General features: G+C 36.1%; 51 protein-coding genes and 1 other annotated feature (2 of these 52 only partly in view). Of the genes, 50 read left to right on the top strand and 1 reads right to left on the bottom strand.

Annotation, left to right across the window (positions count from 1 at the left end; translation table 11 throughout):
- From bshC to pyrE, 40 genes are all read left to right on the top strand, one after another.
- On the top strand, positions 1–1,326 hold the 3' portion of the coding sequence (gene bshC, locus OEV98_RS01360; RefSeq protein WP_263071344.1) for a bacillithiol biosynthesis cysteine-adding enzyme BshC. The gene continues 294 nt to the left of window position 1, outside the view; the window shows 1,326 of its 1,620 coding nt (coding positions 295–1,620); its start codon lies beyond the left edge, outside the window; it ends in the stop codon at positions 1,324–1,326.
- A gap of 294 nt (positions 1,327–1,620) precedes the next feature.
- On the top strand, positions 1,621–2,052 hold the full coding sequence (gene mraZ, locus OEV98_RS01355) for a division/cell wall cluster transcriptional repressor MraZ (protein ID WP_263071343.1): 432 nt from the start codon (positions 1,621–1,623) through the stop codon (positions 2,050–2,052).
- Positions 2,053–2,117: 65 nt separating this feature from the next.
- Entirely contained in the window at positions 2,118–3,059 is a 942-nt protein-coding gene (rsmH, locus tag OEV98_RS01350) for a 16S rRNA (cytosine(1402)-N(4))-methyltransferase RsmH (RefSeq protein WP_263071342.1), read from the top strand.
- A 13-nt stretch (positions 3,060–3,072) separates the two neighbouring features.
- Positions 3,073–3,435 (top strand): cell division protein FtsL, encoded by a 363-nt coding sequence (gene ftsL, locus OEV98_RS01345; RefSeq protein WP_263071341.1) that lies wholly within the window; start codon positions 3,073–3,075, stop codon positions 3,433–3,435.
- A complete protein-coding gene (locus OEV98_RS01340; protein ID WP_263071340.1) occupies positions 3,432–5,648 on the top strand; it encodes a penicillin-binding protein in 2,217 nt (738 codons plus the stop codon). The genes ftsL and OEV98_RS01340 overlap by 4 nt, the downstream gene beginning before the upstream one ends.
- A gap of 373 nt (positions 5,649–6,021) precedes the next feature.
- Complete coding sequence (locus OEV98_RS01335) at positions 6,022–7,935, top strand: stage V sporulation protein D (protein WP_263071339.1); 1,914 nt, start codon at positions 6,022–6,024, stop codon at positions 7,933–7,935.
- Positions 7,936–8,404: 469 nt separating this feature from the next.
- On the top strand, positions 8,405–9,868 hold the full coding sequence (locus OEV98_RS01330) for a UDP-N-acetylmuramoyl-L-alanyl-D-glutamate--2,6-diaminopimelate ligase (RefSeq protein WP_263071338.1): 1,464 nt from the start codon (positions 8,405–8,407) through the stop codon (positions 9,866–9,868).
- 214 nt (positions 9,869–10,082) lie between these two features.
- On the top strand, positions 10,083–10,511 hold the full coding sequence (locus tag OEV98_RS01325; protein ID WP_263071337.1) for a hypothetical protein: 429 nt from the start codon (positions 10,083–10,085) through the stop codon (positions 10,509–10,511).
- Positions 10,512–10,514: 3 nt separating this feature from the next.
- Positions 10,515–11,489, top strand: coding sequence for a phospho-N-acetylmuramoyl-pentapeptide-transferase (gene mraY / locus OEV98_RS01320; RefSeq protein ID WP_263071336.1), 975 nt, complete (start codon positions 10,515–10,517; stop codon positions 11,487–11,489).
- Positions 11,490–12,842 (top strand): UDP-N-acetylmuramoyl-L-alanine--D-glutamate ligase, encoded by a 1,353-nt coding sequence (murD, locus tag OEV98_RS01315; protein WP_263071335.1) that lies wholly within the window; start codon positions 11,490–11,492, stop codon positions 12,840–12,842. It abuts the gene before it with no gap.
- A gap of 79 nt (positions 12,843–12,921) precedes the next feature.
- A complete protein-coding gene (gene spoVE, locus OEV98_RS01310) occupies positions 12,922–14,022 on the top strand; it encodes a stage V sporulation protein E (RefSeq protein ID WP_263071334.1) in 1,101 nt (366 codons plus the stop codon).
- A gap of 500 nt (positions 14,023–14,522) precedes the next feature.
- Complete coding sequence (gene murG / locus OEV98_RS01305) at positions 14,523–15,647, top strand: undecaprenyldiphospho-muramoylpentapeptide beta-N-acetylglucosaminyltransferase (protein WP_263071333.1); 1,125 nt, start codon at positions 14,523–14,525, stop codon at positions 15,645–15,647.
- A 365-nt stretch (positions 15,648–16,012) separates the two neighbouring features.
- Complete coding sequence (locus tag OEV98_RS01300; protein ID WP_263071332.1) at positions 16,013–16,825, top strand: cell division protein FtsQ/DivIB; 813 nt, start codon at positions 16,013–16,015, stop codon at positions 16,823–16,825.
- Complete coding sequence (locus OEV98_RS01295; protein WP_263071331.1) at positions 16,794–17,510, top strand: DUF881 domain-containing protein; 717 nt, start codon at positions 16,794–16,796, stop codon at positions 17,508–17,510. The genes OEV98_RS01300 and OEV98_RS01295 overlap by 32 nt, the downstream gene beginning before the upstream one ends.
- Positions 17,511–17,551: 41 nt before the next feature.
- Complete coding sequence (locus tag OEV98_RS01290) at positions 17,552–18,274, top strand: DUF881 domain-containing protein (RefSeq protein WP_263071330.1); 723 nt, start codon at positions 17,552–17,554, stop codon at positions 18,272–18,274.
- 2 nt (positions 18,275–18,276) lie between these two features.
- On the top strand, positions 18,277–18,642 hold the full coding sequence (locus tag OEV98_RS01285) for a small basic family protein (RefSeq protein WP_263071329.1): 366 nt from the start codon (positions 18,277–18,279) through the stop codon (positions 18,640–18,642).
- Positions 18,643–18,839: 197 nt separating this feature from the next.
- Positions 18,840–20,126, top strand: coding sequence for a cell division protein FtsA (ftsA, locus tag OEV98_RS01280; RefSeq protein WP_263071328.1), 1,287 nt, complete (start codon positions 18,840–18,842; stop codon positions 20,124–20,126).
- Between the two features lie 29 nt (positions 20,127–20,155).
- A complete protein-coding gene (gene ftsZ / locus OEV98_RS01275) occupies positions 20,156–21,307 on the top strand; it encodes a cell division protein FtsZ (protein WP_263071327.1) in 1,152 nt (383 codons plus the stop codon).
- Positions 21,308–21,705: 398 nt separating this feature from the next.
- Entirely contained in the window at positions 21,706–22,632 is a 927-nt protein-coding gene (gene spoIIGA / locus OEV98_RS01270; RefSeq protein ID WP_263071326.1) for a sigma-E processing peptidase SpoIIGA, read from the top strand.
- Between the two features lie 121 nt (positions 22,633–22,753).
- Positions 22,754–23,473, top strand: a complete 720-nt coding sequence (gene sigE, locus OEV98_RS01265; protein WP_263071325.1) for an RNA polymerase sporulation sigma factor SigE — start codon at positions 22,754–22,756, stop codon at positions 23,471–23,473.
- Between the two features lie 80 nt (positions 23,474–23,553).
- The gene (gene sigG, locus OEV98_RS01260; RefSeq protein WP_263071323.1) at positions 23,554–24,402 is read left to right on the top strand and encodes an RNA polymerase sporulation sigma factor SigG; all 849 of its coding nucleotides are present in this window, start codon (positions 23,554–23,556) and stop codon (positions 24,400–24,402) included.
- 368 nt (positions 24,403–24,770) lie between these two features.
- The gene (pgeF, locus tag OEV98_RS01255) at positions 24,771–25,592 is read left to right on the top strand and encodes a peptidoglycan editing factor PgeF (RefSeq protein ID WP_263071322.1); all 822 of its coding nucleotides are present in this window, start codon (positions 24,771–24,773) and stop codon (positions 25,590–25,592) included.
- A 3-nt stretch (positions 25,593–25,595) separates the two neighbouring features.
- Complete coding sequence (locus tag OEV98_RS01250) at positions 25,596–26,273, top strand: YggS family pyridoxal phosphate-dependent enzyme (protein ID WP_263071321.1); 678 nt, start codon at positions 25,596–25,598, stop codon at positions 26,271–26,273.
- A gap of 13 nt (positions 26,274–26,286) precedes the next feature.
- The gene (locus OEV98_RS01245) at positions 26,287–26,730 is read left to right on the top strand and encodes a cell division protein SepF (RefSeq protein ID WP_263071320.1); all 444 of its coding nucleotides are present in this window, start codon (positions 26,287–26,289) and stop codon (positions 26,728–26,730) included.
- Between the two features lie 8 nt (positions 26,731–26,738).
- The gene (locus OEV98_RS01240; protein ID WP_263071319.1) at positions 26,739–27,008 is read left to right on the top strand and encodes a YggT family protein; all 270 of its coding nucleotides are present in this window, start codon (positions 26,739–26,741) and stop codon (positions 27,006–27,008) included.
- Between the two features lie 41 nt (positions 27,009–27,049).
- Entirely contained in the window at positions 27,050–27,823 is a 774-nt protein-coding gene (locus OEV98_RS01235; RefSeq protein WP_263071318.1) for a YlmH family RNA-binding protein, read from the top strand.
- A 115-nt stretch (positions 27,824–27,938) separates the two neighbouring features.
- Positions 27,939–28,460 carry a DivIVA domain-containing protein gene (locus tag OEV98_RS01230; protein WP_263071317.1) on the top strand — a complete coding sequence of 174 codons (522 nt, stop codon included), beginning with the start codon at positions 27,939–27,941 and terminating at the stop codon, positions 28,458–28,460.
- A 162-nt stretch (positions 28,461–28,622) separates the two neighbouring features.
- Positions 28,623–28,852, top strand: a binding site (T-box leader).
- Between the two features lie 174 nt (positions 28,853–29,026).
- A complete protein-coding gene (gene ileS / locus OEV98_RS01225; RefSeq protein ID WP_263071316.1) occupies positions 29,027–31,798 on the top strand; it encodes an isoleucine--tRNA ligase in 2,772 nt (923 codons plus the stop codon).
- A 369-nt stretch (positions 31,799–32,167) separates the two neighbouring features.
- Positions 32,168–32,458 carry a hypothetical protein gene (locus OEV98_RS01220; protein WP_263071315.1) on the top strand — a complete coding sequence of 97 codons (291 nt, stop codon included), beginning with the start codon at positions 32,168–32,170 and terminating at the stop codon, positions 32,456–32,458.
- 483 nt (positions 32,459–32,941) lie between these two features.
- The gene (gene lspA / locus OEV98_RS01215) at positions 32,942–33,406 is read left to right on the top strand and encodes a signal peptidase II (protein WP_263071314.1); all 465 of its coding nucleotides are present in this window, start codon (positions 32,942–32,944) and stop codon (positions 33,404–33,406) included.
- A gap of 1 nt (position 33,407) precedes the next feature.
- Positions 33,408–34,319 (top strand): RluA family pseudouridine synthase, encoded by a 912-nt coding sequence (locus tag OEV98_RS01210; protein ID WP_263071313.1) that lies wholly within the window; start codon positions 33,408–33,410, stop codon positions 34,317–34,319.
- A 248-nt stretch (positions 34,320–34,567) separates the two neighbouring features.
- Positions 34,568–35,107: a bifunctional pyr operon transcriptional regulator/uracil phosphoribosyltransferase PyrR gene (gene pyrR, locus OEV98_RS01205; RefSeq protein ID WP_263071312.1), complete on the top strand. Its 540-nt coding sequence runs from the start codon at positions 34,568–34,570 to the stop codon at positions 35,105–35,107.
- A 227-nt stretch (positions 35,108–35,334) separates the two neighbouring features.
- Positions 35,335–36,252: an aspartate carbamoyltransferase catalytic subunit gene (locus tag OEV98_RS01200; RefSeq protein ID WP_263071311.1), complete on the top strand. Its 918-nt coding sequence runs from the start codon at positions 35,335–35,337 to the stop codon at positions 36,250–36,252.
- Positions 36,236–37,525, top strand: a complete 1,290-nt coding sequence (locus OEV98_RS01195) for a dihydroorotase (RefSeq protein WP_263071310.1) — start codon at positions 36,236–36,238, stop codon at positions 37,523–37,525. Before OEV98_RS01200 ends, OEV98_RS01195 begins: the two co-directional genes overlap by 17 nt.
- On the top strand, positions 37,522–38,619 hold the full coding sequence (locus tag OEV98_RS01190; protein WP_317633779.1) for a carbamoyl phosphate synthase small subunit: 1,098 nt from the start codon (positions 37,522–37,524) through the stop codon (positions 38,617–38,619). Before OEV98_RS01195 ends, OEV98_RS01190 begins: the two co-directional genes overlap by 4 nt.
- Entirely contained in the window at positions 38,606–41,818 is a 3,213-nt protein-coding gene (gene carB / locus OEV98_RS01185) for a carbamoyl-phosphate synthase large subunit (RefSeq protein ID WP_263071308.1), read from the top strand. The genes OEV98_RS01190 and carB overlap by 14 nt, the downstream gene beginning before the upstream one ends.
- Positions 41,815–42,582, top strand: a complete 768-nt coding sequence (locus tag OEV98_RS01180) for a dihydroorotate dehydrogenase electron transfer subunit (RefSeq protein WP_263071307.1) — start codon at positions 41,815–41,817, stop codon at positions 42,580–42,582. The genes carB and OEV98_RS01180 overlap by 4 nt, the downstream gene beginning before the upstream one ends.
- Positions 42,579–43,517, top strand: coding sequence for a dihydroorotate dehydrogenase (locus OEV98_RS01175; RefSeq protein ID WP_263071306.1), 939 nt, complete (start codon positions 42,579–42,581; stop codon positions 43,515–43,517). The genes OEV98_RS01180 and OEV98_RS01175 overlap by 4 nt, the downstream gene beginning before the upstream one ends.
- On the top strand, positions 43,489–44,199 hold the full coding sequence (pyrF, locus tag OEV98_RS01170; protein WP_263071305.1) for an orotidine-5'-phosphate decarboxylase: 711 nt from the start codon (positions 43,489–43,491) through the stop codon (positions 44,197–44,199). Before OEV98_RS01175 ends, pyrF begins: the two co-directional genes overlap by 29 nt.
- 1 nt (position 44,200) lies before the next feature.
- Positions 44,201–44,833, top strand: a complete 633-nt coding sequence (pyrE, locus tag OEV98_RS01165; RefSeq protein WP_263071304.1) for an orotate phosphoribosyltransferase — start codon at positions 44,201–44,203, stop codon at positions 44,831–44,833.
- A gap of 288 nt (positions 44,834–45,121) precedes the next feature.
- Here pyrE and OEV98_RS01160 read toward each other — a convergent pair whose 3' ends face one another.
- Positions 45,122–46,843 carry an Rqc2 family fibronectin-binding protein gene (locus tag OEV98_RS01160; RefSeq protein WP_263071303.1) on the bottom strand — a complete coding sequence of 574 codons (1,722 nt, stop codon included), beginning with the start codon at positions 46,841–46,843 and terminating at the stop codon, positions 45,122–45,124.
- Positions 46,844–47,068: 225 nt separating this feature from the next.
- On the opposite strand from OEV98_RS01160, the gene OEV98_RS01155 reads away from it, so the two are divergent.
- The 10 genes from OEV98_RS01155 to rsmB all read left to right on the top strand — a co-directional run.
- Positions 47,069–49,744: a calcium-translocating P-type ATPase, SERCA-type gene (locus tag OEV98_RS01155; RefSeq protein WP_263071301.1), complete on the top strand. Its 2,676-nt coding sequence runs from the start codon at positions 47,069–47,071 to the stop codon at positions 49,742–49,744.
- Between the two features lie 150 nt (positions 49,745–49,894).
- A complete protein-coding gene (locus OEV98_RS01150; protein WP_263071300.1) occupies positions 49,895–50,770 on the top strand; it encodes a YicC/YloC family endoribonuclease in 876 nt (291 codons plus the stop codon).
- A 52-nt stretch (positions 50,771–50,822) separates the two neighbouring features.
- Positions 50,823–51,083: an extracellular matrix/biofilm regulator RemA gene (remA, locus tag OEV98_RS01145; RefSeq protein ID WP_263071934.1), complete on the top strand. Its 261-nt coding sequence runs from the start codon at positions 50,823–50,825 to the stop codon at positions 51,081–51,083.
- Between the two features lie 12 nt (positions 51,084–51,095).
- Positions 51,096–51,713 (top strand): guanylate kinase, encoded by a 618-nt coding sequence (gmk, locus tag OEV98_RS01140; protein ID WP_263071299.1) that lies wholly within the window; start codon positions 51,096–51,098, stop codon positions 51,711–51,713.
- A 3-nt stretch (positions 51,714–51,716) separates the two neighbouring features.
- Positions 51,717–51,971 (top strand): DNA-directed RNA polymerase subunit omega, encoded by a 255-nt coding sequence (gene rpoZ / locus OEV98_RS01135; RefSeq protein ID WP_263071298.1) that lies wholly within the window; start codon positions 51,717–51,719, stop codon positions 51,969–51,971.
- Positions 51,972–52,148: 177 nt separating this feature from the next.
- Positions 52,149–53,357, top strand: a complete 1,209-nt coding sequence (coaBC, locus tag OEV98_RS01130; RefSeq protein WP_263071297.1) for a bifunctional phosphopantothenoylcysteine decarboxylase/phosphopantothenate--cysteine ligase CoaBC — start codon at positions 52,149–52,151, stop codon at positions 53,355–53,357.
- 1 nt (position 53,358) lies between these two features.
- A complete protein-coding gene (gene priA / locus OEV98_RS01125) occupies positions 53,359–55,770 on the top strand; it encodes a primosomal protein N' (RefSeq protein WP_263071296.1) in 2,412 nt (803 codons plus the stop codon).
- A gap of 52 nt (positions 55,771–55,822) precedes the next feature.
- Entirely contained in the window at positions 55,823–56,308 is a 486-nt protein-coding gene (gene def, locus OEV98_RS01120) for a peptide deformylase (protein ID WP_263071295.1), read from the top strand.
- Positions 56,305–57,261 (top strand): methionyl-tRNA formyltransferase, encoded by a 957-nt coding sequence (gene fmt / locus OEV98_RS01115; RefSeq protein WP_263071294.1) that lies wholly within the window; start codon positions 56,305–56,307, stop codon positions 57,259–57,261. Before def ends, fmt begins: the two co-directional genes overlap by 4 nt.
- Positions 57,248–57,671 carry the 5' portion of a 16S rRNA (cytosine(967)-C(5))-methyltransferase RsmB gene (gene rsmB / locus OEV98_RS01110; protein WP_263071293.1) on the top strand. 923 nt of this gene lie beyond the right edge of the window, so 424 of the gene's 1,347 nt are visible here — the first part of the coding sequence; the start codon lies at positions 57,248–57,250; its stop codon lies off the right edge, out of view. The genes fmt and rsmB overlap by 14 nt, the downstream gene beginning before the upstream one ends.

The following is a 57,671-nucleotide window of genomic DNA, read 5'->3' as shown; positions in this document are numbered from 1 at the left end:
CTTTATTCCATACATAAGATGCTATCGATCATAGTGCTAGCAAAAGAAAAAGAGAAAACTTTAGGTGTACCTGTTGTTCCTATTTTCTGGATAGCTGGTGAAGATCATGACATTTTTGAAGTGAACCATGTATATACAGTAGAAGATAATCGCTTCAAGAAAAAAGCCTTTCACCAAAGGAGCATTACAGATAAACAAATGGTATCTAAGGTGAAACTAGATAAAGAAAAGCTGCATGATTGGTATTTAGATGTTGTAGCTACTTTCGGCGAAACAAAATTTTCTAAGCAAATTATTCAATTATTAGATGAAGCTTTATCTGTATCAGATACATACACGCAATTTTTTACATATATAACAAACCAATTATTTAAGCATTATGGATTATTAATGGTCGATTCTGCAGATCCATTATTAAGAAAAATTGAAAGTGAATATTTCGTTGCATTAATTGAAAATAGTGAGCGAATAACCGATGCTTTGCTAAAGCAGCAACATTTTATTCAATCCAATGGACATTCATTAGCAATTGTTTCGGAAGAACAAAGCATTCAGTTGTTTTATGAAAAAGATGGAGAACGAACATTACTACATTATAATAAAGCAGAGCAACGAGTTTTTGGAAAGGGAGTCTCCTTTACAAAAGCAGAATTAATCCAAATCGCCAAAGAAAATCCTGAGCTTTTAAGTAATAATGTTGTTACTCGTCCGATTATGCAAGAAATGTTGTTTCCGACCATTGCCTTTATTGCTGGTCCAGGAGAAATTGCATATTGGGCTGAATTAAAAGGCTGCTTTGAGCTTCTTGATTTAAAAATGCCACCAATCGTTCCACGTTTAAATATTTCCTTACTGGAAAGGAATGTGGAGGCAGACTTACAGGAATTAGGAATTTCCATTGACCATGCAATCGTGAATGGGGTTCAATATGAAAAAGCTAAGAAAATAGATGAATTAAAGGATCAGCAATTGGAAACTTTTATTAATCAAATCCGATCAGATATAACAGAAAAATACCAGCTAGCAGCAACTAAAGTTGTCAATTTCGATAAAAGTTTGGAACCAATTGTTCAAAAAAATAGCCAATATGTGCTTAGTCAGCTTGATTATTTGCAAAATAAAGTAGAAGGTACAGTTAAACAGAAACATGAGATATTATTACGGAAATTTGATCGCATTGAACAATCCTTGCATCCATTAAACGGATTACAAGAACGATGTTGGAATATCTTCTATTTTTTCAATCGTTATGGTTTTGATATATTGGATGAGCTTGTAAAGCTACCGTTTGAAGTAAATGGTAAGCATTATGTTGTAAAATTATAATCTGTCTCTATTTGAGGCAGATTTTTTTTATTGTTAAAGGACTGTTTTATTTTTTTCGCTTTTAAATATGGAACGATCTTCTTGAGAGGAATTTATTTTGTTTGCAAGCTGTTTTCAAATGGAAAAATCTATCTTTTGTAAAAAAGTCGATTTATAGCAATCATTGTATAAAAGTATTAAGGAAGCTCTAACAATTTTTAGAAGGAAATCGTATGTTTTAAATAGAATTAAAAAAATAGTGGAGAAAAGTGGGGGAATGTGGTACATTTGTGGTATGAAGTGGAGGGATAGGGCATGTTCATGGGTGAATACCGACATAATGTTGATATGAAAGGCCGAATTATTATTCCGGCTAAATTCCGCGAACAATTAGGCGATGTCTTTGTATTAACACGCGGTCTAGATCAATGTTTATTCGGATACCCAATGGACGAATGGAAAATCATTGAAGAAAAAATAAAAGCCCTCCCGCTAACGAAAAAAGATGCCCGTGCATTTTCCCGATTTTTCTTTTCTGGAGCAACAGAATGTGAAATAGATAAACAAGGTCGAATTAATATTCCTGCCACTCTCATTAATTACGGAAAGATCGAAAAGGAATGTGTTGTAGTAGGCGTTTCTAATCGTCTGGAAATTTGGAGTCAGCCAATTTGGGAAGATTACTTTACAGAATCAGAGGATTCCTTCGCAGAAATTGCAGAAAATATGATTGGTTTTGATATATAAGGAAAAAATAGTGAGAGTTTCACGTTACAGAAATGTTAGGTGTGTAAAGAAAGGTAGGGAGCATCATGTTTGAGCATAAAACAGTCCTATTACACGAAGCAGTGGAAGGATTAAATATAAAGCCCGATGGAATTTATGTTGACTGTACACTTGGTGGTGCTGGTCACAGTGAAGAAATTTTAAAAAAGCTTTCCGTTAATGGGAAATTATATGCATTTGATCAAGATTTAATTGCAATCGAGAATGCAAAACAAAAGCTAGCAACATATGGCGATAAAGTGGAATTAATACATAATAATTTTACTCATATAAAAGATGAGCTAGAGGCGCGAAATGTATTTCAAGTTGATGGGATTTTATACGATTTAGGTGTGTCCTCCCCTCAGCTAGATGTTGCGGAAAGAGGATTCAGCTATCATCATGATGCACCATTAGATATGCGAATGGATCAAAGCGCTAATGTTTCAGCTAAGACAGTCATAAATGAATGGCCATATGAAAAATTAGTGAAAATCTTCTTTCAATATGGGGAAGAAAAGTTTTCTAAACAAATCGCACGTCAAATTGAAAGTGCTCGTATGAAAGCTCCGATTGAGACTACCGGAGAGCTTGTGGAATTAATTAAAGAAGCAATTCCTGCTCCGGCTAGAAGAAAAGGTGGTCATCCGGCGAAACGAATATTCCAAGCGGTTCGAATTGCAGTAAATGATGAATTAAATGCATTTGAAAAATCTTTGGAGCAAAGTATTCATCATTTAAAAATTGGTGGGAGAATATCGGTAATTACTTTCCACTCTTTGGAAGATCGAATGACAAAATCGATTTATAAGAAGTATAGTGATTTACCACCACTTCCTTCTGGTCTACCAATTATCCCAGAAGAGTACAAGCCCGCATTAAAGATTATTACTCGTAAGCCAATTGTTCCTACAGAGGAAGAATTAGAAAATAATAATCGAGCAAGATCAGCTAAATTGAGAATAGCGGAAAAAATAAAGGATATTTAGGGAGGGACTGAAAATGAGTAATTTAGCCAGACAACTGCAAAGGGAAGAAGTGCAACATCAACAGCAAGAAAAGAGACGGACAACAGTAATTAAGAAAAGCAAGGTTACAAAAGGGGAAAAGTTCTTTTATATCTTATTTGTCGCTATGGTGGTTCTATTTTCAGTTAAAATAATTGGAAGTCAGGCAGCAATATATAAAGTAAATAAACAAATTCAAATTATCCAGTCAGACATCACGGATCAACAACGAGTAACAGAGGATCTACAGGCACAGGTGGATGAGTTAAGTGAATATGGCCGATTATTAGATGCAGCGAAGAAACAAGGATTAACAATGAACGAAAATAATGTAAAGGTTGTTCAAAATAACAAATGAATAAAAAACGTCCTAGTATGAACAAAAGGGCAGCGCTATTATTTGTAATATTTAGCGTGCTCTTTTTTTCGATAACGTATCGTTTCTTCGTCATTCAAATAACTGGCCATGCAGAAGGCAAAGCATTAGCGGCCTACGCAGCAGAAAAGTACGAAAAAGAAAGGACTTTGGAAGCTGCCCGAGGCTCCATTCTTGATCGTACGGGTGAACCATTAGCAACGGATACAGTAGCCTATCGGTTGGTTGCAATACTGGATCCATCTGTAACACCAGAAGGGGCAGAGGTGCCAAATCATGTTGCAGATCCGATAAATACAGCAAAAGCATTAAGTAATGTTATTGCAATGGATGAAAATGACATCTATAAAAAATTAACGCAAAAAGATGTGTTTCAAGTAGAATTTGGTGAAGCGGGTCGAAATCTTTCCTATGAAACGAAAGCAAAGATTGATCAATTGAAATTACCAGGAATTACCTTTATTCGTGAATCTATGCGTTCTTATCCTAACGGTATATTTGCTTCCCATTTATTAGGCTTCGCCAGCTTTACAAATGGGGATGATAACTCAGATAAGCTTGTTGGACAATTAGGACTAGAAAAAACATTAAATTCCTATTTAGAAGGACATGATGGAAAAATTCAATATAAAAGTGATGTTTGGGGTTATATTTTACCGAATGCTAATTCTGAAATTGTAAAAGCTCCTAAAAATGGTACAGATGTTTATTTAACAATCGATAAAAAAATTCAAACATTTTTAGAAGATGCAATGAATCAAGTGCAGGAGGATTATGAACCGAAAAAGATGATGGCAATTGTAGCTAATGCAAAAACTGGTGCAATTCTTGCGATGGCTCAAAGACCAACCTTTAATCCGAATACACGTGAAGGAATAAGTGATAACTGGAATAATATAATTGTTGAAGAGCCATTTGAGCCAGGTTCAACAATGAAAGTATTTACATTAGCGTCTGCGATTGAAGAGGGAGTATTTAATCCAAACGAAAAATATCAATCTGGCCAATACAAAGTACCTGGTGGACCAATTAAGGACCATAATAATGTTGGTTGGGGAAGAATCACCTTTTTAGAAGGTGTCCAACGTTCCTCCAATGTTGCTTTTGCTTATTTGTTAGAAAAGCTAGGGGATGAAACATTTCGTGAATACTTGGATAAATTTAAGTTTGGTCAGCCAACTGGAATTGAATTAGAAAATGAGGCGAGTGGACATATTCAATATGAATGGCCAATTGACAAAGTTTCGACTGCATTTGGACAAGCAACCTCTGTTACGGCATTACAGTTAGTACAAGGAATGACTGCCATTACCAATGACGGTAAAATGATGAAACCGTATGTCATTGATAAAATGAAGGATTCTAATGGTGAAGTAGTGAAGAATTACGGTCCAAAACAAGTTGGTACACCGATATCAGCTGATACTGCAAGTGAGGTTTTAGATGTACTACAAACGGTAGTTACTTCCGAGAACGGAACAGGGAAGCTGTTTAATATCGAAGGCTATGATGTTGCTGGGAAAACTGGAACTGCTCAAATTTACGATAGTGTAAATGGTGGATATTTAGATGGATACGATAATTATGTATTCTCTTTCATTGGAACAGCGCCGAAAGACGATCCAGAACTTATTGTTTATGTGATGGTCCAACAGCCGGATTTAGATGATGATAAATATGAGGGAGGATCTGTTCCTGTTTCAAAAATTTTTAATCCGGTGATGAAAAATAGTTTACAATATTTAAATATTGAACCAGATGTAGAAACGGAAGCAGTAGAATCCAATAAGCTACCAGATTTGGCAGGAGTCTCCACGGAGAAAGCGAAAGCAACCTTAAAAGAGCTTAATTTACAGCCGATAATCATTGGCAATGGAAAAACAATTAAAACAACGGTCCCTGGTAAAGATACTAAACTATTAAACAATGAAAAAATACTAGTTATAACGGACGGAAAAATAACGATGCCAGATATGAAAAATTGGTCATTAGCTGATTTTATGAAATTTGTATCTGCCACGTCGATTCCGTTCGAAACAGAAGGAACAGGCTATATTACCGAGCAAAGTATAAAACCAGGAACAGAAATAACGAAGGATAGTGTCATAAACGTAAAATTACAAAGCCCATTAGAACAGCTTGAGGCAAGTCAACAAACAGAAGGTCAGGACGCAGAGGATTCAAATACAGAGTAAATGGAGTGTAGTAGATTTTTACGTCTATACAATATGGAAGGTCTGACAAAGCATGAATATGCTCAGTCGGACCTTTTTTTCCATTTTTAATTATGCAGTTTCTAATGGATTGTTGTTATTTAACAAGGTAAGAACTTATTTTAAATATTGAGTGGAGTGTATTTCTCTACGGGTTATTACAAATAGCAACAATTTATATCGAAACAGCCTTTCATTAACATTTTAGGTGATATAAGCCACATATTTAGTTTGTTAATCTATTCACTAACGTTAGCTTTTTAGAATAAGGTACATATCTCACTTAAGGCTTGTTCTATGCAATATCGTACAAGCATATAATGAATGGAGTTAAAAGTAAGGAGGTACGGCAAACATGCGACGGGTATCCCAAGTGACGGTGAGAAAGAGATTAGCATTTGCTTTACTTTTCGGGATTATCATTTTTTTCATTATTGATTTGCGACTTGGATTTGTGCAGCTTGTAATAGGCGACATGTTAACAGATAAAGCAAAAAGCTCATGGAATCGAGAAATCCCATTTGAATCCAAACGGGGTGAAATTCTTGATCGCAATGGGGTTGCATTAGCAACAAATGTCAGTGCACCAACAGTTTATGTAGTTCCAAGGCAAATTGAAAATCCAGCCGACACGGCTGAAAAATTAGCGAATGTGCTAGATGCTTCAACAGAAAAAATTTATCAACATTTAACTAAAAAAACGAGCATTGAACGAATTCCAGAAGGAAGAAAAATTACTAGTGAAAAAGCCAATGAAGTAAGGGATTTAAATTTAAAGGGTGTCTATATTGCAGAAGACTCCAAACGCTATTATCCATTTGGAGATTATTTGTCACATGTACTCGGATTTACTGGGATTGATAATCAAGGGTTAATGGGTCTTGAGTTATCCTACGATAAGGAATTATCAGGAGAAAAAGGTTCTGTCCAATTTTATTCGACTGCAAAAGGTCAAAGAATGGAAAATATGGCAGATGAATATAAACCACCTGTCGATGGTTTGGATTTGAAATTAACGATTGACTCGCAGATTCAAACGATTGTTGAGCGGGAGCTGGACAATGCAGAATCGCTTTATTCACCAGATGGAGCGATAGCTATCGCAATGAATCCGAAAAATGGGGAAATTTTAGCGATGTCTTCTCGACCAAATTTTGATCCTACTGATTATCAAAATGTTTCGCCAGAAGTATATAATCGTAACTTACCAATATGGAGTACGTATGAGCCTGGATCAACGTTCAAAATCATTACGTTAGCAGCTGCTCTAGAAGAAGGAAAAGTCGATTTAGAAAATGATCATTTTTATGACCCTGGGGAAGTAGAAGTAGCTGGAGCACATTTGCATTGCTGGAAGTCTGGTGGCCATGGTAGCCAAACTTTCTTAGAGGTAGTTCAAAATTCTTGTAATCCAGGATTTGTTGAATTAGGGGAAAGATTAGGGGCAGAAACATTATTTTCTTATATACATGACTTTGGCTTTGGGCAAAAGACTGGAATTGACCTTCAAGGAGAAGCGAGTGGAATATTATTTAATGTAGATAATGTTGGACCAGTCGAATTAGCGACAACCGCATTTGGTCAAGGGGTTTCTGTGACACCCATTCAGCAAGTTGCAGCAGTAAGCGCTGCGGTAAATGGTGGTATACTATATCAGCCATATATTGCAAAGGAATTGGTCGATCCTTTAACAGGGGAAGTCGTTATGCGCAATAGTCCAGTAGAAAAACGTAGAGTTATATCTGAAGAAACATCAAAAAAACTCCGGTATGCATTAGAGAGTGTCGTAGCTCAAGGAACAGGGAAAAACGCCTTTGTCGATGGCTATCGTGTTGGAGGAAAGACAGGGACTGCGCAAAAAGCGAAAGATGGTCGATATTTAGAAAATAATCATATCGTTTCATTTATTGGTTTTGCACCAGCAGATGATCCACAAATTGTTATATATGTAGCTGTCGATAATCCAAAAGGTACCGTCCAATTTGGAGGTACTGTTGCTGCTCCGATTGTAGGAAATATTATCGAGGATAGTTTACGTGTGATGAAGGTAGAACCGAGAAAAGATCAAATTGAAAAAGAAATGACTTGGTTAGATACGCCAATGGTGGAAGTTCCAAACGTTGTCGGATTAACTAAAAAGGAAATTTCCGAGCTTTATGTAAATTTATTAATTGAAGCTGAGGGAGAAGGAGATAAAGTAGTACAGCAAGACCCAGCACCAGGAACTAAACTTAAAGAGGGTTCTACCATCCGTATATATCTAGAATAAACAAGCCTCCAAATACGACGCATCCGTTTGCGTCGTTTTTTTGTAAGGCTGCTTTTTAAAGGATTATTGATTGGCAGGCTGCAAGCAATAAGAAATATGGAATGTCAGTCTGTGAGTTATTTCTAATTTGCAACACTTTATACAGAACACAGCTTTCGTAAAAAGAAAAGAAAGATATGAATTTTCGTAAGCTCGGTACATAAATAATTGGAAAATGAAATAATTTGGGCAAACTTTAAGAGAAAAGGAATATATATAAAAAGAAGCATAGCAAAAAATAATGGTTTCATGTAAAATGAATGGTGGTTAATTTTTCCCAATAAGAATTTAAACTGTCTAATGTGAGGTACAAGTAATATACATAGGTCTTGCAGTAGATTTAATTAGCTTAACGGGGAATATGCTGTGTTTCTACTTGAGACACATAATTAGCACGTACAGATGCCCTATGTTTAAAGGAGATGTTGTAATGAAACTCCATTCATTATTAGAATATTTACCATTTGCTAAGCAAATTGGTGATCATAATCCAGAAATATTATCGATTGAGCAAGATACACGGAAAGTGATGGAGGGGACTTTATTCATTTGTATTAAAGGTTCTATTTTTGATGGTCATACTTTTGCTCAAGCTGCTGTGGAAAAAGGTGCGGTAGCGATTGTTGCTAGTGAACCAGTAAAAGTAGATGTACCGGTTATTTCCGTTCCAGATACGAATCGCGCAATGGCTATTTTAGCAGACGCATTTTATGGACATCCATCACAAAAATTGTATTTGATTGGAATAACAGGAACTAATGGTAAAACTTCGGTTAGTCATATGGTTCAGCATATATTTAATGAAGGCAAGAAAAAGACGGGTCTAATTGGTACTTTATATACAAAAATCGGAGAAGATACTTTTGAAACGAAAAATACAACTCCGGATAGTTTAACTTTGCAAAAAACGTATCATCAAATGGTTCGCTCCATAACAGATGTGGTAAGTATGGAGGTATCATCACATGCCCTTGTTAATGGAAGGGTATGGGGAAGCGATTTTGACGTAGCAGTATTCACGAATTTAACCCAGGATCATTTGGATTATCATAAAACAATGGATGAATATAAGCAGGCAAAAGGCTTATTATTTAGCAGACTCGGAAATAAATATGACACAAAACATCCGAAATTTGCAGTATTGAACGCTGATGATGATGCATCAAGCTATTATGAAAGTATTACATCTGCCCATATTCTTAAATACGGTATTGAACAAGCTGCAGATGTGAAGGCATTTGATATTCAATTTTCCAATAAAGGAACTACTTATTCTGTGAAAACTCCTGTAGGAGAAAGTGTGGTCCATGTTAATTTAGTTGGGATTTTTAATGTATATAATACATTAGCAACTATTGCGGTAGGATTATGTTATGGTTTACCACTTGCAGATATTGTGACTGGACTATCTACTTTTCAAGGAGTTCCAGGAAGATTTGAATTAGTAAATGAACATCAGGAATTTCCTGTCATCGTGGACTATGCGCATACACCAGATAGCTTAGAAAATGTTTTAACTACTGTTCAATCGATGGCAAAGGGAAGAGTATTCGTTGTTGTTGGTTGTGGCGGTGACCGAGATAAGACAAAACGGCCGATTATGGCACAAATTGCTTGTCAGTATGCAACAGATCCAATTTTCACCTCCGATAATCCAAGAAGTGAAGATCCACAGGCTATATTAAAAGATATGGAAGCGGGCGTAACAGATAAGCAATATAAAGTAATTATTGACCGAAAAGACGCCATTAAATATGCAATAAATGAAGCTGGCAAAGATGATATCGTGTTAATCGCAGGAAAAGGCCATGAAACCTATCAAATTATTGGAGAACAAGTACTAGACTTTGACGATCGCTTGGTAGCAAGAGAGGCGATTCGCAATCGAGTATAAGCAGGAAAATTGATTAATTTCAATGTATTCAATAAATTTATTGTTTCGATAGATAAAAAAATATGATGCTTGTGCAGACTGAATATGGGTAGACTTCACGAAAAAGCGGAGAGTATTCAGTCTGCGGGCGATTTACAAAAAATATCATTTATTCGAGAACATAAAATCAATAATTTAATAAAAGCTCGTTTTTGGAAGTAGAGGAGTTGTACAAATGAATATTACATACAAAGATGTTCATCATCTTTTTTCAGATACAAAAGGATATAAAAATGATAATATAGCCTTTGAAACAATGTCGTTTGGGGTTTATGAAGAGCAGCCAAAAGGGCTTTTTATCCCACTAGAAGGTCAAGAGGATTTGCAACAAGCTATTTACCAAGGAGCTATTGCGGCAATTTGGGAAAAAAGTAAGTCATTGCCTAAATATATTCCAAATGATTTTCCGATATTTTTTGTTAGCAATATAAACTCAGCAGCACTTCAGTTAATCGAACAATTTGTCATGAACCAATCAAATATTACGACAAATTTTCTAGTATATGAAAAGTATGGGGATACTAAAAAGACAGTAATCTATTCCCCAAAAGATAATCGGCAACAATTAATCGTTCTAATGGACGCATGGAAAGGGAGGGAGTAAGAAATGTCAGAACAGGCAGTAGTTTATACAATTCTTATTGGATTTTTAATAACTGTTCTCCTTTCCCCCATTTTTATTCCATTTCTTAGGAAGCTAAAATTTGGACAAAGTATTAGGGAAGAGGGACCAAAATCACACCAAAAGAAAACTGGGACACCAACAATGGGTGGTATTATGATTTTAGTTTCCATTATTATTACTACCTTGTTGATGGCAATGCGATATGCAGAAATATCCGTTGAAATTTATCTTCTCCTACTTGTGACGGTAGGATTTGGCATACTAGGCTTTTTAGATGACTATATTAAGGTAGCAATGAAGCGTAATTTAGGGCTAACTTCTAAGCAAAAGCTACTTGGGCAAATCATTATTGCGATTATTTTTTACTTAATCTATCAAAAATCTGGCTTGCCAACAACGATAGAAATCCCAATTATTGATTATTCGATATCATTAGGCTGGTTCTATTTCTTGTTTGTGCTATTTTGGTTAGTTGGTTTTTCCAATGCAGTAAATTTAACAGATGGTTTGGATGGATTACTTTCGGGAACTGCTGCAATTGCTTTCGGTGCTTATGCCATTTTGGCATGGAATCAGGAGCAATACGATGTTGCCATTTTTTCTGTAGCAGTTGTTGGTGCTGTTCTCGGATTTTTAGTATTTAATGCCCATCCAGCGAAGGTATTCATGGGTGATACTGGATCACTTGCATTAGGTGGGGCTATTGCAACGGTTGCTATTTTAACAAAGCTTGAACTATTATTAGTAATTGTTGGTGGCGTGTTTGTCATTGAAACATTATCAGTTATTCTTCAAGTAATTTCCTTTAAGACTACGGGGAAAAGAATTTTTCGAATGAGTCCATTGCATCATCATTATGAGCTGGTTGGCTGGTCAGAATGGAGAGTCGTTGTCACCTTTTGGTCGGTTGGCTTATTATTTGCTGCCTTAGGAATATACATAGAGGTGTGGTTATAATTGAAAAAAATAAATGATTATCATAATAAAAAAATATTAGTGTTAGGGTTAGCAAAAAGTGGTGTAAGTGCTGCCTTACTTTTACATGAATTAGGTGCGTATGTAACCGTAAATGATAAAAAGCCTTTTTCTGAAAATCCTGAAGCCCAAGGTTTATTAGAGAAAGGGATAAAGGTGATTTGTGGGGGGCATCCAGAAGATCTATTAGATGAAGGATTTGAACTTATTGTGAAAAATCCGGGCATCCCTTATACGAATCCGTTGATTCAAGATGCATTAAATAGAGAATTACCAATCATTACCGAAGTAGAACTTGCCTATCGGATTTCGGAAGCGGATTTTGTTGCAATTACTGGCACAAATGGGAAAACGACTACTACTACACTCATTTATGAAATCTTAAAGGAAGGATCCAAGCAGCCATTAATTGCAGGAAATATTGGTACAGTTGCTTCGGATGTAGTGCAAAACGCGACGGCTGATAATAATATCGTGATTGAATTATCTTCTTTTCAATTAATGGGGATTCAAAAATTCCGTCCGAAAATCGCGATTATTATCAATTTGTATGAAGCACATCTTGATTACCATGGGACAAGAGAAGAATATGTAAAAGCAAAGAAAAATATTTTTAGAAATCAACAATCATCGGATTACTTTATCATAAATTATGATCAAGAAGAATGTAGGGAAATTGCGAAAGAAGCAACGGCACAAGTCATCCCATTTTCAACAAAGGACTATTTACAAAATGGTGCGAGTCTTAAAAATGGAGTTATTTATTTTAAAGGAGAAGCGGTTATTTCCTATGATAAAGTTGTCTTGCCTGGCAAGCATAATTTAGAAAATATTTTAGCGGCTATCAGTGCGGCGAAAATTGTTGGTGTCGGAAATAATGCGATTGAAAGAGTATTAACGAACTTCCATGGAGTCAAGCATCGTGTACAATTTGTCAAGGAATTGAATGGACGTCTTATTTATAATGATTCAAAGGCTACCAATATTTTAGCAACGAAAGTGGCATTACAAGCATTTTCTAAACCAACGATATTGTTGGCTGGAGGTTTAGATCGTGGAAATGAATTTGATGAGTTACTTCCAGCATTAAAAAATGTGAAAGCGTTGATTACATTCGGTGAAACGAAAGAAAAACTAAAAAAATTAGGTCAAATGGCGGGGATAGAATCTGTTCTGACAGTCGATAATGTGGAAGAAGCCGTTCCACTGGCATATTCTCTTTCTAATGAAGGAGATGTAATTTTATTATCGCCAGCTTGTGCTAGTTGGGATCAATATAAAAGTTTTGAAATTAGAGGAGACATTTTTATTCAGGCAGTGCATAAGCTAGAATAGGAGCTTGTCTTTTGTTGTTGAGTTTCAAGCGTATTTTGGAGTGGACAGGCTCAAATTTGTATGTTATGAGGTGAATTGCTTGCCAATGAAAAAATCCGCTCCGGACTTTGTTCTCGTAATGATTATTTTATCTTTACTATCGCTAGGCTTAATAATGGTATATAGTGCAAGTGCAATATGGGCTGATTATCATTTTGAGGATTCCTTCTATTTTGCCAAAAGACAATTACTGTTTGCGGTAGTAGGGGTAATCGCGATGTTTTTTATCATGAATATTGATTATTGGACATGGCGGACATGGTCAAAAGTAATTTTAATCATTTGTTTTGTTCTTCTTATAGCTGTTCTTATACCAGGAATTGGTAATGTTCGAAACGGCTCACGTAGTTGGATCGGGATCGGTGCTTTTTCCATCCAGCCATCAGAGTTTATGAAGCTTGCGATGATTATCTTTTTAGCAAAATACTTATCGGTTAATCAGAAAAAAATAACTTCGTTTAAAAAAGGCCTATTACCAACACTGACTTTAGTATTTACAGCGTTCGGTTTAATTATGCTTCAACCAGACTTAGGCACAGGCACAGTTATGATAGGAACGTGTATTATTATGATTTTTATCTCTGGCGCAAGGATATTGCATTTTGTTGGACTCGGCTTACTTGGGGTAGCGGGTTTTGTAGCTTTAATTGCCTCCGCACCTTACCGAATAAAAAGGATCACTGCTTTTATGGATCCTTGGCAAGACCCACAAGGCGATGGATTTCAAATTATTCAATCCTTATTCGCTATAGGACCTGGCGGGTTGTTTGGTCTTGGTCTTGGCCAAAGTAGACAAAAATTCTTTTATTTACCTGAACCACAAACCGATTTTATTTTTGCTATTTTAGCGGAAGAACTCGGATTTATCGGGGGCTCATTAGTCCTGTTATTATTTGCGTTATTATTGTGGCGAGGAATTCGGATTGCCCTAAATGCTCCTGACTTGTACGGTAGTTTATTAGCCGTCGGTATTATTTCTATGATTGCGATTCAAGTAATGATTAATATTGGGGTTGTAACAGGGTTGATTCCTGTAACAGGTATTACTTTACCATTCTTTAGCTATGGAGGATCGTCATTAACACTGATGCTAATAGCTGTTGGGATATTATTAAATATAAGTAGATATTCTCGAATATAGTAGGCGGTAGAAGGGCTAGTGCAAACTAGTTCTTTTTTTTTGTTACGATTTATGTGATAAGAAATCTTCATTGTACAACAGCGAGGCTGCCGAAAAACTTCCTGCTGTTTTAATCATGAATGGTCAATTTAAAAGATGTTTTATATTACCTAAATTTTTTATTGAGATACAGCAGTGGAAGATATAAAATTGTCATAGTTTAACAATTGTATTTCTCTATTTTAAAAGTCTATTACAATTGGTGAACATTCATAAAATCTATCGAGTATTGTAGTAAGATGGTTACTATTAATGAAGATTGGCTGTTTCTATACGCATGTTTTTGTTTTTTAAGATAAGTGGCAGTAATGTATTCATGAAACTTAACAATACAAAAACATACTGTTCGATACGAAAACAGTCTAGATATAAGACTTTTTACACTAGTTTAACGGGTAAATTATTAGTAAAATTTACCAATGCAACAAAGAAAATGAAACTATCATCGAGGTGGAGAAAAAATGAAAATCGTCGTTAGTGGCGGTGGTACCGGAGGACATATTTATCCTGCATTAGCATTTGTTCGGATGGTACAAGAGCAGGACGAAACAAGTGAAATATTATACATTGGAACAGAAAAAGGCTTAGAAAGTAATATTGTTCCAAAGGCAGGAATTCGATTTGAAACGATAAATATTACAGGATTCAAACGTAAATTATCATTTGATAATATAAAAACAGTGATTCGCTTTATTACAGGTGTGAATAAAAGTAGAAAAATTTTAGAAGATTTTCAACCGGATATCGTAATTGGAACGGGTGGTTATGTTTGTGGTCCTGTTGTTTATGCTGCGCATTCCTTAAAAATTCCTACAATCATTCATGAACAAAATAGTATTCCGGGATTAACAAATAAATTTTTAAGTAGATATGTAGACAAGGTTGCTACTGCATTTCCAGATGCAGCTGCCTATTTTCCAAATGAAAAAGTAGAATTTACTGGAAATCCTCGTGCAACAGAAGTATTAGGTCATGATGGAATAAAAGGAAAACAATCGGTTGGATTATCATTAACAAAACAAACGGTATTGATTTTTGGCGGTAGCCGTGGGGCAAGACCAATAAACGAAGCGGTAATTAATATGTTGCCAAGTTTACGTGAGAAAGACTACCAGGTGTTGTATGTAACGGGTGAGGTACACTATCAATCGGTTCTTGAGGAAGTGGAGGCTGCTGGAAATCCGGATAATGTGTTTATTGTTCCATTTATACACAATATGCCAGAAGTACTTTCTGGAGTTGATTTAGTTGTATCACGTGCAGGAGCAACATCACTAGCTGAATTTACCTCTCTCGGACTGCCAAGTATATTAATTCCTAGCCCGTACGTAACAAATAATCATCAGGAGAAAAATGCCGAATCTTTGCGAAATACTGGAGCAGCTGTCGTTATATTAGAAAAAGATTTATCTGGGTCTAAATTACTAGAAGAACTTGATGAAATTCTTGGAAACAAGGATGAATTAGTGAAAATGCAGAAGGCTACAAAAAAACTAGGTATTCAAGATGCTAGTGATCGGCTGTATCGAATTTGTAAAGAACTAATTTATTTAAGTAAAAGAAAGAAGCTCTATCAAAAGTTCTAGTAAATCGCCAAAAAAAATTACATTAGCATAGTTTTTCGTGAAAATTGTAAAACATTGTTTGAAAATTCCACTCAATTATCGACGGATATGTAAAGATTAGTAGAAATAATAGGTAAAAAGTAGGATGATGTTTCTCGTTATTTCGCTCTGTACCTGTGTTATAATAGTGGATATTAATAGGATATTTAGGTTTTTGGTAGCATCACATTTTGATGAATTTCAAATGTAAGGTAGTAAAGATTAACAATTGTTTCGTTGTATTCCGCCTATTTTCGTTAATACCGACTATTAGAATGGAAGAATTAAATACAATCGTTAGTTTATGAAAACCTCTTATCAGTTTGTTTAGGTGAGGTGTATTTTTATTGGCGAGCAAAGTAGTATCAATTGAGGATAGGATTCCGAAATTAAAAGAGCATCGTAAGAAAAAAGCGAATCGAAGACTAGCTATTATTTTATTGTTATTTTTTCTACTAATAATTTCCCTCATTTATTTTCAATCTCCATTAAGTAAAGTGGGGAAAATTGTGATTACTGGAAATCAAGTATTAATGGAAGAGCAAGTAATACATTCGAGTGGAATAACTAATAATACGGTTATATTTAATATCCACAAAGATGCAATTAAGGAAAAACTATTAACTCTACCTGAGGTTTCGGATGTAGAAGTAAAGCTAACATTCCCCAATCATGTGCAAATTCATTTGAAAGAGTACAAGCCGATCGCATATTTATTTGATGATAATAAATTCAGTTTACTGTTAGAAAACGGTAAAGTAGTGGCAACAAATCGTACAATACCGAGTAATCAAATTAATCCGATTTTAAAGAATTTCAAAGATAAGGATTTAATTGAATTAGCTGCTAAACAATTGTCAAAGCTACCTGGAGATGTGAAGCATGCCATTTCCGAAATTATTTACTCACCGAAGAAAACCGATCAGTATAGTATTGTTGCTTTTATGAATGACGGTTTTGAAGTACATGCGACACTTCGAACCTTTGCAGAAAAAATGCAATATTATCCTTCGTTAGTGAAGCAAATTGATCCAGATAAAAAAGGGATTATTGATTTAGAGGTAGGGCTATTTTTTAAATCTTATCAATCAAGCATCGAGACAAATGATGGAGAAGAAGTGGAAATAAATGAAGAAGGTAACGAAGAAAGTGAAAACTAGGCATGTCGTCCTTTCTCTTGTATTTTTAGTATTAGGTTACTTAATTGCTTTTTCCTATGAATTAACAAAAGGTGACCAAGAAAAAATAAATTTTAATAGTAGAGAATGGGAGAGAAGCATTCAATTGAGAAATCAATTGAATGAGTTAGAGGAAAGCAACCGGAAATTACAAAATGACTTATTTGAAAAACAAGGAAAGCTTCTTGATATTGAAGACAGCATTACAGATGAACAACAAATTTATTCTAATTTGGCAAACGAGGCAGAGGAGCTTCGAATGCATTTAGGAAAGGTAAAGGTTAGTGGCGAGGGGGTCATCGTTACTTTAAATGATGGATTATACGACCCTGCTAATGGTGACATAAATAATTTCATGGTACATGAGCATCATGTGTTCAATGTAATAAATGAGTTGTATATATCTGGAGCGGAGGCTGTCGCAATTAATGGCCAACGACTAACAAAAAACTCCTATATTGTTTGTAATGGACCAGTAATTTCAGTTGATGGTAACCAGTTTCCAGCTCCTTTTGTAATTTCTGCTATTGGGAATAAAGACACATTAGAAAAGGCATTAAATATTCAAGGAGGAGTAAAGGATCAATTAGTAAATGATAATATTATTTTTCAATTAGAGAAAAAGGACGTCATTGAAATGGATCCGGTTCTTTCCACTGGAACATAAATAGGCAAAATTGGAAGTGGACAGAAAGTAAGGTGGGTTACATGAAAAAAAGCTATATTAGCATTACCTTTGTTACGATGTTGATCGGAATCATGTTAGCCGTCCAGTTCAATTCAACGAAACAATCAGATGATCGTGATACGAGAGATTCATGGGAAATTCGTGAGGATTATACAGAAGCACAGGAGCTTCAAACAAAGCTGCTTCAAGAAATCCGAACAAATGAAGAAAAAATTGCCCAATACGAAACGGACCGACATAACAGTAAAGAACAAGTTTTTCTTGAAACGTTAGATGAACTTCGAGCCGAGGCAGGGCTACTAGAAACAGAAGGTCCTGGGATTACAATCAAATTGACGCCTATTACACAATACATTATCCCTGGAGAGTCTGGACCATTTGTTTCATCCGATATATTACGGAAATTAATCAATGAATTGAACATGTATGGAGCTACAGCAATTTCTATTGCCGAACAACGTGTCATTAATACAACGGTTATTCGCGAAGTCGCTGGTGTTACAAAAATTGATGGTTATCCACTAAATACGTTTCCGATTGAAGTAAAGGTTATTGCATCTAGTGAGGATCAAGCGAATAAGTTGTATAATCGTATGCAAATATCCTCCATCCCTGATGATTTTTTTATTGATAATCTAAGTATGGAAATTTCGGAACCGAAAGAAAAACTAATGATACCTAAATATCAAAATGATATAGATGTAAAGAAAATGGAGCCCGTTAAAGAAGAAGGGGGCAAATAAATATGTGGCTGCCCGTATTAGGTTTACTGATAGGATTAACATTAGGATTGTTAACGGATATCCAAATCCCTGATCAATATGCAAATTATTTATCGATAGCAGTACTTGCGGCACTTGATACATTAATCGGTGGAATTCGAGCGAATTTACAAAATACATATGATGAAAAGGTTTTTGTGTCTGGTTTCTTTTTTAATATTATTTTAGCAGCAAGTTTATCTTTTCTCGGAGACCATCTTGGTGTAGACTTGTATTTAGCAGCAGTTTTTGCTTTTGGAGTAAGACTTTTCCAAAATATAGCTGTTATTAGAAGGATATTGCTTAATAAGTGGTCATTCCCTCAAAAAAATAAAAAAATCGACGAATAAAAGAGGAAAAACGCGAAAAATATCGAATTATGTAATATAATTACTATGTTTTATGTTCCTAAAAATAGGAAATAAGTTATTATATATTTATCAAATAGAAATTATTAAATATAGCTATTTTACGTAAGCAAAGTGACAATGATTAAAAAATGTTGTTGTTCAACGAATAATTTAGAGGATAAAAGGAGGTGCCAGAGATGAACAGCAATGACATTTATGTGAGTCTAGACATCGGTACATCCACTGTGAAAGTAATAATTGGTGAAATGGTCAATGATTCATTAAATATTATCGGAGTTGGCAATGTGAAATCCGAAGGGTTAAAAAAGGGTTCCGTTGTTGATATAGATAACACTGTTCAATCGATAAAACGAGCGATTGACCAAGCAGAAAGAATGATTGGAATGGAAATCCGTCAGGTAATCGTTGGAATTCCTTCCCACCAGGTTTCTTTACTTGATTGTCATGGGGTTGTAGCAGTTTCTGGTGATAATAGGGAGATTACAAATGAGGATGTAGCAAGAGTAATAGATGCTGCACAAGTCATTTCAATTCCACCTGAAAGAGAAATAATTAATATCGTACAAAAACAATTCATCGTGGATATGCAAGATGAAATTAATGATCCACGTGGAATGATAGGTGTCCGACTAGAGATGGAAGGACTTCTTGTAACTGGTGCACGAACAATATTATTAAATATTTTACGTTGTGTAGAAAAAGCTGGTTTAGAAATTACTGATATCGTGCTTCAACCACTTGCAGCAGGGGAAATAGCCCTTTCTAAAGATGAAAAAAATCTTGGTGCCGCTTTAATTGACTTAGGTGCAGGTTCAACTACTATCTCCTATTTCGAGGATGGTTTTATTAAAGGGACTTCTGTTTTACCAGTAGGTGGAGATAATATAACTAAAGATTTGTCGATTGTACTACGAACAGCGACAGAAGATGCAGAACTGGTCAAAGTAAAACATGGACATGCCTTTTTTGACCTGGCATCAGAGGATGAAGTATTTTCCCTTTCTGTCATTGGGAGTAATCAAAAACAACAATATAATCAATTAGATATTGCCGAGATTATTGAAGCAAGACTTGTAGAAATATTTGAATTCGTACAATCCGAGTTGCGAAAAATGGGTGCAACAGACCTTCCAGGTGGTTATGTACTAACTGGTGGAATAGCAAATATGCAAGGATTACTAGAATTGGCGCAAGTAATTTTCCAAAATCGTGTACGTATTGCAATTCCAGATTATATTGGAGTAAGAGACCCACAATATACTACTGCTGTTGGGATGATTAAATATTCCAATAAAAATGCTAGATTGCAAGGAAGAACGACGGAATCAGCTGTGGCACCAATGGAACATAAAGAACAAAGAACGGTGAAACCAACGTCAAAGGCAAAAGTAGTCAAACAACAACAACCAGAAGAAAAATTAACAACGAAAATGAAGAAATTCCTTGGCACTTTCTTTGAATAACGTATAGGAATAAGGTAGGAGGATATTGCATGTTGGATTTTGAAACAAATATAGACTCATTGGCGTCAATAAAGGTTATTGGTGTAGGTGGCGGCGGAAATAATGCTGTTAACCGAATGATTGAACATGGTGTTCAAGGGGTAGAATTTATTGCAGTAAACACAGATGCGCAAGCATTAAATTTATCCAAAGCGGAAATACGGATGCAAATTGGTGGAAAACTAACAAGAGGATTAGGTGCAGGAGCTAATCCAGAAGTTGGTAAGAAAGCTGCAGAAGAAAGTAAAGAGCAAATTGAAGAAGTACTAAAAGGTGCAGATATGGTATTTGTTACTGCAGGAATGGGTGGAGGAACCGGAACAGGTGCTGCTCCTGTAATCGCTCAAATCGCAAAAGATTTAGGCGCTCTTACAGTCGGTGTTGTAACAAGACCGTTTACATTTGAAGGAAAAAAACGTTCGAACCAAGCAACTGGCGGAATTTCTGCAATGAAAGAAGCTGTCGATACATTAATTGTTATTCCTAATGATCGTTTACTTGAAATTGTTGATAAGAGTACGCCAATGTTAGAAGCTTTCCGTGAAGCTGATAACGTGCTTAGACAAGGGGTTCAAGGTATTTCTGATTTAATTGCTGTTCCAGGACTAATTAACTTAGATTTTGCCGATGTGAAAACTATTATGTCAAATAAAGGCTCAGCATTAATGGGTATTGGTGTGTCATCTGGTGAAAACCGCGCTGCTGAAGCAGCGAAAAAAGCAATTTCTAGTCCATTGTTAGAAACATCTATTGATGGTGCTCAAGGTGTGCTTATGAATATTACGGGTGGAACAAACTTAAGTCTTTATGAAGTACAAGAAGCAGCTGATATTGTTGCATCTGCATCAGACCAAGAAGTTAATATGATTTTTGGTTCTGTGATAAATGAAGATTTCAAAGACGAAATCGTTGTAACGGTGATTGCTACAGGATTTAGAGAAGAAGCTAGTCAAAATAAACCGACACAGCGTCCTGTAATAAATCAAGCAAAACCAACACATACAACAACTACAACAAATCCGGTGAAACGGGAAACTACTACTCGTGAAGTAGAGCATCAAAACAATTCACAAAGTATTCAATACCAAGAAGAAACTTTGGATATTCCAACATTTTTAAGAAATCGTAACCGTAATAGATAATTATTGAATAAAAAAAAGCATCCTTTCTTGATCTGCCCTAATAAGTTAGACAAAAATGTTGATGCAAATGAAAAGACTTGAGTGTTCCACTGGACTCAAGTCTTTTCATTTTATTGAATTTCTTTCTTCCGCCAATCCCTTCCCCCTAGCAAAATATTTTCAGACCTATTCGTTATTTCTTGACAAAATATGAGTATATTCTTGAAAAGTTTCTAAGTTTTGAAGACATAATCTGACACACTTTTATTCAAATTGTAGTTATACTTTTTCATAAGGTCAATAATAACAAGAGTTTAATAGGATATAAGAATTGCTCCTCATATGTGTAACGAATGCAGCCTAAAAATTTCCTAAAGAAGTAAGTGTATGTTGTGTAAAAAGGAGGAGGTGGTCCCTAGTTGCCAATTTATTTAGATATAATTTGGCTGTTAAATTTTTTATTCGATAGTCTGCTGTTATTTATTACAGGCTTGATTTTAAAGCGGCCATTGGCAAAACGTAAAATATTTTTTGGTGGACTATTAGGATCACTTATCATTTTTGCCCCATTTAGTCCATTTGCAGCCATATTATCGTCACCAATCATGAAAATAGTACTTTCCATTATTATGGTATGGGTATCGTTTGGCTTTAAAAAATTTCGTTTTTTCTTTACAAATATTTGTATGTTTTATTTATGTACTTTTGCAGCAGGTGGTACACTCATTGGTTTACATTATTTATTTAGCTTTCAATTTAATTTATCCAACTCCCTTATGTTAAATAGTATAAGAGGATTCGGTGATCCAATTAGCTGGATCTTCATCGTTTTCGGCTTTCCACTTGTGCTTTATTTTTCCCGCCAAACATTTGATCGTTTTGAAACGGCAAAAATCCAATTTGATCAATTGGTTGATGTGACGATCGTAATCAATCAACAATCGGTACAATTAAAAGGACTGATTGATAGCGGGAATCATTTATATGACCCGCTAACAAAAAAGCCGGTTATGATAGTCTCTCTAAATCATACAAAGCATTTGTTTCCTATTGACCTTTTAAATGTATTTGAAAATGCTAATAACCTTTGGAATTTAGAAGGTGAATTAATGGATGAATGGCTGAAAAAGATTTCAATTATTCCTTATCGTGTAGTTGGCCAAGAAAATCGTCTAATTGCAGCAGTAAAACCGGATCAAATTATTATTCAAAAAGAGGAGGATGTGATACAAACAAATCAGCTATTTCTTGCATTTGTCAATCAATCTTTATCCTCTGATGATACGTTTGAATGTATTGTTCATCCGAAAATTATCAACAAGGCAATACATAAACAAGTTTCCTAATTATTATTATCGGGAATGAACTAAATATAGTAAATGGTGATTACTTGTTTCATAAAGGAGATTTTAACAATCTTCCATAATATCATACTCATTACTGGCACTTTTAGAAGGGGGAACCGACATGAAAAAATTACGCTTCTTATTTACGTATTATTGGCAGAAAATACTGAAAAGGTTACGTAAAAAACCAGATGAAATTTACTATATTGGTGGTAGTGAAGCACTTCCTCCCCCACTTTCAAAGGAGGAAGAAGAAATCCTATTGGAAAAACTTCCAAAAGGCGATGAAACAGCAAGATCGATGCTAATTGAAAGAAATCTACGACTAGTAGTTTATATCGCGAGGAAATTTGAAAATACAGGGATTAATATCGAGGATTTAATAAGTATTGGTACAATCGGTTTAATTAAAGCAGTAAATACCTTTAATCCTGAAAAGAAGATTAAATTAGCAACCTATGCTTCCCGTTGTATTGAAAACGAAATATTAATGTATTTGCGAAGAAATAATAAAATACGATCTGAGGTTTCTTTTGATGAGCCATTAAATATCGATTGGGATGGAAATGAGTTATTACTTTCTGATGTGTTAGGAACGGATGAAGATATTATTACGAAGGATTTAGAATCAAATGTTGATCGAAAATTATTAATGAAGGCTTTACATTCTTTATCAGACCGTGAAAAATTAATTATGGAATTACGTTTTGGATTAGTGGGAGAAGAAGAGAAAACACAAAAAGATGTGGCAGATATGCTTGGAATATCGCAATCCTATATTTCACGATTAGAAAAGAGAATTTTCAAGCGATTGCGAAAAGAATTCGAAAAAATGGTTTAGTAAAAAATAGAAAAAAACTTTTTCTTTTTCGGCTCTTATTTTTCAATGGTTTGGACAAGTTGTGGTGATTTATCCCAGATATGTGGTGCATATTTTTCCCTTCAAAGGAGATACTTAACTTTGTAAAGCACTCCTGTGAGGAGGGAAAACTATTGATGCGCAACAAAGTAGAAATATGTGGTGTAGATACTTCAAAACTTCCCGTCTTAAAAAACGAAGAAATGAGAGAGCTTTTCAAACAAATGCATGAAGGCAATATTACCGCAAGAGAAAAATTAGTCAATGGAAATTTGCGTCTAGTTCTCAGTGTTATCCAGCGATTTAATAATCGTGGGGAATATGTCGATGACCTGTTCCAAGTAGGGTGTATTGGTTTAATGAAATCTATTGATAATTTTGATTTAGGTCAAAATGTTCGCTTTTCTACCTATGCGGTCCCAATGATTATTGGGGAAATACGACGCTATCTTCGGGATAATAACCCTATACGTGTTTCCAGATCTCTACGTGATATCGCTTACAAGTCGCTACAAATTCGGGAAAGATTAATTGCAGAAACGTCTAAAGAACCCACAGCTGAAGACATTGCGAAAGAACTTGGTGTACCACAAGAAGAAATTGTATTTGCACTTGATGCAATACAAGACCCTGTCTCCTTATTTGAGCCCATTTATAATGATGGTGGCGATCCGATTTATGTAATGGATCAAATAAGTGATGATAAAAACAGTGATACAAGTTGGATTGATGAAATTGCATTAAAGGAAGGTATTCGCAGATTAAATGAACGTGAAAAAATGATTTTAAAAAAGCGGTTTTTTCAAGGGAAAACACAAATGGAAGTGGCCGAAGAAATTGGCATTTCACAGGCACAAGTATCCCGTCTTGAAAAAGCAGCAATCAAACAAATGGCAAAAAATATTCAGTAATAGCAAAAAGCAATTATTTGCTCATTGTTATGTTATAAATGAAGCGAGCTGTCTATTGGACAGCTCTTTTCTTTTTTGCTGGCTGATTGGTCATGTGATAGATTGTATAATGACAGCCCGTACCAACGGATTACTCTTATGCTAAATGATTAGAAGAGTGTATTTTCTCCTTAATGGTATGTTCAAATAACTACTATGATACGAAATAAGCGCTCCATATCGAATAAATATGTGTACGTATCTACTTATTCTTTTGAAAAATATGCAATGAGTGGTATGACGAATAAGCATTATTATGATAAACTATTGAAAATGAGAGGACTATTCACGTTCTTTGCAACAAATACTAATTATGGGTGAGGGATTCGATGCTTGATGCGTTTCAACTTGATGAAGAAACATTTTTCTTAATAAACAGTTGGCAAGCAATTAACCCGAAAATTTACGCAGGTTTTACAACAAAGAATAATGGAGTAAGTAATTACCCATATTCTAGTAATAATATGGGGTTGCATGTTGGAGATAAGGAAAGTGATGTTTGCATTAATCGCAGCAGATTAGCTGAAAAAATACAATTTCCGTTAGAACAATGGGTGTGTGCGGAACAAACACATGGCCACCTCATACAGAAGGTAGACGAGAATGACTGCGGTAAAGGTGCCAAAAAATACGAAAATAGTATCCGTAACCGAGATGGTCTTTATACGACTGAAAAAAATGTATTATTAGCACTGTGCTATGCAGATTGTGTACCTATCTATTTTTATGAACCAAAATCTGAAACCATTGGTATGGTTCATGCAGGTTGGCGTGGGACAGTAGAAAATATTAGTAAATCATTATTGAACGAATGGTCACAAAATGGCATCGATCTAGAGGATGTCCTTGTCGTAATTGGCCCATCTATTTGCAAACAATGTTATATTGTAGATAATAAAGTTATTGATCAAATAGAAAAATTAGCGATTACAGGAACAGAACGATATTATTCGCTTGTTAGTGAAAATCAATACTCACTTGATTTGAAAGGGCTAAATTATTTTTTACTAGTATCTAATGGAATTTCAGAAAAAAATATTCAAGTGACAAGCTATTGTACAAGTTGTAATTTTGATTATTTTTACTCACATCGCCGCGACAAAGGAAAAACGGGTCGAATGATAGGCTTTATTGGTATTAGGGAGGATTAAATTGTGGGTGTTTCTAGTAATTTAATGGTTATAAAAGAAAAGGTGAAGAAAAGCTGTGAAAAAGTAAACCGAGATCCTGAGGAAATAACTATTATTGCAGTTACAAAATATTCTACGGTTGAACGTGCGAAGGAAGTAATCGATGCAGGAATTCGTGATTTAGGAGAAAACCGCGACCAAGAATTTATCAATAAATATAATGCTTTAGGAAGCAAACCGATATGGCATTTTATCGGAACATTGCAAACAAGAAAAGTGAAAAATATTATTGATAAGGTTGATTATATACACTCTCTTGATCGAATAGCTTTGGCACAAGAGATTGATAAACGAGCTACTCGTCAAATTCCATGTTTCGTGCAAGTAAATGTTTCGAATGAGGATTCGAAGCATGGATTAGCTGTGGATGAGGTAATTCCATTCATTGAACAACTAAAAGAATATTCGAATATCCAAATTATTGGATTGATGACAATGGCACCAAATACCGAGGATAAACAATTGATTCGAAATTGCTTCCGGGGATTAAAACAATTACAACAACAAATTCAAAAGAAAAAATGGCAACATGCAACATGCACAGAGCTATCGATGGGAATGTCTAATGATTATGATATTGCAATTGAAGAAGGTGCAACAATCATTCGAATTGGCACTGCATTAGTAGGAAGAAATGAATAGGGGTGAGCCTCAAGTGGGAATTAAATCAAAAATTAAAACATGGTTTTTTCTAGATGATGAATACGAAGAAGTGTATGAAGAGGAAGTCCCGTCTCCAAAAAAAGAACAGGAACCCCAAGCAAAGCAAATACGAAATCAACAAAAACAAAATGTGGTCAGTATTCAAAGTATTCAAAAGTCATCAAAGGTAATATTAGCGGAACCTAAATTTTATGAAGAAGCGCAGGATATTGCCGATCATTTAAGGAATCGAAGGGCAGTAGTGATTAATTTACAGCAAATCGATAGAGATCAGGCACGTAGAATTATCGACTTTATTAGTGGCACTGTTTATGCAATAGCTGGAGATATTCAGCGAATTGGTAGCGATATCTTTCTATGTACCCCTGAAAATGTCGAAGTAGCTGGAAGTATCTCTGAAGCGATATATCAAGATAATGATAATACGAGGTGGTAATGTATACGATGGGTATAATTTTTGATATTTTAAATTACGCGTTAACTATTTATTTATATGCGATTATTGTTTATATTTTTATGTCATGGATTCCAAATGCTCGCGGTACTCGATTCGGACAGATTTTAGCCAATATTTGTGAGCCGTATTTAGAAATGTTTCGTCGGATTATTCCTCCACTTGGAATGATTGACTTTTCTCCAATTATTGCGCTATTCGTATTACGATTAGCTGCTTCCGGATTACATCAGGTAGAAATTTGGTTATTATTTTCCTAAGTAATTGTAATTTTACATAAGTTATCTGAAGGAGCTAGCATATGTCTATATATCAACATTTTCGTCCGGAGGAAAAGGAATTTATCGACCAAGTATTAAACTGGCAGTCTTTTGTTAAGGATAATTATGCACCGAGGCTATCAGATTTTCTTGATCCAAGGGAACAATTTATTGTTCAGTCAATCATTGGTGGAGAGAATGATTGTAAGGTTTCTTTTTTCGGTGGCAATGAACATGCAGAACGAAAACGTGCATTTCTATACCCTGAATACATAGAACCAAGTCAAGAGGATTTTCAATGTACTTTATTTGAAATTGAGTATCCGGATAAATTTATTCATTTAACACATCCACAAATATTAGGAAGTCTCATGGGCTTAGGCTTGCGCAGAGGAAAATTCGGTGATATTTTATTGGATGAAAAAAGAATCCAATTTTTAGCAGCTAGTGAAGTGACTGATTATATTAAACTTCATTTTCATACGGTAGGAAAGACTACGATAGCATTAGCGGAAAAATCGCTGGATGATCTTATAGGTAGCCAAGAAGAATATCAGGAAATACAAGCGACTGTTTCCTCTATGCGTTTAGATACGATTCTAGCATCGATAACGAAAATATCTAGACAAAAAGCCGTTTCTTTAATTCAAAGTGGTACTGTTAAAGTAAATTGGCGACTTGTTGAACAACCATCCTTTGTTGTTCAACAAGGGGATTTGATTTCTGCAAGAGGCTATGGACGAATAAAAATTTTACTGATTGGTGATCAAACAAAAAAAGAAAAATGGCGAATAACGGTCGGGAAACTAAAATAAATTTTAAAAATTAAGAGGAAAATTCCCGCTTACTGTCGAAACATAGTATATAATGTATAATAAATACTATATAATGTACCTAGATGAATTTTGAATTAATTTTGGAGGTGGCCTTATGCCGTTAACGCCGTTGGATATACATAACAAAGAATTTGCCCGAGGTTTTCGTGGATATGATGAAGATGAGGTTAATGAATTTTTAGACCAAGTCATTAAAGATTATGAAATGATTATTCGTGAAAAAAGAGAGCTTGAAGAAAGAGTTAAAGATTTTCAAGAAAAATTAGCGCATTTTAATAATATCGAGGAAACATTGAATAAATCTATCGTTATTGCCCAGGAGGCAGGGGAAGATGTAAAGCGTAATGCTCAAAAGGAAGCGAAGCTAATCGTCCGTGAAGCTGAAAAAAATGCGGATCGAATCGTCAATGATGCTTTATCTAAAGCTAGAAAAATTGCAATTGAAATTGAAGACTTGAAAAAACAATCAAAAATTTTCCGTACTCGCTTTAAAATGCTTATTGAAGCCCAACTAGATTTAATTAATTCAAATGATTGGGATCAAATTATGGAATTTAATGTAGATGCAACTGAATTAAAATCATTGCGTGAAGAAGAAGATAGTGTGATTAAATAATTTTCTAGTACATTAAACAAAAAATAGATTGACGAATAACCTGTTTATTGCATATAATTCTTTATTATACTTAAATTATGCTAAAATATGTTTTTTGACAATTAATAGTGTATAATGCATTATCTACTATATGTTTGATTGTAAGACCGTTAGTTGAAATAAAAAATGACGATGAAAGGGACAGTACAATTACTTCTTTTTGCTAAGCGAATCGAGGATGGTGTAAGCTCGATGAAAAAGACTAATTGGAAAATCACCCTGGAGTTCCTATCCTGAAAATGGATTGCTCACGTAAGGATAGGCGTTAATTCACGTTACGAATGTAGAGTGGACAAAAGATATGTCTCTTGTCTATTTGGGTGGTACCGCGGGTAAGCTTTCTCGTCCCAATTTGGGATGAGGAGGCTTTTTTATTTTCTATTTTTTTCATACAAGTGACCTAGACTCGCTAACTGTCTAAATTATGGAGAAAGAGGAAATGATTATTACTATATGTAAATCCGAAAAAACAAAATATATGCTGTTATTTTTATATGTTTTTTCTTTAAATTGAAAGGAGTATATAAATGGAATACAAAGAAACGTTATTAATGCCAAAAACGGATTTCCCAATGCGTGGAAATTTACCAAAAAGAGAACCAGAAATGCAAGCGAAATGGGAAGAAATGGATATTTATAAAAAGGTTCAAGAAAGAACAAATGGACGTCCGAAGTTCGTTCTTCATGATGGACCACCATATGCAAATGGTAGTATCCATATGGGGCATGCATTAAATAAGGTATTAAAGGATATTATCGTTCGTTCGAAATCAATGATGGGCTTTGATGCGCCATATGTACCAGGTTGGGATACTCATGGTTTGCCAATTGAACAGGTATTAACAAATAAAGGTGTTAACCGTAAAGAAATGTCTGTATTTGAATTCCGTAAGCTATGTGAACAATATGCTTATGAACAGGTAGATATCCAACGTACGGAATTTAAAAAGCTTGGTGTACGTGGAGATTGGGAAAATCCATATATTACTTTAAAGCCAAAATATGAAGCACAACAAATTCGTGTATTTGGTGAAATGGCGAAAAAAGGATTAATTTATAAAGGGTTAAAACCAGTGTATTGGTCTCCGTCATCTGAATCAGCGCTTGCAGAAGCAGAAATTGAATATAAAGATAAAAAATCAGCATCCATCTTTGTTGCATTTCCTGTAAAAGATGGAAAAGGTGTTCTTGACCAGGATACCGAAATCGTGATTTGGACAACAACACCATGGACTATTCCTGCAAATTTAGGTATTTCTGTACATCCTGAATTGACTTATGTTGTCGTTAAAGTTAATGACCGAAAATTTGTAGTCGCAGAAGATTTATTGAGTTCTGTTGTCGAAGCTTTAGAATGGGATCAATATGAAGTTGTTCAAACTGTAAATGGTTCTGATTTAGAATATGTAGTTGCAAAGCATCCATTATATGGACGTGATTCCTTAGTGATGCTTGGTGAACATGTTACAACGGATTCAGGTACAGGTTGTGTTCATACAGCACCAGGGCATGGGGAAGACGACTTCTATGTAGGTCAAAAATATGAATTAGGCGTATTAAGTCCAGTTGATGAAAAAGGTCATATGACAAGTGAAGCTCCTGGCTTTGAAGGCTTATATTATGATAAAGCAAATAAAGTAATTACAGAAAAATTAACAGAGGTAGGAGCGTTACTTAAGCTTTCCTTTATTACTCACTCCTATCCACATGATTGGCGTACGAAAAAGCCGGTAATTTTCCGCGCAACAGCACAATGGTTTGCGTCTATTGAACCAATTCGTGAACAGTTGCTAAATGAAATTCAAAATGTGAAGTGGCATAATAAATGGGGCGAAACAAGACTGTATAATATGATCCGCGACCGTGGTGATTGGTGTATTTCCCGACAACGTGTTTGGGGTGTTCCAATTCCTGTATTTTATGCGGAAAATGGGGAAGCGATTATTACGGAAGAAACCGTAAATCATGTGGCCAATTTATTTGAAGAGCATGGCTCTAATATTTGGTTTGATCGCGAACCAAAAGATTTATTACCGGAAGGCTTTAGTCACCCAGGTAGTCCAAATGGAGTATTTACAAAAGAAACAGATATTATGGATGTATGGTTTGACTCGGGTTCTTCCCATTATGCGGTATTAGAAGCAAGAGAAGAGCTTACACATCCTGCAGATATTTATTTAGAAGGTTCTGATCAATACCGTGGTTGGTTTAACTCCAGCTTAATTACAAGTGTTGCCGTGACAGGTCATGCACCATATAAAGGTGTAGTATCTAATGGCTTTACGGTTGATGCAGAGGGTAAGAAAATGTCTAAATCATTAGGTAACGTAATTGTCCCTGAACAAATTACAAAACAATTCGGTGCCGATGTATTACGACTATGGGTATCTTCAGTAGATTACACAACTGATGTTAAAGTATTTATGGATAACTTCAAGCAAGTTTCTGAAGTTTATCGTAAAATTCGTAATACACTACGCTTCATGCTCGGAACAACATCTGATTTTAATCCAGCAACAGATAAAGTAGCGTTTGAAGAGCTACGTGAAGTGGATCAATACATGCTTGTAAAGCTGAATAATTTAATTAAAAATATTCGTGGCTGCTATGAGGAATATAACTTTGCTGAAATTTATCATAATGTAAATAATTTCTTTGCGCTTGATCTAAGTGCTTTCTATTTAGATTTTGCAAAAGATGTATTATACATTGAAGCACCTAACGATAAAGTTCGTCGCTCGATGCAAACAGTCATTTATGAAAGCTTAATTGCGCTAACTAAATTAATGGCACCAATTTTACCACATACAGCGGATGAGGTTTGGGGATATATTCCAAGCGTTGAAGAAGAAAGTGTCCAATTGACAGATCTTCCAAACTATGTGGAATTACCAAATGCCGATGCATTAGTTGAAAAGTGGTCAGCATTTTTAGATCTTCGTGATGATGTGCTAAAAGCGCTTGAGGTGGCACGTAACGAAAAGGTTATTGGTAAATCATTAACAGCTAAAGTTTCCTTGTATGTAACAAATAGTGTGAAGGAATTACTTGCTTCCATCTCTGAAAATATCGGTCAAATTTTTATCGTTTCTGATTTTGAAATTGCTGGAGCATACGAGGAAGCACCAGATTCCGCATTGAAATTAGAAAATGCAGCAATTGTTGTTACGAAAGCAGAAGGCGAAACATGTGACCGTTGTTGGGTTGTAACACCAGAAGTTGGTCATGATCATGATCACCCAACATTATGCCCACGCTGTGCATCTGTTGTAAAAGAAAATTATAGTCATTTAGCATAATCATTGTATGTTATTTCTTTGCTTTTGACTATTCCATACACAGGCAAGATTATGACGACTATATAAATTAATACAGCTGAAAAAGGTCAGACTTACCGCTAATATCACCTATAAGTGATGAGATGTGTATAGTCTGACTCTTTTTATGTTAAAAACCCGCATTTTCATCTATTACAATGATTAACCAAAAACGGATAACTTTCTTAGTTTTACAAAAAGCTTCTGAAAATGAATCAGGACTCTGTGGACAAACTAACAAATACATTATTTGGTTTACGTCCAAAAGGACTATATCTTTATCAGTGTGGTATATAAGAGTAACGGAATCATTTGCAGCAACTACATGAGAATACAATAGGAGGGTTTTAATTGGATCAAACGTTCAATGATTTGTATGTGGAAATCGTTGCAATGAAGAAGGATTTAGAAGAACACCTCGAAAAGAACCAATTATCTGCTCATGTTAAGCAATTAGCAAAAGAAGAATTATCTGATATCAACAATACATTAGAGAAATGGAATAATGGTTACTATGGAATCTGCGAAGAAACCGGTAACCAATTACCAGTAGAATTATTATCCTTCCAACCAACCGTCCGCAGCTTTCGAGAAGTCAATCACCTAATGAAATATTTAAAAAAACCAGTTTTCCCATTATGAGATTTTAAGCAAAATGGAAAAGGGGCTGGGACAAAACGAAAAACGCTATTTTTCTTGATGGAGCAATGTTATTTTAATTATGTTTTAGTTGGCGCTTTCCGCGGTCGAGCGTCCGCGGATTTGCCTTCCTGCAGAGTCTCGAGTCACGGGCTATTCCCGCGGGAGTGACACTTCACTCCAATCAATTTTCAAAAGTATCTTTTTTATCATTGGTATTAGAAATTTTTAGAAAACCACTTATGTCCCAGACTCTTTTTTTATCACTGTTTTCGTATAGTCTGTTGTTTTTTCTAAAAATCCCTAAAGAAAAATACACATAATAACAATCCTTTAAAATACAGCTGTATTTATTAATAATTATCATTAGCAATTAATATAAGCCTATATAAACAGTAAATATAGCTCAAACGAAAATAAATCGCATTGCAATCCAATTTATGCTAAAATTCAATAGAGTATAATGGAAGCTTGGGGGTTACCGGATTGTTATATTATTTAATAACTTTACTAATCATTGGAATTGACCAATTAACAAAATGGCTAATTGTAGCGAAAATGCAATATGGTGAAAGTATTACAATTATAGAAGATTTCTTGTACATCACCTCCCATCGAAATCAAGGAGCAGCATGGGGAATACTTCAAGGTCAAATGTGGTTCTTCTATTTAATCACCGTTTTAGTCATTGGATTTTTAATTTATTATTTACAAAAGCACGGAAAAGGCAAACCATTATTTAGCATTGCAATTGCATTAATGCTTGGTGGAGCAATTGGAAATTTTATAGACCGTTTATTTCGTAAAGAAGTTGTCGATTTTATAAATGTATACATATTCAATTATGATTTTCCAATTTTTAATGTAGCGGATTCTGCCCTTGTTGTAGGGGTAACATTATTAATAATTCAAATGCTTCTAGAAGAACGTAAGAGCAAAAAGGAGAAATAGTATGGAGAAATTACAACACATCATTCGTGATGTGGACAGTGGAAATAGAATTGATAAGATTCTTTCCACTATCAATAAGGAATGGTCAAGAACACAAGTTCAAGATTGGATTAAGGATGGTCTTGTCCTTGTAAATGGGAATAAAATAAAAGCAAATTATAAATGTAACCTAAATGATGTTATAGAAGTAACAATTCCAGATGCTGTCGAATTAGATGTTGTTCCTGAAGCAATGGATTTAGATATTTATTATGAGGATAAAGATGTCATTGTTGTTAATAAACCACGTGGGATGGTAGTACATCCTGCACCTGGACATACGAGTGGTACGCTTGTTAATGGTTTACTTGCTCATTGTAATGATTTATCAGGGATTAATGGGGTGATGCGTCCTGGGATTGTTCATCGTATCGATAAGGACACTTCGGGATTACTTATGGTGGCAAAAAATGATGTTGCCCACGAAAGCCTAGTAGACCAATTAGTGAAAAAATCTGTAACAAGAAAATACCAAGCAGTTGTTCATGGGGTAATTCCACATGATTACGGAACCGTCGATGCGCCAATCGGAAGAGACAAACAAGACCGTCAACGAATGGCTGTTGTAGATAACGGAAAACATGCCGTTACCCATTTTCGTATAATTGAACGGTTTAATAACTACACACATATTGAATGTGAACTGGAAACAGGAAGAACGCATCAAATAAGAGTCCATATGAAATATATCGGCTACCCATTAGCAGGTGATCCTAAATATGGTCCAAAAAGGACATTGCCGTTTAATGGACAAGTCCTTCATGCTGGTGTTCTAGGATTTAATCACCCGCGAACAGGGGAATATTTAGAGTTTTCAGCACCATTACCAGAGGATTTTTCTACTTTACTTCAGCAATTAAAAAATGATCGTTAAAAGTATCATAATGCACGATTATTATTTGATAATTGAAACATATCGTTTACCCATTGACAACAAACGCTAAACAAGAGTATCATCAATATGAAAAGATTAGAACCTTTAAATCAGTCCAGAGAGGCTGAGAAGGTAACGGACCTAAAGCATTAAATTACCTAGGGACAGACCCTCTCGCCTTTACTAGCGAGAGGTTTTTTGTATCTTTTAAAAAATTCTCGTACGAATAATTTTTCCGGAGGTTAAATATGGAAAAAGCGGTAGTATTAGATGAACAAGCGATGAGAAGAGCATTGACAAGAATCGCGCATGAAGTTATTGAAAAAAATAAAGGAATAGATGATATTGTCATCATTGGGATTCGGACTAGAGGCATATTTTTAGCCCAACGTTTAGCAAGCCGAATTGAACAAATTGAAGGTGCAAAGGTTCCAGTAGGAGAATTAGATATTACTTTATATCGGGATGACTTAACGATAAAAACAAAAGATAAAGAGCCATTAGTAAAGGGCTCAGATATACCAGTCGATATTCATAATAAAAAAGTAATATTAGTGGATGATGTTTTATACACTGGGCGAACAGTCCGTGCTGCAATGGATGCACTGATAGATATCGGAAGACCTGCCCAAATTCAATTGGCTGTTTTAGCAGATCGAGGACATCGGGAATTGCCTATCCGAGCTGATTATGTTGGGAAAAATATTCCGACCTCAAAAACCGAAAAGATTGTCGTTGAATTAGTAGAAAATGACCGTGTGGATCGCGTAAGTATTCATGAAAAATAAAATAGCTTGCCCTTTTAAAGACAGTCCAGAGAGGCTGAAAAGGGGATTTTTTAAATAGAATGGTTCTATTCCTAGCTACTTGCAAAGAAGAAATTAGCTTATTTGCTTGTATCCAGATTATGGAACAATTGTATCTTCTAAAAACCTCTTTCCAGCAATTGGAAAGAGGTTTTTTTGCATATTAGTATACTTTTTAAGTAAATGAAATACTTGGAGGGATTAAAAGGATGGGTAATCTGTTAACAATGGGAGATTTATCGGCTGAGGAGATAAAGAAAATATTGGCTGATGCGAATAACTTTTCGAAAGATGAAGGTTGGGCGCCTAATCAATCAGCCTTTATTGCAAACTTGTTTTTTGAACCTAGCACACGAACTAAAAGTAGTTTCGAAATGGCGGAACGAAAGCTAGGACTACAAGTAATCCCTTTTGAGGCAAATACATCTAGTGTATTAAAGGGTGAGACTCTATATGACACCGTTAAAACATTACAATCGATTGGACTTTCTGCCGTTGTTATTCGTCATGAAAAGGATCGTTATTTTGATGAATTATCGAATATTAACATTCCTATTATAAATGGCGGTGATGGATGTGGGCATCATCCGACACAGTGTTTACTTGATCTATTAACAATCCACCAAGAGTTTGGTAGCTTTACGGATTTAAACATTGCAATTATTGGAGATATTCTTCATAGTCGAGTTGCTCGTTCCAATTCAGAAGCGTTGATGCGACTTGGTGCGAACGTTTGTTTCTCTGGTCCGCCAGAATGGTTTGATAGGCAAATAATTGCGAATGGAAGCTATTTACCAATTGATGAAGCAATTCAAACTGCTGATGTTGTAATGTTATTAAGAATTCAACATGAACGGCATCAAGAGCATTTGCAATTAACGAAGCAACAATATCACGAGCAATATGGCTTAACGATTGCTCGCGAAAAAAGTATGAAACCAGATAGCATCATTATGCATCCTGCACCAGTTAATCGCAATGTGGAAATTGCCTCCGCTTTAGTGGAATGTGGGAGATCCCGGATTTTTAAGCAAATGGAAAATGGTGTATATGTTCGTATGGCTGTATTAAAACGAGCATTACAAACGCCAATGGAAAGGGAGATGGAATATGTCATTATTGATTAAAAATGGTTCGTTACTTAATCAAGCAGGAGAATTGGAAGTATGCGATCTTTATCTGGAAGAAGGCATAATAAAAAAAATTGCTAGCAATATTCAAGCAACAGGTAGTGAAAAGGTAATTGAAGCAGCTGGCTTACTAGTTTCTCCAGGCTTCGTTGACTTACATGTGCATTTGCGGGAGCCCGGAGGAGAGCAGAAAGAAACAATTGCTACTGGCACACTAGCAGCTGCAAAAGGTGGTTTTACGACAATTGCATCAATGCCAAATACAAAACCAGTTCCGGACACTAAGGAGCAGCTGGAATGGTTACATAAACGAATAAAAGAAACAGCGAAGGTAAGAGTTCTTCCGTATGCAACGATAACGAAAGGGCAACGTGGTACAGAGTTAGTCGATTTTCCTGCACTTGCGGAGGCTAATGCATTTGCTTTCTCTGACGATGGTGTAGGAGTTCAAGCCGCCGGAGTTATGTATGAGGCAATGAAGGAAGCAGCAAATATTAATAAAGCAATTGTCGCCCATTGTGAAGATAACTCATTAATTTACTCCGGTGCAGTTCATGAAGGAAAAATCGATAAAGAATTGAATATTCCTGGGATCCCTTCCATAGCAGAATCCGTCCAAATAGCGAGAGACATATTATTAGCAGAGGCTGCTAATTGCCATTACCATGTTTGCCATATTAGTACAAAGGAGTCGGTACGAGTCGTTCGGGATGCGAAGCGAGCGGGTATCAAAGTAACTGCAGAAGTATCCCCACATCATCTTTTATTATGTGAAGATGATATACCAGGAGATGACGCAAATTTCAAAATGAATCCACCTCTTCGTAGCAAGGAAGATAAGGCGGCATTGTTAGCAGGACTAATGGATGGCACAATTGACTTTATTGCAACAGATCATGCACCACATACAGAGGAAGACAAACAAAAAGGAATGCGTAGTGCACCGTTTGGCATTGTCGGTCTTGAAACAGCATTTCCGCTTTTATATACAAATTTAGTAGAAAAGGAGATTCTTACATTAAAAGAGCTTGTAGACTTTATGACTATTAAGCCAGCAAATGCTTTCCAACTGCCATTTGGAAAGCTAGCAGAAGGCGAGCATGCAGATATCGTACTCGTTGACTTAAAACATGAGGCAACAATCGATCCTGCAAAGTTTGCATCGAAAGGGAAGAACACTCCGTTTACAAACTGGAATTGTAAAGGGTGGCCAGTACAAACCATCGTAAATGGGGAAATAGTATGGGAGAAGGAGAGTGTACAGCAATGAGAAGACAGCTCATATTAGCAGATGGAACAGTATTTGTAGGAGAAGGTTTTGGATCAGAAGAAACATCTATTGGTGAGGTTGTTTTTCATACTGGAATGACAGGATATCAAGAAATTTTAACAGATCCATCTTTTGCTGGCCAAATAGTTACCTTTACCTATCCGTTAATTGGAAATTATGGAGTGAATCATGAAGATTTTGAAACCTTTCAGCCTGCAGTAAAAGGACTTATTGTAAAGGAAGCATGTGATTATCCTTCCAATTTTCGCAGTCAATTTACAATTGATGACTATTGTAAAAGCAAAAAAATTCCCGGAATATCGGGAGTAGATACTAGAAAACTGACGAGAATTATTCGACGCTACGGAACATTGAAAGGTGCATTATGCGGAATGGAGGTAGATGTTGCAAAGGTCATTGAACAATTACAAAATCAGCCAATCTCCACAGAGCTTGTGGAAACTGTGTCTACAAAACAATTATATCCAAGTCCAGGAAGAGGACATCGTGTAGTATTAATTGATTATGGTATGAAGCATGGCATTTTACGGGAACTAAAAAATCGGAAATGTACAGTTATTGTTGCACCACATACGACCACAGCTGAGGAAGTGTTAAATTTGCATCCAGATGGTGTAATGCTTTCCAATGGACCAGGGGATCCAAAGGATATTCCTGTAGCAATTCAAACGGTTAAGGAATTAATCGGTAAGGTGCCAATTTTCGGAATATGTTTAGGACACCAGTTATTAGCATTAGCATGTGGTGCCAATACATCAAAATTGAAATTTGGCCATCGTGGTGCGAATCATCCGGTTAAAGATTTGGCCACAGGTAAAGTAGTATTAACTTCACAAAATCATGGGTATGCAGTCGAACATGAATCGGTAAGAAATACACCGCTTTTCGTAACCCATATAGCGATTAATGATGGAACAGTAGAAGGTCTAAAACATAAAGAGCATCTAGCTTTTTCGGTTCAATATCACCCAGAAAGCTCCCCTGGACCAGAAGATGCGAATTATTTATTTGATCAGTTTATCGAAATGATGAATACTAATCAGGAAGGGGCATACATCAATGAAACGCACTGATATTCAAACCATTTTAGTAATAGGTTCAGGTCCAATTGTTATAGGGCAGGCTGCAGAATTTGATTATGCAGGTACACAAGCATGTCTAGCTTTAAAAGAAGAAGGATATCGCGTAATATTAGTTAACTCTAATCCTGCTACCATTATGACCGATACAGAAATCGCAGATGTTGTCTATATCGAACCATTAACACTTGAATTTGTAAGTAGAATCATTCGCAAGGAAAGACCGGATGCTCTATTACCAACGCTAGGTGGTCAAACAGGATTAAATTTAGCAGTTCAATTAGCAAATTCCGGAATTTTACAGCAATATAATGTGGAAATTTTAGGAACAAAGCTTTCCTCTATCGAAAAAGCGGAAGATCGTGAGTTATTTAGAAACTTAATGAACGAAATTGGTGAACCAGTACCTGAAAGTGCCATTGTTCATAGCTTGGAGGAAGCGAAATCATTTGTTGAAAATATTGGCTTTCCAGTCATCGTACGCCCTGCCTTTACACTAGGTGGAACAGGCGGGGGAATTTGTGAAAATGATCAGGACTTAATCGATATCGTTCAAAGTGGTTTAAAAAATAGTCCAGTCCACCAAATATTATTAGAGCAAAGTATTGCAGGATATAAGGAAATTGAATATGAAGTAATGCGCGATTCAAACGATCAGGCGATTGTTGTTTGTAACATGGAAAATATTGATCCGGTAGGAATTCATACTGGGGATTCTATTGTTGTGGCACCGAGTCAAACATTATCTGATCGCGAATATCAATTGCTACGGAATGTGTCACTAAAAATTATTCGTGCACTGGAAATTGAAGGTGGCTGTAATGTACAAATCGCATTGGATCCCAATAGTTTTCAATACTATATTATTGAAGTAAACCCACGTGTCAGTCGTTCCTCAGCACTAGCATCAAAGGCTACCGGTTATCCGATTGCAAAGCTTGCAGCGAAAATTGCAGTTGGACTTACATTGGATGAGATGATGAATCCAGTAACCGGAAAAACGTATGCAATGTTCGAGCCTACCCTCGATTATATTGTAACGAAAATACCACGCTGGCCATTCGATAAATTTGAATCTGCAAAGCGGACACTAGGTACGCAAATGAAAGCTACAGGAGAAGTGATGGCAATTGGTAGAACGTTCGAGGAATCATTACTTAAAGCTATCCGTTCATTAGAAGCGAATGTTTACCATATCGAACTAAACAATCCAGAGCAGGTGGATGATAAGCTATTAGAAAAAAGAATTCGTAAAGCGGGTGATGAACGTCTCTTTTACATCGGAGAAGCACTCCGTCGTGGTGTAACAATCGAGAAAATTCACGATTGGAGTGCCATTGATCTTTTTTTCCTATATAAAATGGCAAATATTATCAAGCTAGAAAACGAGCTACGTAGCAATAAAGATAATGTAGAGTTGTTGAAAACAGCAAAGAAAAAAGGATTTTCCGATAAAACGATTGCAAAGCTTTGGGGAATAAATGAGAGTAATGTGTATGAAATAAGGAAAACAAATGGCATCATGCCAGTTTATAAAACGGTGGATACATGTGCGGCTGAATTTGAAGCCTCTACGCCATATTATTATGGAACATATGAAGAAGAAAATGAGTCAATTAAAACGGAAAAAGAAAGTATTCTTGTGTTAGGATCTGGTCCAATCCGAATTGGTCAAGGGGTAGAATTTGATTATGCAACAGTACATTCCGTATGGGCGATTAAAGAAGCTGGATATGAGGCAATTATTATAAATAACAATCCGGAAACTGTTTCAACAGATTTCAGTATTTCCGATAAACTTTATTTTGAGCCATTAACTATCGAAGATGTCATGCATGTGATTGAAATCGAGCAGCCAAAAGGAGTAGTTGTACAATTTGGTGGACAGACAGCCATTAATTTAGCTTCCATGCTTGTTGAGAGAGGAGTAGAAATTATTGGCACATCATTAGCGGATGTCGACCGTGCAGAAAACCGTCAAAAATTCGAAGAAACATTAGAAGCAATCCATATTCCACAGCCACTAGGAAAAACAGCATTAAGCATAGAAGAAGCAATCCGAATTGCGAAACAGATTGGTTACCCTGTGTTAGTTCGACCATCCTATGTACTAGGTGGGAGAGCAATGGAAATAGTTTACCATGAAGAAGAGCTGCTTTATTACATGCAAAATGCTGTAAATGTTAATCCTGATCAACCGGTTTTAATTGATCGCTACTTAGTTGGAAAAGAAATTGAAGTAGATGCAATCTCTGATGGGGTTGACGTTTTGATACCTGGCATCATGGAGCATATTGAGCGTGCCGGTGTGCATTCTGGAGATTCGATTGCCGTTTACCCGACACAAAGTCTCTCCCTTACGGTGAAAGATAAAATTGTCGATTATACTATTAAACTAGCTAAATCGTTAAATATCGTTGGTCTTTTAAACATTCAATATGTTGTATGTGATGAGGAAGTATTTGTGCTAGAGGTTAATCCAAGATCTAGCCGAACCGTACCATTCATCAGTAAAATTACGAACGTACCAATGGCAAAAATTGCAATGAAGGTAATTTTAGGTGATACGTTGAAAAATCTTGGCTACGAAACAGGGGTAATTCCTGAAAAAGCAGGTGTATATGTCAAGGTGCCTGTATTCTCCTTTGCTAAGCTACGAAGTGTTGACATCACATTAGGACCAGAAATGAAATCTACTGGTGAGGTAATGGGGAAGGATAGGACATTAGAGAAAGCTCTTTATAAAGGCTTGGTTGCTTCTGGAATGAATATTGCGACACACGGAGCAGTAATTTTAACAGTAGCAGATAAGGATAAAGAAGAAGCGAGTAAAATTGCAGAACGCTTCCACCAAATTGGTTATCGGATTTTAGCAACAGAAGGGACGGCTCGTTATTTAATAGATAAAGCAATACCCGTTGAGGCAATCGACAAAATCGGCATTGATAGTCCGAATAATTTATTGCAAATTATAAGAAATGGGCAGGCACAGCTTGTTATCAATACATTAACGAAAGGGAAACAAATTGCAAGAGATGGATTCCGGATTCGTAGGGAGTCAGTAGAAAATTCTGTCCCATGCCTCACTTCACTTGATACTGCCAAAGCCTTACTTCAAGTGCTAGAATCACTTGTTTTTTCAACGGAGGCAATGCAGCCGTTACAAAAAGTGAAGGAGCTGATAGAGGTTTGATTCAATTAGAAGAAATGAAGATAACGGAACAGAAAGAGATAGCAACCAATATTTTCCATCTACAAATCCAAGGGGATCTCGTTTCGCAAATTAAGCAGCCTGGTCAATTTGTCCATGTTAAGGTAGCAGAAGGTATAGAGCCGTTGCTTCGGAGACCGATAAGTATTGCAAAAATCAATCATGAAGAAAATATTCTCTCACTCATTTACCGAGCAGATGGAAAAGGAACCTCTTTGCTTTCGAAAAAGCACCCAGGAGAATTAGTTAGTATTTTAGGCCCGTTAGGTAATGGCTTTCCAATCACTCAGCATAAAGGGAAAACCGCGCTGTTAGTTGGAGGCGGAATCGGAGTACCACCATTGTATGAGTTGTCTCGACAGCTAACAAGTCTAGGAATTCGTGTTATCCATGTCCTTGGTTTTCAGTCTGCAAATGTAAGTTTTTTAGAAAATGAATTTTCTAGATTAGGAATGACCTATATTGCGACGGTGGATGGTTCAAAAGGGATGCAAGGCTTTGTTACCGATGTAATTGAAGCGGAAAAGTTAACCTTTGATTGTTTATATGCATGTGGACCAACACCGATGCTTAAAGCATTAGAACAAAAATTTCCAGATAAAGAAGTGTATTTATCGCTTGAAGAGCGAATGGCGTGTGGAATCGGAGCGTGTTTTGCTTGTGTGCGGCCAACAACTTGTGGAGATGGCTATAAAAAAATATGTAGTGATGGTCCAGTATTTCGGGCAGGGGAGGTTGTGCTATGAGTCGATTAAATATATCCTTGCCCGGTCTTGATTTGAAAAATCCAATAATGCCAGCATCTGGGTGCTTTGGTTTTGGCAGAGAATTTGCGAAATTATATGATTTAAGCATTTTAGGGGCAATGATGGTCAAAGCAACCACTATTTTTTCCCGTTTTGGCAATCCGACTCCTAGGGTCGCTGAAACATCTAGTGGCATGTTAAATGCGATTGGTCTACAAAATCCGGGAGTAGAAAAGGTATTTCATGAAGAGCTCCCATGGCTTGAGCAATTTGATGTTCCAATCATTGCCAATGTCGCTGGCTCAACCATTGAGGAATATGTCGAGGTAGCAAAGATACTTTCGAAAGCAAAAAATGTTCACGCATTAGAGCTAAATATTTCATGTCCAAATGTAAAGCATGGAGGTATTGCGTTTGGAACTATTCCAGAGATTGCTAAAGAGGTCACAGCAAGAGCGAAGGAAGTATCCGAGGTTCCTGTGTATGTAAAATTATCTCCAAATGTAACAGATATTTGTGAAATAGCAAAGGCTGTCGAAGCTGGTGGTGCTGATGGAATAACCTTAATAAATACTTTAACAGGACTACGTTTAGATGTGAAAACCGGCCGACCTATTATCGCAAACATAACTGGCGGCCTCTCAGGTCCTGCAATTAAGCCTATTGCACTACGGATGGTATATGAGGTTAGTCAACGAGTAAATATTCCAATCATCGGAATGGGTGGAATTCAATCTGCAGAGGATGCGCTAGAATTCTTCTATGCTGGGGCCAGTGCAGTCGCTATTGGTACGGCGAATTTTACAGATCCATTTGCATGTCCGAATATCATTGGGCAATTGGATGAACTTTTAGAGCAACTAAATATTAATCATATAAGTGACTGCATTGGAAGGAGTTGGAAACTTGGAGCAACCAGTAATTATCGCGCTTGATTTCCCATCATGGGAAGAAACTCAAATGTTTTTACGAAAATTTGGTAAGAAAAAATTATATGTAAAAGTAGGGATGGAATTATTTTATCAAGAAGGTCCAGCAATCATTACCCATTTAAAAGAGATGGGGCATCAAATATTCCTTGATTTAAAGCTGCACGATATTCCGAATACGGTGAAGTCTGCAATGAAGGGAATTGCAAAGCTAGGCGTCGATTTAGTAAATGTTCATGCTGCTGGCGGAACGCAAATGATGGAAGCAGCAATTGAGGGACTGGAAGCTGGAATGTCTGCAGGAGGCAAACGGACAAAATGTATTGCCGTTACACAGCTAACAAGTACGTCAGAAAAACAGATGCAAAATGATCAATTAATTTTATCAACATTAGAACAATCAGTTTTGCATTATGCAATGCTAGCAAAAAAATCAGGACTTGATGGGGTAGTGAGCTCCGTACAGGAGGCATCTGCAATTAAAAATTATATAAAAGAACCATTTCTAATTATTACGCCAGGAATTCGCTTAGAAAATGAAGCAGCAGATGATCAAAATCGGATTGCAACACCATTTGCTGCGAGAAAATTAGGTGCTACAGGAATTGTAGTAGGACGCTCCATTACACAACAAACGGATCCAGTGTATGCATATGAAATAATAAAAAGCCAATGGGAGTTGAATTAATATGGAACGATTACTTGCAGAAAAATTATTGGAAATTAATGCAGTTTCCCTGAGTCCAGAGCAACCATATACTTGGTCCTCTGGAATTATTTCGCCAATTTATTGTGATAATCGCATAACTCTTGGCTATCCTGCCTTGCGGAAGGAAATTGCCAACGGGCTAGCTAGATTGATTGAAACAAACTTTTCAGAAGTGGATGTTGTTGCGGGAACGGCAACTGCTGGTATTCCCCACGCTGCATGGGTAAGTGATTATTTGGATTTGCCTATGTGCTATGTTCGCTCAAGTGCAAAAGGACATGGTAAGGGTAAGCGAATTGAAGGAAAAGCAGAAGCTGGCAACCGTGTAGTCATTGTAGAAGATCTCATTTCTACTGGAAAGAGTGCAATTGATGCAGCAAAGGCTTTACAAGACGAAGGCTGTATCGTTCTAGGAATTGTCTCCATTTTCACCTATGAATTAGCAGAAGCAAAGCAGCCATTCGCAGAGAGTGGAATACCTTATTATTCTTTAAGTAATTTTTCCAGCTTAATTGAGGTAGCGAAAGATAAAGGCTTTATTTCACAGCAAGCAGTGGATTATATTCTTTCCTGGAAGGAAAATCCGAAAGAGTGGGGTGCGATTAAAAAATAAGGAATGGAGAGACGCCTCTCGCTGTTTTTTGTGACTTTTGGATGGAATTACGTTTAAATTTCGTTGATATCCACTCCGGCCAATTGCTTTGCGAGGGGCTGGCGGTGAGCTTCCTCGTCGCCCTACGCTCGCGAAAAACCTACACTATTTACATAATAGTATTTAAAAAAGACAAAAGAGTGTAGACAAACTCGAAAATTTTCGAGTTTGTCTACACTCTGAAACATCCACAGAAAAATTCTGTGGATGTTTTTAACGTAAAACAAGTGTGGAACAGTATTAACCGGATTATTTTTCCGGAGCATTTTTTAATACGGTTATTCTTTCGACAGACGGGGTTACATACACCGTTTGTTGATGATCATAAATAACAAATCCCGGTTTTGCTCCACTTGGCTTGCGAACATATTTTACCTTTGTATAATCCACTGGAACAGAGCTAGAATCTCTTGCCTTGCTATAGTAGGCTGCGATTTCTGCCGCTTCCTTAATCGTTTCTACTGATGGTTCATTATGCTGAATAACGACATGAGAGCCAGGAATATCCTTTGTATGGAGCCAAATTTCTTCTCTTCGAGCTAGCTTTGTGGTTAAATAGTCATTTTGCTTATTGTTTTTTCCAACAAGGATCAAGGTACCATTAGAAGCATAATATTTTTCAATTGTTGGTACTTGCCTCTGCGATTTCCGAGCGGTCTTTTTCTGCTTCATACGAATGTAGCCTTCTTCTTGAAGCTCTTCTTTTATTTCCTCTATATCTTTAGGTGCAGCAGTTTCCATTTGTTGAAGCAAGCCTTCAAAATATATACGTTCTTCTTCTGCCTTTACAATTTGCTCTTGAACAGCAATAAGCGCATTTTTACTCTTCTGGTATTTTGTAAAATATGCTTGTGCATTTTCGGAAGGTGTTTTATTCGGATTTAATTCAATGACGACTTCCTTATTATCTTCATCATAATAATTAAGTACCGAAATTTCTTTCATGCCTTTTTTAACGGCATATAAATTTGCTGTTAATAATTCACCATATAGCTGATAAATGGAACTATTTTCAGCTTCAAGCATCGTTTCTTTTAATTTTTCAATTTTCTTCTCTACTTTTTCTAATTCATTGTGAATGAATTTTTCAATATCGCCACCAATTTGTTTTACACGATCACGATCTGCCTTCCCAAAATAATAATGATCGAGCAGTTCGCTTAATGTCGGAAAGCTGCGTGCTTCCCCTTGGATATGGGTTAATGGAAATAAATAAAAATATTCTTTTTGCTTGCTCTTCATTAATGTCGGCGTGATTTGATTGGAATGTACTTGCTTTACTAACTCAATAAACGCCTTCGGAACAGTGAGGCGATTGGCAATGCCGGCTTTATTCAATACTTCACGGGCAAAGAGTGGGGATATCCCGGCAAATTGATTTACTAATTGATTATCAATTTTTCCACTATTAAAATCTATTTTTCGCAACACATCATCATTTGTCGCTTCTATTGGATTTTGTTTATTTTGTTCAGGTGGCCAAACATAGTTGTGTCCTGGTAATATCGCCCGATGGCGGTTGACTGCATAGGATACATGCTTAATGCTATCAAGAATCACACCTCTTGCTTCGTCGACTAAAATTACATTGCTATGTCTTCCCATTACTTCAATAATGAGCTGCTTATAAGCAATGTCACCAATCTCATTTCTTCCTTTAATCTTAATTACAATAATTCGATCGAAATCCTTTTGATAAATATCTTCAATAAAATGTCCTTCCATATGCTTACGGAGAAGCATGCAAAACATCGGTGGTTCTTTCGGATTTTCGTATGATTCATTTGTAATTTGGGCACGTGCATAAGATGGATGTGCTGATAAAAGTAATTTATGATTTTTCCCAGCTGAGCGAATCGTCAAAATTACTTCATTAATAAAAGGCTGATGAATTTTTAAAATTCGCCCGCCAATTAAAAGCTCCCGTAATTCCTTGGTCATTGCATATGTAAATAAACCGTCAAACGACATTTCAAACACCTCTACTATTTAAAATAGCTTACTTTCTATTGATCTATTTGGCAAATAAATTTTGGTCGTAATACAAAAGTAGTCTACAAATTGAAAAAAACTATAGCAATCAGCATAAGTTTACCATTGAATCTTCTCAAGTATAGCATTTTTTTCTTACTAGCTGAATAATCTTTAGTAAGAGATGGACAACTCTTGAGAATTAAGGGGGAGTGAAAGGTAGCAATGAAATTTCATGAGATGCAACCACAAGAAATTGCAAAAGCCATTCAAACAGACTTACAAGCAGGATTATCTTCATCAGAAGTAAAAAAACGTAGGGAACAATTTGGGTGGAATGAATTGGAAGCAGAAGAAAAGCAATCAGCATTGCTTTTATTTTTTAGTCAATTTAAAGATTTCATGGTCCTAGTATTATTAGGAGCAACGCTTATCTCTGGATTACTAGGGGAGTATGTTGATGCAATTGCAATTATGGCCATTGTCTTTTTAAATGGTTTATTAGGATTTTTTCAAGAAAGAAAAGCGGAAAAGTCACTTGATGCTTTAAAAGAATTATCTGCACCTAACGCTAATGTATTCCGTGATGGGAAATGGGTGAAAATTCCTTCGAAGGAGCTTGTACCCGGTGACCTCATTCGCTTTGCAAGCGGAGATCGTATTAGTGCGGATGTAAGGCTTCTCGAAGTAAGTAGCTTAGAAATTGAAGAATCAGCACTAACTGGAGAGTCTGTCCCAACTAGTAAGGATATCTCCCCAATTCACGAAGGCAACATCGGGATAGGAGATATGACGAATATGGCCTTCATGGGGACAATGGTAACTCGAGGCAGCGGAAAAGGTATCGTTATTGGTACCGGAATGAAAACTGCAATGGGTCAAATTGCGGATATGCTACAATCGACAGAAACATTGATGACTCCATTGCAAAGACGATTGGAGCAATTAGGGAAAATTTTAATAGTCGTTGCTCTTTTATTAACATTACTAGTAGTTATCGTAGGTGTCATTCAAGGAAACGATTTATATACGATGTTTTTATCGGGAGTTTCCCTTGCAGTTGCAGCAATTCCAGAAGGGCTGCCTGCAATTGTAACGGTCGGCTTATCTTTAGGTGTTCAACGAATGATTAAGAAAAATGCAATTGTCCGAAAGCTTCCTGCGGTCGAAACACTAGGCTGTGCATCTGTTATTTGCTCTGACAAAACCGGTACATTGACGCAAAATAAAATGACGGTTACACATCTCTGGACAAGCAACCAGCAATATCATGTATCAGGACAAGGCTATGAACCAGTTGGGTCCTTTTATAGAAATGAGAAAAAAATTCAACCAGATCAAAATGAGCAGTTAAAAATGCTATTACAATTTGGTATGCTTTGTAATCATGCGGAGCTAATACAAGATAAGCAGCATTTCCGAATCGATGGAGACCCTACCGAAGGGGCATTACTCGTTGCAGGGATGAAAGCAGGCTATAATAAAGTAAAATTGCTAAACGAATTCAAAATTATTCAAGAGTTTCCTTTTGATTCCACAAGAAAAATGATGAGTATCATTGTTGAAAACCGTAAAGGGGAACGCTTTGCAATCACAAAAGGTGCTCCGGATGTATTAATCGGTTTAAGTGAATCCGTTTTATCTGATGGGGTAAAACAATATGTTAATTTACCTTGGAGGAAGACGCTACAAACAGCGGTAGATTCACTTGCAGAACAAGCATTACGTACGATCGCAATTGCCTATAAACCGATACATACAAAAGGCCGAATGCTTCATGAAGCAGAGGTTGAAAAGGAATTAACCTTTATTGGTTTACAGGGGATGATTGATCCGCCGCGGCCAGAAGTAAAAGACGCCATTTTAGAATGTAAAAATGCAGGTATTAAAACCGTAATGATTACTGGAGACCATGTAATAACAGCGAAAGCAATTGGTAAACAGCTAGGAATATTACAGCCAAATAGCTTAGTTTTAGATGGGGCAGCATTACAATCCATGACGGTCGAAGCGTTAGAGGAAGTAGTAGAAGATGTCAACGTGTTTGCACGTGTATCACCAGAGCATAAACTAAAAATAGTAAAGGCATTACAAAATAAAGGCCATATTGTAGCGATGACTGGTGATGGTGTAAATGATGCACCAGCAATCAAGGCGGCAGACATTGGGATTGCAATGGGAATTACAGGTACAGATGTTGCCAAGGAATCATCAGCACTTGTGCTATTAGATGATAATTTTGCAACGATTAAATCTGCCATTCAAGAGGGTCGAAATATATATGAAAATATTCGTAAGTTTGTTCGGTATTTATTAGCATCAAATGTTGGAGAAATTTTAGTAATGTTATTTGCGATGATACTTGCGCTTCCATTACCACTTATTCCAATTCAAATATTATGGGTAAATTTAGTGACAGACGGGCTACCTGCGATGGCATTAGGATTAGATCAACCAGAAGGGGATGTGATGAAACGTAAACCAAGACATCCGAAAGAAGGTGTATTTGCTAGAGGTCTTGGTTGGAAAGTAATTTCTCGTGGATTTCTAATTGGAGCGGCAACATTAATTGCATTTATCGTAACGTATCATCAACATCCGGATCAGTTGGCATACGCACAAACAGTGGCCTTTGCAACATTAGTATTGGCACAATTAATCCATGTATTTGATTGCCGCAGTGAGCATTCGATTTTTTCGAGAAATCCATTTGGTAATCCTTATTTAGTAGGGGCAGTGTTATCAAGTATCGTATTGATGTTAGTTGTCATTTATTTCCCACCATTCCAGCCAATTTTTGATACGATTCCGATTATTCCATTTGATTGGTTATTAATTGTTGCGATGGCATCTTTACCAACATTTTTATTGGCAGGGTCATTTTTTGTAAGAAAAAAATAGAAACTATGTTATAATACGAAAGGTAATTAGGAGAAATCCATTACCTTTCTTTTTTTGTAAATGCTATAAGTATGAATAGAATAAGGATTTGGTGATAAAAAGTTTGTCCATAATGAAAATGATAAGCGTGATAATGGGTCGGGTGATTACATGATAGTAAGTATGACTGGATTTGGACGAAGTAAAAAAGAATCGGAATCTTTCTCAGTAACTATTGAGGTTCGCTCAGTAAATCATCGTTTTTTAGATTGTCATATTCGCATACCGCAATATTTGATGAAGCTAGAAGAGAAAATTAAGAAGGTCATTCGTAATAATATTACGAGAGGAAGAATCGATTGTTTTGTTACGATTGAAGGAGCAAATCTAACAAATCGCAGATTACTTATTGACTGGAAATTAATAGATGAGTATTATCAATTCATAGCAACTGCCAAAGAACGGTATAACATACAAGATAATATTAAGCTGTCTCATTTGCTCGAAAAAGAAGGCTTAGTTACCTTTGAGGAAAAAGAGGAAGAGAATGAGGAGCTTGCGAGTATTATTATCCAAGCAATTGATGAGGCGATACTTCAGTTAAAAGAAATGCGCATAACCGAAGGAAAAGAGCTAGAAAAGGATTTATTAACCCATTTAACTAATTTAGAAAGTGAAATTGATGAGATATTCCTTCTTGCTCCAAATGTATCTAAGCTATATGAAGAGAAGCTAACGAATAAATTAATAGAATTTACCGATGGCGTAGTGGATCAAGACAGGATTGTGACGGAAGTTGCTATTCTTAGTGACAGGGCGGATATTACAGAGGAAATTACTAGGTTAAAAAGTCATGTCAACCAATTTCGATTGAACTTACATAAAGAGGAACCAGTTGGGCGAAAATTTGATTTCTTAATTCAAGAAATGAACCGGGAAGTAAATACCATTGGTTCGAAGGCAAATGAAGTTAATATAAGTAAAAAAGTAGTAGAGATGAAAAGTATTTTAGAAAAGATGAAAGAGCAAGTACAAAATATCGAATAATGTTTACATCTCTTCTTTTGCGGTCAAAATAAACTAGTGATTAGGGGGAGCAATTTTGAAATTAATTAATATTGGCTTTGGCAATATTGTCTCAGCAAACCGAATCATTGCTGTAGTTAGTCCGGAATCTGCTCCTATAAAAAGATTAATTCAAGATGCACGTGACCGTGGGACATTAATTGATGCTACATATGGAAGAAGAACGAGGGCAGTTGTTATAATGGATAGCGATCATGTCATTTTATCTGCTGTACAACCAGAAACGGTTGCTCAAAGACTTGGAAATAAAGATGAAGGACATGATGAAGGGTAGGTTAGTGGAATTATGGAAAGAGAAAAAGGATTATTAATCGTTCTATCTGGACCATCTGGTGTAGGAAAAGGTACCGTTAGAAAAGAGATTTTTTCACAAACAGATGTGAGTTTTGAATATTCAATTTCAGCAACTTCTCGAAAAATGCGGGAAGGTGAAGTGAATGGAGTAGATTATTTCTTTAAAACCCGTGAAGATTTCGAAAACATGATTAAAAATGAAGAGCTTTTAGAATACACGGAGTATGTTGGGAATTATTATGGAACACCTGTTGATTATGTGAAACAAACATTAGAAGAAGGTAAAGATGTATTTTTAGAAATAGAGGTGGAAGGGGCAAAACAAGTACGTAAGAAATTTCCGGAAGGCTTGTTTATCTTCTTAATTCCGCCAAGCTTAACCGAATTAGAAAACCGTATTAAAACCCGTGGTACGGAAACAGATGAATTAATTCGTAATCGTATGGCTGTCGCAAAAGATGAACTTAAAATGATGAGCTTATATGATTATGTTGTAGAAAATGATAAAGTAGAAAATGCAGTAAATAAAATCAAGGCGATTGTGATTGCCGAGCATTGCCGCAGATTTCGTGTGGAACAAAGCTTGAAAAAATATTTGGGGGTTGAGTAAAAGATGTTATATCCATCCATTGATTCATTATTAAATAAAGTTCATTCAAAATATTTACTAGTTACTGTTGCTTCCAAAAGAGCGCGTGAATTGCAAGATATTCATGATTATAAACTAGATAAATATGTTGCACATAAAAATGTTGGGAAATCTTTAGAAGAAATTAACGCTGGCTACTTAGCTACTGAAGAAGTAGACGAAGATATGTATGCGGATGAACCTGCTGTTAATCAAGAAATGGAAACAGAAAACGAATAGTTCCATTGAAATAATATTTAGGGTGACAACTAGTCGCCCTTTTTTTATTATCATTTGGTAGTAAATAACAAGAGTCTTACTATACGGTTTTCTACTATAACAAACAGATGTTTTTATGGTATTATTTTGTAAAGGATATGCCTCACGTATTTAAGGTATGGGAAAAGAGGGATAGATATGGTTGAGAAGAAAGTTCTGCTTTGTGTAACAGGCGGTATTGCAGCATACAAGGCAGTTGCGTTAACAAGTAAACTAACCCAAAGTGGGGTAAATGTGAAGGTAATGATGACGGAAAATGCAGCTAAATTTGTAACGCCATTAACCTTTCAAGCTATTTCAAGAAATGATGTTTACATAGATACATTTGACGAAAAGGAATCAGATAAAATTGCACATATTTCGTTGGCAGATTGGCCAGATTTAATTGTTGTTGCTCCAGCAACAGCGAATATTATCGGGAAAATTGCTAATGGAATTGCGGATAATATGATTTCTACAACACTTCTCGCAACGACTAAACCAGTATGGGTTGCTCCAGCAATGAATGTACATATGTATGGTCATCCTGCAGTCCAGCAAAATATGGATCGATTACGCGCATTTGGTTATACCTTTATTGAACCATCAGAAGGCTATTTAGCATGTGGATATGTGGGAAAAGGTCGCTTAGAGGAACCAGAAACAATAGTAGAAGCAATTACAGATTTCTTCTTCCAGCAAAAGGTAGAGCCGATTTTAAAAGGGAAAAATATTGTAATTACAGCAGGTCCGACTCGTGAAAGAATTGATCCTGTTCGTTATTTGACGAATTTTTCATCTGGTAAAATGGGTTATGCAATCGCAGAAGAAGCCGAGAAGCTGGGGGCAAACGTAATTTTAATTTCAGGACCAGTAGCAATAGATCCGCCAAAAAATGTCCAATTTGTTGCAATCGAAAGTGCTGCGCAAATGTTTGAAGCTACATTACAATATTTTGAAGAAGCTGATATTGTCATTAAAACAGCAGCAGTAGCCGATTATCGACCAGCAACGATTTTAGAAAATAAAATGAAAAAATCTGATGAAGAGCTGATTTTAAAACTAGAAAGAACAAATGATATTTTATCAGAATTAGGGAAAAGAAAAACCCATCAATTTCTAGTCGGATTTGCAGCGGAAACGGATAATGTCGAAGAATATGCAAAGAAGAAATTACAAAAGAAAAATGCAGATATGATCGTTGCCAATGATGTAACAACTGCCGGTGCAGGATTTGGGACGGATACTAATGTAGTCACAATTTTTAAAAGAAATAATGAAAAAGTTACGTTACCAATGATGTCAAAGCACCGTGTAGCTGTGGAACTATTAAAAGAAGTAAATGAATGTTTGAAAAAGGGCTGGTAACATGAAAATAGCTAGTGTAATAGTAGATGTACCAACAACGCAGACGGATAGACCTTTTGACTATGCTATTCCTGACGTTTGGCAAGGGTTTATTCAAAGAGGAATGCGTGTTATCGTGCCGTTTGGTAATCGGCAAGTACAAGGATTTGTCCTTGATTTGAAAAATCACTCGGAGTTTTCTAATTTAAAAGAGCTAATAGAACCGATGGATTTAGTACCAGTATTAAATGACGAGCTTCTTCATCTTGGTGATTTTTTAGCAAAAACAACTCTTTGTATGAAAATTTCTGCCTATCAGGTAATGCTGCCACCAGCACTAAAAGCTAAGTATGACAAGTATTTAATTTTAGGCAATGATACCGAATTACAGCAATTACCTTTTGAATTACAGCTGCTCTTTGATAAGAAAGAAAGAGTGCTTTGGAAAGATGCAGTTGAGGTAATGAGCGCCTCTTACTTATATCGGGAAGCGCGAAATGGTATGTTTGAAGTAATTTATGAGGTGAAAAATAAAGGTAATAAAAAGAAAATCACGTATTATCGTCCAGCTTTCAGTGAGCAGGAATTTAAAAAACGATTGGAAAGTGTTACGCTTGGCAATAAACAAGCACAAATCATCCAATTCTTTTTGGCGTATTTTCAACCACACACAGTTGCTAGCATTGAAGAAAACGTAACCGGTGCAAGAAATTCTTTAAAATCATTAGTGGAGAAGGGCTTTTTACAAAAAGAAGAGCATGAGCAATATCGCGATCCCTATCAAGATCGCCAGTTTGTCAGAACAACCGCATTAGCATTGACCGAGGAACAGCAACAGGTTATTTCACCGATTTTAAAAAGTATTGAAGAAGTAAATAATGATGTTTTTCTTCTTCATGGAGTAACAGGAAGCGGAAAAACAGAAGTATATTTACAATCCATTGATGAAGTCATTAAAAAAGGGAAAGAAGCAATCGTACTTGTCCCGGAAATATCCTTAACCCCACAGATGGTCAATCGATTTAAAGGTCGTTTCGGTAATAAGGTAGCGGTTTTACATAGTGGACTTTCGATAGGTGAAAAATATGATGAATGGCGAAAAATTCAACGAAAAGAAGTACAAGTGGTGGTTGGAGCAAGATCTGCTATTTTTGCCCCCTTTGAAAATTTAGGCATCATCATTATTGATGAAGAACATGAGACAAGCTATAAGCAAGAAGACAGCCCGCGTTACCATGCTCGTGATGTTGCCATTGAAAGAGGAAACTATCACCAATGTCCGATTATTTTAGGAAGTGCTACACCGTCATTAGAATCCTTTTCTCGCGCAAAAAAAGGGGTATATACCTTGTTGACGATGGCAAAGCGTATGAATCAGTCCGCACTACCAAAAGTGGAAATCGTTGATATGCGGGAAGAATTACGAACAGGAAATCGCTCGATGTTTTCACAAGCTTTACTAGAAAAAATGCGCGATCGAATCGAAAAAAAAGAACAAATCGTACTCTTTTTAAATAAACGTGGGTATTCCTCCTTTGTCATGTGCCGTGACTGTGGATTAGTAGTTCAATGTCCTCATTGTGAAGTTTCCTTAACCTACCATAAAGTATCCAATCAATTAAAATGTCATTATTGTGGCTATGAAAGCTATGCACCGAAAACTTGTCCAGAATGTCAAAGTGAACATATTCGCTTTTTTGGTACGGGTACACAAAAGGTGGAAGAGGAAATTGGTAAAATTTTACCAGAAGCACGAATTATTCGCATGGATGTCGACACCACGAGTCGAAAGGGAGCACACGAAAAACTTTTAACTGCCTTCCAAGAAGGGAAAGCTGATATTTTATTAGGTACACAAATGATTGCCAAAGGTCTCGATTTTCCTAATATAACATTAGTAGGTGTACTGACGGCGGATACGATGCTACATATACCTGATTTTCGTGCATCAGAAAAAACATTTCAATTATTAACACAGGTAAGTGGAAGAGCTGGACGACATCAGCTACCAGGGGAAGTAGTTATCCAAACCTATACACCTGAGCATTATAGTGTTCAGCTTGCGAAGGAACATGATTTTATCCAGTTTTATCAGCAGGAAATGTCGATAAGACGAGTAGGGCAATACCCACCGTATTATTATCTAGCACTTATCAATGTCAGTCATGAAAATTTACAATTAGTTGTTAAGGTGATGGATAAAATCACAACATTTATACGCCATAATTTATCAAACCAAGCGCGTGTATTAGGCCCGGCAGCTTCACCAATTGCTCGAATTAATAATCGCTATCGCTACCAATGCTTAATTAAATATAAAAAAGAACCAAACCTTATTCCTGTTATCCAAAAAGCAATTGCTCATTTTCATGAAGAACAATTAAAAAAAGGGATGACTATTACAGTTGATTTAAATCCATTCACGATGATGTGATTTTGATGAATTTGGAAATAATGGAGGAATATGTGTTTTAGGAGGAATTATTTTGGCAATTTTACCACTAGTATTACATCCGGATGAAATACTTCAGCAAAAATGTAAGAAAGTCACGACATTTGATTTAGAGCTTGCAACATTATTGGACAATATGTATGAAACGATGATTAAACATGATGGTGTAGGCTTAGCTGCTCCCCAGATTGGAATTTTAGAACAAATAGCAGTAGTTGATATTGGTGATGAATCTGGGAGAATAGAGTTAATAAATCCAGAAATTATTACGAAACGAGGAAAGCAGACGGATATAGAAGGCTGTTTAAGTATTCCAAAGCTATATGGGGATGTTACAAGAGCGTATTACGTAAAAGTAAAAGCACGTAATCGGCAAGGAAAGGCTTTTATACTTGAGGCAGAGGATTATTTAGCTAGAGCTATCCAGCATGAAATCGATCATTTACATGGAATTTTATTTACAACGAAGGTTGAAAAAATCTATACATTAGAAGAGCTAGAGGAGTTAGATGTGCAATGACAAAAGTTATTTTTATGGGAACACCCGATTTTTCCGTACCTATTTTACAACAAATTATTACCGATGGCTATGAAGTAATTGCAGTCGTTACACAGCCAGATCGCCCAGTTGGAAGGAAAAGGGTGTTAACCCCGCCACCTGTTAAAGTAGAAGCAGAAAAACATGGCATTCCTGTCTATCAGCCAGAAAAAATTAGAGAAGAAGCATCATTAAATGAAATATTGGCACTTCAACCAGATTTAATTGTTACCGCTGCTTTTGGACAAATATTACCAGAGCGATTACTTTCCTCCCCTAAATATGGTTGCATTAATGTTCATGCATCTTTATTACCAGAGCTTCGTGGTGGTGCCCCAATCCACTATGCGATTCTCCAAGGAAAGCAACAAACCGGGATTACGATTATGTACATGGTGAAGAAACTAGATGCTGGAGATATTCTTACACAAGTAGTAGTTCCAATTGAGGAACGAGACACTGTTGGAACATTACATGATAAGCTAAGTACCGCTGGTGCCAAGCTTTTGAGTGATACTTTACCAAAGCTACTCCGTGGGGAGCTACAACCAATAAAGCAAAACGATGAAGCGTCTACTTTCGCATATAATATTAAACGCGAGCAAGAGAAAATAAACTGGGCAAATAGCGGAGAGACTATTTATAACCACATTCGTGGGCTAAACCCTTGGCCAGTAGCGTATACAATGATAGATGGTACAACATTGAAAATATGGTGGGGAGAAAAAGTGCCTGCGCCAAAACAAGCATCACCTGGTGAAATTATTGCAGTTGAAAAAGATGGTTTTATCGTAGCAACTGGAAACGATACAGCAGTAAAAATAATGGAGTTACAGCCCGCTGGAAAAAAACGTATGACTGCAGAACAATTTTTACGTGGGCAGTCAGAAGGAATTTTAGGAAAAATACTAGGGGGTCAACATGACGAAGCATAAACGCGTTCGGGAAGCTGCCTTAGAAATACTCGAAACAATTGAAAGAGAGCAGGCGTACAGTAATTTATTATTGAACAATACGATTGAAAAAAATGAATTTTCCCCTGTCGATGCGGCATTGTTAACGGAAATTACCTATGGTACATTGCAGAAACAAATGACGATAGATTTTTATCTCGCACCGTTTCTCAAAAAACAAAAAAAGTTAGAAAATTGGGTACGGCAATTATTACGATTATCTGTTTACCAAATGGCATTTTTAACAAAAATTCCTGAACGGGCAATTTTTCATGAAGCAGTTGAAATTGCGAAAAAGCGAGGACATAAAGGAATCAGTAGCTTAGTAAACGGTGTATTACGATCCATTCAAAGATCTGGTTTCCCGTCCTTTAATACTATTAAGGATGCGA

The sequence above is a fragment of the Perspicuibacillus lycopersici genome, from assembly GCF_025660475.1.
Classification (GTDB): domain Bacteria; phylum Bacillota; class Bacilli; order Bacillales; family Caldibacillaceae; genus Perspicuibacillus; species Perspicuibacillus lycopersici.
This window is presented reverse-complemented; position numbering and strand designations above follow the sequence as displayed.

What these genes read in the sequence shown, in the direction of transcription:
- mraZ (WP_263071343.1), top strand. Translation starts at nt 1,621, where the DNA reads ATGTTCATGGGTGAATACCGACATAATGTTGATATGAAAGGCCGAATT.
- rsmH (WP_263071342.1), top strand. Translation starts at nt 2,118, where the DNA reads ATGTTTGAGCATAAAACAGTCCTATTACACGAAGCAGTGGAAGGATTA.
- ftsL (WP_263071341.1), top strand. Translation starts at nt 3,073, where the DNA reads ATGAGTAATTTAGCCAGACAACTGCAAAGGGAAGAAGTGCAACATCAA.
- OEV98_RS01340 (WP_263071340.1), top strand. Translation starts at nt 3,432, where the DNA reads ATGAATAAAAAACGTCCTAGTATGAACAAAAGGGCAGCGCTATTATTT.
- OEV98_RS01335 (WP_263071339.1), top strand. Translation starts at nt 6,022, where the DNA reads ATGCGACGGGTATCCCAAGTGACGGTGAGAAAGAGATTAGCATTTGCT.
- OEV98_RS01330 (WP_263071338.1), top strand. Translation starts at nt 8,405, where the DNA reads ATGAAACTCCATTCATTATTAGAATATTTACCATTTGCTAAGCAAATT.
- OEV98_RS01325 (WP_263071337.1), top strand. Translation starts at nt 10,083, where the DNA reads ATGAATATTACATACAAAGATGTTCATCATCTTTTTTCAGATACAAAA.
- mraY (WP_263071336.1), top strand. Translation starts at nt 10,515, where the DNA reads ATGTCAGAACAGGCAGTAGTTTATACAATTCTTATTGGATTTTTAATA.
- murG (WP_263071333.1), top strand. Translation starts at nt 14,523, where the DNA reads ATGAAAATCGTCGTTAGTGGCGGTGGTACCGGAGGACATATTTATCCT.
- OEV98_RS01295 (WP_263071331.1), top strand. Translation starts at nt 16,794, where the DNA reads ATGAAGAAGGTAACGAAGAAAGTGAAAACTAGGCATGTCGTCCTTTCT.
- OEV98_RS01290 (WP_263071330.1), top strand. Translation starts at nt 17,552, where the DNA reads ATGAAAAAAAGCTATATTAGCATTACCTTTGTTACGATGTTGATCGGA.
- OEV98_RS01285 (WP_263071329.1), top strand. Translation starts at nt 18,277, where the DNA reads ATGTGGCTGCCCGTATTAGGTTTACTGATAGGATTAACATTAGGATTG.
- ftsA (WP_263071328.1), top strand. Translation starts at nt 18,840, where the DNA reads ATGAACAGCAATGACATTTATGTGAGTCTAGACATCGGTACATCCACT.
- ftsZ (WP_263071327.1), top strand. Translation starts at nt 20,156, where the DNA reads ATGTTGGATTTTGAAACAAATATAGACTCATTGGCGTCAATAAAGGTT.
- sigE (WP_263071325.1), top strand. Translation starts at nt 22,754, where the DNA reads ATGAAAAAATTACGCTTCTTATTTACGTATTATTGGCAGAAAATACTG.
- sigG (WP_263071323.1), top strand. Translation starts at nt 23,554, where the DNA reads ATGTGGTGCATATTTTTCCCTTCAAAGGAGATACTTAACTTTGTAAAG.
- pgeF (WP_263071322.1), top strand. Translation starts at nt 24,771, where the DNA reads ATGCTTGATGCGTTTCAACTTGATGAAGAAACATTTTTCTTAATAAAC.
- OEV98_RS01240 (WP_263071319.1), top strand. Translation starts at nt 26,739, where the DNA reads ATGGGTATAATTTTTGATATTTTAAATTACGCGTTAACTATTTATTTA.
- OEV98_RS01235 (WP_263071318.1), top strand. Translation starts at nt 27,050, where the DNA reads ATGTCTATATATCAACATTTTCGTCCGGAGGAAAAGGAATTTATCGAC.
- OEV98_RS01230 (WP_263071317.1), top strand. Translation starts at nt 27,939, where the DNA reads ATGCCGTTAACGCCGTTGGATATACATAACAAAGAATTTGCCCGAGGT.
- ileS (WP_263071316.1), top strand. Translation starts at nt 29,027, where the DNA reads ATGGAATACAAAGAAACGTTATTAATGCCAAAAACGGATTTCCCAATG.
- OEV98_RS01210 (WP_263071313.1), top strand. Translation starts at nt 33,408, where the DNA reads ATGGAGAAATTACAACACATCATTCGTGATGTGGACAGTGGAAATAGA.
- pyrR (WP_263071312.1), top strand. Translation starts at nt 34,568, where the DNA reads ATGGAAAAAGCGGTAGTATTAGATGAACAAGCGATGAGAAGAGCATTG.
- OEV98_RS01200 (WP_263071311.1), top strand. Translation starts at nt 35,335, where the DNA reads ATGGGTAATCTGTTAACAATGGGAGATTTATCGGCTGAGGAGATAAAG.
- OEV98_RS01195 (WP_263071310.1), top strand. Translation starts at nt 36,236, where the DNA reads ATGTCATTATTGATTAAAAATGGTTCGTTACTTAATCAAGCAGGAGAA.
- OEV98_RS01190 (WP_317633779.1), top strand. Translation starts at nt 37,522, where the DNA reads ATGAGAAGACAGCTCATATTAGCAGATGGAACAGTATTTGTAGGAGAA.
- carB (WP_263071308.1), top strand. Translation starts at nt 38,606, where the DNA reads ATGAAACGCACTGATATTCAAACCATTTTAGTAATAGGTTCAGGTCCA.
- OEV98_RS01175 (WP_263071306.1), top strand. Translation starts at nt 42,579, where the DNA reads ATGAGTCGATTAAATATATCCTTGCCCGGTCTTGATTTGAAAAATCCA.
- pyrE (WP_263071304.1), top strand. Translation starts at nt 44,201, where the DNA reads ATGGAACGATTACTTGCAGAAAAATTATTGGAAATTAATGCAGTTTCC.
- OEV98_RS01160 (WP_263071303.1), bottom strand. Translation starts at nt 46,843, where the DNA reads ATGTCGTTTGACGGTTTATTTACATATGCAATGACCAAGGAATTACGG.
- OEV98_RS01155 (WP_263071301.1), top strand. Translation starts at nt 47,069, where the DNA reads ATGAAATTTCATGAGATGCAACCACAAGAAATTGCAAAAGCCATTCAA.
- OEV98_RS01150 (WP_263071300.1), top strand. Translation starts at nt 49,895, where the DNA reads ATGATAGTAAGTATGACTGGATTTGGACGAAGTAAAAAAGAATCGGAA.
- gmk (WP_263071299.1), top strand. Translation starts at nt 51,096, where the DNA reads ATGGAAAGAGAAAAAGGATTATTAATCGTTCTATCTGGACCATCTGGT.
- rpoZ (WP_263071298.1), top strand. Translation starts at nt 51,717, where the DNA reads ATGTTATATCCATCCATTGATTCATTATTAAATAAAGTTCATTCAAAA.
- coaBC (WP_263071297.1), top strand. Translation starts at nt 52,149, where the DNA reads ATGGTTGAGAAGAAAGTTCTGCTTTGTGTAACAGGCGGTATTGCAGCA.
- priA (WP_263071296.1), top strand. Translation starts at nt 53,359, where the DNA reads ATGAAAATAGCTAGTGTAATAGTAGATGTACCAACAACGCAGACGGAT.
- fmt (WP_263071294.1), top strand. Translation starts at nt 56,305, where the DNA reads ATGACAAAAGTTATTTTTATGGGAACACCCGATTTTTCCGTACCTATT.